51 protein-coding genes, 1 tRNA gene and 1 pseudogene (1 of these 53 running past the window's edge) are annotated in these 56,225 nt (G+C 71.8%); 23 read left to right on the top strand and 30 right to left on the bottom strand.

The window, feature by feature from the left end:
* On the top strand, positions 1-226 hold the end of the coding sequence (soxR, locus tag Q5762_RS25260; RefSeq protein ID WP_315894524.1) for a redox-sensitive transcriptional activator SoxR. 239 nt of this gene lie to the left of the window's left edge; only the last 226 of its 465 coding nucleotides appear in the window; the start codon falls outside the window, past its left edge; the stop codon is at positions 224-226.
* Between the two features lie 67 nt (positions 227-293).
* On the opposite strand, the gene Q5762_RS25255 is transcribed toward soxR, so the two are convergent.
* The 6 genes from Q5762_RS25255 to Q5762_RS25230 all read right to left on the bottom strand — a co-directional run bounded on the left by Q5762_RS25255 (position 294) and on the right by Q5762_RS25230 (position 7,126).
* The gene (locus Q5762_RS25255; RefSeq protein ID WP_315894523.1) at positions 294-1,364 is read right to left on the bottom strand and encodes an RNA ligase (ATP); all 1,071 of its coding nucleotides are present in this window, start codon (positions 1,362-1,364) and stop codon (positions 294-296) included.
* A gap of 93 nt (positions 1,365-1,457) precedes the next feature.
* Positions 1,458-2,165: a 3-keto-5-aminohexanoate cleavage protein gene (locus Q5762_RS25250; protein ID WP_315894522.1), complete on the bottom strand. Its 708-nt coding sequence runs from the start codon at positions 2,163-2,165 to the stop codon at positions 1,458-1,460.
* Positions 2,166-2,216: 51 nt separating this feature from the next.
* Complete coding sequence (locus tag Q5762_RS25245; protein ID WP_315894521.1) at positions 2,217-2,828, bottom strand: hypothetical protein; 612 nt, start codon at positions 2,826-2,828, stop codon at positions 2,217-2,219.
* A gap of 253 nt (positions 2,829-3,081) precedes the next feature.
* On the bottom strand, positions 3,082-4,305 hold the full coding sequence (locus Q5762_RS25240) for a serine-threonine protein kinase (protein WP_315894520.1): 1,224 nt from the start codon (positions 4,303-4,305) through the stop codon (positions 3,082-3,084).
* Between the two features lie 101 nt (positions 4,306-4,406).
* A complete protein-coding gene (locus Q5762_RS25235) occupies positions 4,407-5,753 on the bottom strand; it encodes an erythromycin esterase family protein (protein WP_315894519.1) in 1,347 nt (448 codons plus the stop codon).
* A 113-nt stretch (positions 5,754-5,866) separates the two neighbouring features.
* Complete coding sequence (locus Q5762_RS25230) at positions 5,867-7,126, bottom strand: DUF1343 domain-containing protein (protein ID WP_315894518.1); 1,260 nt, start codon at positions 7,124-7,126, stop codon at positions 5,867-5,869.
* A gap of 150 nt (positions 7,127-7,276) precedes the next feature.
* Between Q5762_RS25230 and Q5762_RS25225 the strand changes: the two genes are divergently transcribed.
* The 3 genes from Q5762_RS25225 to Q5762_RS25215 are packed head-to-tail and all read left to right on the top strand — an operon-like array spanning position 7,277 to position 10,402.
* Complete coding sequence (locus Q5762_RS25225; RefSeq protein ID WP_315894517.1) at positions 7,277-8,044, top strand: SDR family oxidoreductase; 768 nt, start codon at positions 7,277-7,279, stop codon at positions 8,042-8,044.
* A complete protein-coding gene (locus Q5762_RS25220; protein WP_399495261.1) occupies positions 8,041-9,768 on the top strand; it encodes an AMP-binding protein in 1,728 nt (575 codons plus the stop codon). Before Q5762_RS25225 ends, Q5762_RS25220 begins: the two co-directional genes overlap by 4 nt.
* A gap of 40 nt (positions 9,769-9,808) precedes the next feature.
* Positions 9,809-10,402, top strand: coding sequence for a TetR/AcrR family transcriptional regulator (locus Q5762_RS25215; RefSeq protein WP_315894515.1), 594 nt, complete (start codon positions 9,809-9,811; stop codon positions 10,400-10,402).
* Between the two features lies 1 nt (position 10,403).
* Here Q5762_RS25215 and Q5762_RS25210 read toward each other — a convergent pair whose 3' ends face one another.
* Both Q5762_RS25210 and Q5762_RS25205 read right to left on the bottom strand, forming a co-directional pair.
* Positions 10,404-11,654, bottom strand: a complete 1,251-nt coding sequence (locus tag Q5762_RS25210) for an acyl-CoA dehydrogenase family protein (RefSeq protein ID WP_315894514.1) — start codon at positions 11,652-11,654, stop codon at positions 10,404-10,406.
* Positions 11,655-11,660: 6 nt separating this feature from the next.
* A complete protein-coding gene (locus tag Q5762_RS25205; protein ID WP_315894513.1) occupies positions 11,661-12,683 on the bottom strand; it encodes a phosphotransferase family protein in 1,023 nt (340 codons plus the stop codon).
* Between the two features lie 156 nt (positions 12,684-12,839).
* Between Q5762_RS25205 and Q5762_RS25200 the strand changes: the two genes are divergently transcribed.
* Positions 12,840-14,081: a glucarate dehydratase family protein gene (locus Q5762_RS25200; RefSeq protein ID WP_315894512.1), complete on the top strand. Its 1,242-nt coding sequence runs from the start codon at positions 12,840-12,842 to the stop codon at positions 14,079-14,081.
* Here the strand turns inward: Q5762_RS25200 and Q5762_RS25195 are convergent.
* The 4 genes from Q5762_RS25195 to Q5762_RS25180 form a co-directional block, all read right to left on the bottom strand.
* Positions 14,078-15,538 (bottom strand): DUF4157 domain-containing protein, encoded by a 1,461-nt coding sequence (locus tag Q5762_RS25195; protein WP_315894511.1) that lies wholly within the window; start codon positions 15,536-15,538, stop codon positions 14,078-14,080. The two genes, Q5762_RS25200 and Q5762_RS25195, sit on opposite strands and share 4 nt — an antisense overlap.
* A gap of 129 nt (positions 15,539-15,667) precedes the next feature.
* The gene (locus Q5762_RS25190; RefSeq protein WP_315894510.1) at positions 15,668-16,609 is read right to left on the bottom strand and encodes an MBL fold metallo-hydrolase; all 942 of its coding nucleotides are present in this window, start codon (positions 16,607-16,609) and stop codon (positions 15,668-15,670) included.
* 130 nt (positions 16,610-16,739) lie between these two features.
* Positions 16,740-17,036 carry a hypothetical protein gene (locus tag Q5762_RS25185; protein WP_315894509.1) on the bottom strand — a complete coding sequence of 99 codons (297 nt, stop codon included), beginning with the start codon at positions 17,034-17,036 and terminating at the stop codon, positions 16,740-16,742.
* Positions 17,037-17,072: 36 nt separating this feature from the next.
* The gene (locus tag Q5762_RS25180) at positions 17,073-17,438 is read right to left on the bottom strand and encodes a helix-turn-helix domain-containing protein (RefSeq protein WP_315894508.1); all 366 of its coding nucleotides are present in this window, start codon (positions 17,436-17,438) and stop codon (positions 17,073-17,075) included.
* An 80-nt stretch (positions 17,439-17,518) separates the two neighbouring features.
* On the opposite strand from Q5762_RS25180, the gene Q5762_RS25175 reads away from it, so the two are divergent.
* Entirely contained in the window at positions 17,519-18,148 is a 630-nt protein-coding gene (locus Q5762_RS25175; protein WP_315894507.1) for an NAD(P)-binding domain-containing protein, read from the top strand.
* A gap of 146 nt (positions 18,149-18,294) precedes the next feature.
* The gene (locus Q5762_RS25170) at positions 18,295-19,233 is read left to right on the top strand and encodes an NADP-dependent oxidoreductase (protein ID WP_315894506.1); all 939 of its coding nucleotides are present in this window, start codon (positions 18,295-18,297) and stop codon (positions 19,231-19,233) included.
* A gap of 19 nt (positions 19,234-19,252) precedes the next feature.
* Here Q5762_RS25170 and Q5762_RS25165 read toward each other — a convergent pair whose 3' ends face one another.
* The 5 genes from Q5762_RS25165 to Q5762_RS25145 form a co-directional block, all read right to left on the bottom strand.
* A complete protein-coding gene (locus tag Q5762_RS25165; RefSeq protein ID WP_315894505.1) occupies positions 19,253-19,585 on the bottom strand; it encodes a DUF202 domain-containing protein in 333 nt (110 codons plus the stop codon).
* Entirely contained in the window at positions 19,582-19,977 is a 396-nt protein-coding gene (locus tag Q5762_RS25160) for a DUF202 domain-containing protein (RefSeq protein WP_315894504.1), read from the bottom strand. The genes Q5762_RS25165 and Q5762_RS25160 overlap by 4 nt, the downstream gene beginning before the upstream one ends.
* 142 nt (positions 19,978-20,119) lie before the next feature.
* The gene (locus Q5762_RS25155) at positions 20,120-20,647 is read right to left on the bottom strand and encodes an NUDIX domain-containing protein (RefSeq protein WP_315894503.1); all 528 of its coding nucleotides are present in this window, start codon (positions 20,645-20,647) and stop codon (positions 20,120-20,122) included.
* A gap of 32 nt (positions 20,648-20,679) precedes the next feature.
* Entirely contained in the window at positions 20,680-21,444 is a 765-nt protein-coding gene (locus tag Q5762_RS25150; RefSeq protein WP_315894551.1) for a glucose 1-dehydrogenase, read from the bottom strand.
* A 14-nt stretch (positions 21,445-21,458) separates the two neighbouring features.
* Positions 21,459-22,103 carry a TetR family transcriptional regulator gene (locus Q5762_RS25145; protein WP_315894502.1) on the bottom strand — a complete coding sequence of 215 codons (645 nt, stop codon included), beginning with the start codon at positions 22,101-22,103 and terminating at the stop codon, positions 21,459-21,461.
* 107 nt (positions 22,104-22,210) lie between these two features.
* On the opposite strand from Q5762_RS25145, the gene Q5762_RS25140 reads away from it, so the two are divergent.
* Positions 22,211-23,866, top strand: a complete 1,656-nt coding sequence (locus Q5762_RS25140; RefSeq protein WP_315894501.1) for an FAD-binding dehydrogenase — start codon at positions 22,211-22,213, stop codon at positions 23,864-23,866.
* A 100-nt stretch (positions 23,867-23,966) separates the two neighbouring features.
* On the top strand, positions 23,967-24,854 hold the full coding sequence (locus tag Q5762_RS25135) for a TIGR03619 family F420-dependent LLM class oxidoreductase (RefSeq protein ID WP_315894500.1): 888 nt from the start codon (positions 23,967-23,969) through the stop codon (positions 24,852-24,854).
* A gap of 40 nt (positions 24,855-24,894) precedes the next feature.
* Here the strand turns inward: Q5762_RS25135 and Q5762_RS25130 are convergent, their stop codons facing one another.
* Both Q5762_RS25130 and Q5762_RS25125 read right to left on the bottom strand, forming a co-directional pair.
* On the bottom strand, positions 24,895-26,346 hold the full coding sequence (locus tag Q5762_RS25130; RefSeq protein WP_315894499.1) for a gluconate:H+ symporter: 1,452 nt from the start codon (positions 26,344-26,346) through the stop codon (positions 24,895-24,897).
* Between the two features lie 146 nt (positions 26,347-26,492).
* Positions 26,493-27,017, bottom strand: coding sequence for a gluconokinase (locus Q5762_RS25125; RefSeq protein ID WP_315894498.1), 525 nt, complete (start codon positions 27,015-27,017; stop codon positions 26,493-26,495).
* 137 nt (positions 27,018-27,154) lie between these two features.
* On the opposite strand from Q5762_RS25125, the gene Q5762_RS25120 reads away from it, so the two are divergent.
* Both Q5762_RS25120 and Q5762_RS25115 read left to right on the top strand, forming a co-directional pair.
* Entirely contained in the window at positions 27,155-27,856 is a 702-nt protein-coding gene (locus tag Q5762_RS25120) for an FCD domain-containing protein (RefSeq protein WP_315894497.1), read from the top strand.
* Between the two features lie 196 nt (positions 27,857-28,052).
* A complete protein-coding gene (locus Q5762_RS25115; RefSeq protein WP_315894496.1) occupies positions 28,053-29,516 on the top strand; it encodes an amino acid permease in 1,464 nt (487 codons plus the stop codon).
* Between the two features lie 75 nt (positions 29,517-29,591).
* Here Q5762_RS25115 and Q5762_RS25110 read toward each other — a convergent pair whose 3' ends face one another.
* Together Q5762_RS25110 and Q5762_RS25105 are read right to left on the bottom strand one after the other, a co-directional pair.
* On the bottom strand, positions 29,592-30,518 hold the full coding sequence (locus tag Q5762_RS25110; RefSeq protein WP_315894495.1) for an RluA family pseudouridine synthase: 927 nt from the start codon (positions 30,516-30,518) through the stop codon (positions 29,592-29,594).
* Between the two features lie 69 nt (positions 30,519-30,587).
* A tRNA-Leu gene (locus Q5762_RS25105) sits at positions 30,588-30,675 on the bottom strand.
* Between the two features lie 209 nt (positions 30,676-30,884).
* Between Q5762_RS25105 and Q5762_RS25100 the strand changes: the two genes are divergently transcribed.
* From Q5762_RS25100 to Q5762_RS25090, 3 genes are all read left to right on the top strand, one after another.
* Positions 30,885-32,210 (top strand): M20/M25/M40 family metallo-hydrolase, encoded by a 1,326-nt coding sequence (locus Q5762_RS25100; RefSeq protein ID WP_315894494.1) that lies wholly within the window; start codon positions 30,885-30,887, stop codon positions 32,208-32,210.
* A gap of 156 nt (positions 32,211-32,366) precedes the next feature.
* Positions 32,367-32,600, top strand: coding sequence for a chaplin ChpH (chpH, locus tag Q5762_RS25095; protein ID WP_315894493.1), 234 nt, complete (start codon positions 32,367-32,369; stop codon positions 32,598-32,600).
* Between the two features lie 154 nt (positions 32,601-32,754).
* Complete coding sequence (locus tag Q5762_RS25090; RefSeq protein WP_315894492.1) at positions 32,755-33,582, top strand: chaplin; 828 nt, start codon at positions 32,755-32,757, stop codon at positions 33,580-33,582.
* 80 nt (positions 33,583-33,662) lie between these two features.
* On the opposite strand, the gene Q5762_RS25085 is transcribed toward Q5762_RS25090, so the two are convergent.
* The gene (locus Q5762_RS25085; RefSeq protein WP_005319466.1) at positions 33,663-33,851 is read right to left on the bottom strand and encodes a DUF5703 family protein; all 189 of its coding nucleotides are present in this window, start codon (positions 33,849-33,851) and stop codon (positions 33,663-33,665) included.
* 47 nt (positions 33,852-33,898) lie between these two features.
* Here Q5762_RS25085 and Q5762_RS25080 point away from each other — a divergent pair, with 47 nt between their 5' ends.
* Positions 33,899-34,546, top strand: coding sequence for a hypothetical protein (locus tag Q5762_RS25080; RefSeq protein ID WP_315894491.1), 648 nt, complete (start codon positions 33,899-33,901; stop codon positions 34,544-34,546).
* A gap of 75 nt (positions 34,547-34,621) precedes the next feature.
* Here the strand turns inward: Q5762_RS25080 and Q5762_RS25075 are convergent, their stop codons facing one another.
* Entirely contained in the window at positions 34,622-36,778 is a 2,157-nt protein-coding gene (locus tag Q5762_RS25075) for a helix-hairpin-helix domain-containing protein (protein WP_315894490.1), read from the bottom strand.
* Positions 36,775-37,761: an aldo/keto reductase gene (locus tag Q5762_RS25070; RefSeq protein ID WP_315894489.1), complete on the bottom strand. Its 987-nt coding sequence runs from the start codon at positions 37,759-37,761 to the stop codon at positions 36,775-36,777. The genes Q5762_RS25075 and Q5762_RS25070 overlap by 4 nt, the downstream gene beginning before the upstream one ends.
* A 129-nt stretch (positions 37,762-37,890) precedes the next feature.
* On the opposite strand from Q5762_RS25070, the gene Q5762_RS25065 reads away from it, so the two are divergent.
* Both Q5762_RS25065 and Q5762_RS25060 read left to right on the top strand, forming a co-directional pair.
* Positions 37,891-38,940 (top strand): LLM class F420-dependent oxidoreductase, encoded by a 1,050-nt coding sequence (locus Q5762_RS25065; protein WP_315894488.1) that lies wholly within the window; start codon positions 37,891-37,893, stop codon positions 38,938-38,940.
* Between the two features lie 229 nt (positions 38,941-39,169).
* The gene (locus Q5762_RS25060) at positions 39,170-39,955 is read left to right on the top strand and encodes a ferritin-like domain-containing protein (protein ID WP_315894487.1); all 786 of its coding nucleotides are present in this window, start codon (positions 39,170-39,172) and stop codon (positions 39,953-39,955) included.
* A 46-nt stretch (positions 39,956-40,001) separates the two neighbouring features.
* Here Q5762_RS25060 and Q5762_RS25055 read toward each other — a convergent pair.
* Positions 40,002-41,028 (bottom strand): annotated as a pseudogene (locus tag Q5762_RS25055) (magnesium and cobalt transport protein CorA).
* A 274-nt stretch (positions 41,029-41,302) separates the two neighbouring features.
* Between Q5762_RS25055 and Q5762_RS25050 the strand changes: the two are divergent.
* From Q5762_RS25050 to Q5762_RS25030, 5 genes are all read left to right on the top strand, one after another.
* Positions 41,303-41,992, top strand: coding sequence for a histidine phosphatase family protein (locus Q5762_RS25050; protein WP_315894486.1), 690 nt, complete (start codon positions 41,303-41,305; stop codon positions 41,990-41,992).
* A gap of 77 nt (positions 41,993-42,069) precedes the next feature.
* Positions 42,070-42,660 carry a DUF3090 domain-containing protein gene (locus Q5762_RS25045; protein ID WP_315894485.1) on the top strand — a complete coding sequence of 197 codons (591 nt, stop codon included), beginning with the start codon at positions 42,070-42,072 and terminating at the stop codon, positions 42,658-42,660.
* Complete coding sequence (locus Q5762_RS25040; protein WP_315894484.1) at positions 42,657-43,460, top strand: SCO1664 family protein; 804 nt, start codon at positions 42,657-42,659, stop codon at positions 43,458-43,460. The genes Q5762_RS25045 and Q5762_RS25040 overlap by 4 nt, the downstream gene beginning before the upstream one ends.
* 145 nt (positions 43,461-43,605) lie before the next feature.
* Positions 43,606-44,835, top strand: a complete 1,230-nt coding sequence (mshC, locus tag Q5762_RS25035; RefSeq protein ID WP_315894483.1) for a cysteine--1-D-myo-inosityl 2-amino-2-deoxy-alpha-D-glucopyranoside ligase — start codon at positions 43,606-43,608, stop codon at positions 44,833-44,835.
* Between the two features lie 130 nt (positions 44,836-44,965).
* Positions 44,966-48,004, top strand: a complete 3,039-nt coding sequence (locus Q5762_RS25030) for an NPCBM/NEW2 domain-containing protein (RefSeq protein ID WP_399495260.1) — start codon at positions 44,966-44,968, stop codon at positions 48,002-48,004.
* 66 nt (positions 48,005-48,070) lie between these two features.
* Here Q5762_RS25030 and Q5762_RS25025 read toward each other — a convergent pair whose 3' ends face one another.
* The 5 genes from Q5762_RS25025 to Q5762_RS25005 form a co-directional block, all read right to left on the bottom strand.
* A complete protein-coding gene (locus Q5762_RS25025) occupies positions 48,071-49,168 on the bottom strand; it encodes a PAC2 family protein (RefSeq protein WP_315894481.1) in 1,098 nt (365 codons plus the stop codon).
* Between the two features lie 212 nt (positions 49,169-49,380).
* Positions 49,381-50,985 carry a glycerol-3-phosphate dehydrogenase/oxidase gene (locus tag Q5762_RS25020; protein WP_315894480.1) on the bottom strand — a complete coding sequence of 535 codons (1,605 nt, stop codon included), beginning with the start codon at positions 50,983-50,985 and terminating at the stop codon, positions 49,381-49,383.
* Positions 50,986-50,991: 6 nt separating this feature from the next.
* Positions 50,992-52,518: a glycerol kinase GlpK gene (glpK, locus tag Q5762_RS25015; protein WP_315894479.1), complete on the bottom strand. Its 1,527-nt coding sequence runs from the start codon at positions 52,516-52,518 to the stop codon at positions 50,992-50,994.
* A 35-nt stretch (positions 52,519-52,553) separates the two neighbouring features.
* Positions 52,554-53,342, bottom strand: a complete 789-nt coding sequence (locus Q5762_RS25010; RefSeq protein WP_315894478.1) for an MIP/aquaporin family protein — start codon at positions 53,340-53,342, stop codon at positions 52,554-52,556.
* 359 nt (positions 53,343-53,701) lie between these two features.
* A complete protein-coding gene (locus Q5762_RS25005; RefSeq protein WP_315894477.1) occupies positions 53,702-54,466 on the bottom strand; it encodes an IclR family transcriptional regulator in 765 nt (254 codons plus the stop codon).
* A gap of 302 nt (positions 54,467-54,768) precedes the next feature.
* On the opposite strand from Q5762_RS25005, the gene Q5762_RS25000 reads away from it, so the two are divergent.
* On the top strand, positions 54,769-56,225 hold a 1,457-nt coding region (locus tag Q5762_RS25000; RefSeq protein WP_315894476.1), incomplete at its 3' end, for a homocysteine S-methyltransferase family protein.

Genomic DNA, 56,225 nt, shown 5'->3' with positions numbered 1-56,225 from the left:
CGAGGAGCGCACGCCCACCAACGAGGACTGGGCGCGGCTCTCGGGGGCGTGGCGCACGGAGCTGGACGAGCGGATCAAGCAGCTCGGACGGCTGCGGGACCACCTGACCGACTGCATCGGCTGCGGGTGTCTGTCCCTGCAGACCTGCGTCCTGTCCAACCCGGACGACGTGATCGGCGAGCAGCTCACGGGCTCGCGCCTGATGGGGGAGCGCCGGCAGGCGTAGGCATACGTGCGAAGAGGGGCCCGCCACCCCCGTGGACGGGCCCCTCGGTCCTCATGGCTCCCACCGGTCACTCGTACTCGGTGCCGCCCTTACGGGTCAGATAGGCCGGGCTGACCGCCTTGGCGATGGCCCGGCCGCCGACGACCGGGCTGTACCGCTCGGCGACCGGACGGATCACGACGCCCTCCCGCAGATGCAGTTCGCGCCCGGACACGGTCTCCCGCCCGCTCGCCAGTTCAAGCACGGTGTCCAGGTCGTACGGCCCGGTGTACAGCCGCGGTACGAGCGGCAGTTCGCCGGCCTCCAGGACCTCGGCCGGGTCCAGCCACCGCACCTGACCGTCGATCTCGGCCGACACGTCGAAGACCGCGTAACCGACGCCCTCGCTGCGGGCGTTCGCGCCGTAGCCGAGGTCCTGCACCCCCGCCCCGTACACCTCGCCGAACAGCCCGACCCGGCGCGCGCCCAGGCGCTCGGCGAGCCGCGCCGCGACCGCCGGGACGCCGTGGCCGTGGATCGCGCGCCAGTACAGGTTGCGCGGGTCCTCCTGGAGCGCGAGCCCCTTCGCGCCGAAGCCCTTCGAGGAGACCTGGAGGCGCCCGTCCGCCGCGAAGTACGTGGCGAGGCAGGCCGAACCGTGCAGCTTCTCGGTCAGGACCACCGGCTCGCCGGGCTCGAAGACGTCCGGATACCGCTGGAGGTTCTCGATGTCGACCCACGGCAGCAGGTCGGGCGCGGCCTCGACGTCACCGTTCATCGTCGGCGGGATCGGCGGCACCCACTTCGTGATCCCGAGCAGCTCGGCGAAGTCGGTCCCGTCGGCGGCGGCCTCGGCCAGGTCGACGTCGGCCAGCGCCTTCGGCCGGCACACGATCCCCTGCGACAACTCCCCGCGCAGCCGCACCGCCTTGACCCGGTCCGACGCCTTTCCGGCGAGCCGCCCGGTCAGCCCCAGCTCGTCGACGAGCGCGGTGGGCAGCACGGCCTGCTCCGGAATGTAGACGGCCACATCCCCGCTCCGGTACACCCCCTTGGCGACGACGGCCCGGTAGAGCCCGACCTGCGCGAGCTCCAGCGCGTCGGCGTTGGGATGGACGTGAACGGCCAGTGTTTCGGCGGTGACGCGCAGCGTCGACATGTCAGTGCTCCGGTGACTCGGGTGTCGCTCTCATCGCGGATCACTGTGCGGGAACGATATTCCGGTGGGCCACCGAATTGCGCTCTGGTACGGTCACGCCTCCCGTGCGGCCGTGACCAGTTGGGCGTTGGACTCCGCGCGGCTGCCGTCGGGCAGAACGAGGGTGTCCTCCAGGCCGATGCGGGTGTCGAGGCCGAGGCGGCGGGCGAGACGGAGGACCGGCCAGGTGCCGGCGTCCTCGCCGTGGAGCAGGATCGGGCGGCCGTGGCCGACGGTGCTCAGCTCCGCGAGCAGGGTCCGGGCCGTGGACTCGGCCGTCGTCGGGTCGGGGTCGGTGACCTCCGCCAGGATGCGCAGCACCCGGGGCGCCAGGGGCGAGAGGAGGAAGCGTCCAGGGCCTTCCGTACCGGACCAGAGGCCCGCCTCCACGCCCACGCCCCGCTCCAGGAGGGCGGCCGCGAGATCCTCCGCGCCCGGCTCGTGCCAGTTCACCGAGGCGTGGTCGGGCAGGACCGTCCAGGCCCGTACGCGCTCCACCCGCCGTACGGGATCGGGCTCGGCCCAGGCGCCCGTCGTCACGCCCACCGGGACGTCGACGGCCTCCCGGATCGCCGCCAGCGTGGCCACGAGGACCCGCGGCGACAGCGTGTCGCTCCCGCAGGGCGTCCTCGGGTGCACATGGACGTCCCGCGCCCCCGCCGCGACCGCCCGGGCCGCCGACTCCGCCATGGCGCCCGGCGACATGGGTACGGCCGCCGAATCCCCGGCCCCCCGGGTCCCGTTCAGACAGACCTGGATCAACGTGTCCCCCCGTTGTCCCCGTTGTCCCCGTTGCTCAGCTCGCACGGCTCGTCACGCCACCGACGCCAGCCGAGGCACCGCCCCTTCCCGCGCCTGTGCCAGTGCCCCGGTCGACAGGACCGCCCGGGGCACGACCACACCGCAGTCCCCGCACACCGGGCCGAACCACGGCTCGTCCGCCAGATCCGGCCGCCACTCGATATGGTCGCCCGCGCACACCGGACAGTGGTCCCCGGGCGCGGACTCCAGCGCGGCGATCAGCCGCCGCAACACCTCGGCCAGCGGCTCCGAGGGATGGACCTCCGGGTCGTCGCAGCGCGCGACCCCGTTGCCGCCCCACGTCCGCCGGTGCCAGTCGTCCAGCGCGCCCGGCCGGCGCAGTCCCTCGTGCTTCTCGCGCCGCCGCCGCGCCGCGAACTCCTTCTCGTACGCGAGCCACACCGCCCGCGCCTCCTCCAGCTCGTCCAGCGCGGCCACCAGCCGCCCCGGATCGAGCTCCCGGTCCTCGGGCCCGAACCTGTGCCGGCGGCACAGGTGGTCCCATGTCGCGCGGTGCCCGTACGGCGCGAACCGCTCCAGGCACTTGCGCAGCGAATACCTCCGCAGTGCCGTATCACTCCCCGGATCGCGCACCTGTCTCGCAAGACTCCGGAAACCCGCCATCGCTCCGCACCTCCGTCGCTGGTACTTCGGCGTCAAGGACGTTATGGGATGGACGAACGACCGGCCCTTCGTGTTCCATCGAAAATTCGATGGGGCCCATCAGAGGCGCCAGGGGGAGTTCTGGTGCAGGACGTACTGCTGGAATCGCCGACGGCGGCCGGCCCTCGGCGATCCGCTGTGACGCATCCCACAGTTGCTGTCTCACCCAGGGGCGCTCGCTCGTCGTGACGCGCCCCGCGGGCCGTGGGCTGACCTACCGCCCCCCGATCCGCCCCGCCGACACCACCACCCGTGCCAGTTCCGGGTGGCAGATGTCGCTGTGTTCGCCCACCACCTCCGCCGCGTCCACGCTCACGCATCCCGACGCCGGCAGTCCGTCGCGCAGGGCTCGCGACAGGGGCAGGACAGGGGTGTTCGGGACGGCCTGGATGCCGTCGTGGCCGATGGCCGTCCAGCGTCTGTCCGTGCCGAGCAGGGAATCGGCGTCCCTCGCCAGCCGGGAGGCCAGGGGGTAGAACACCCGGAGTGCGGTGTCGTGCCGCGAGTAGCAGGCCACCACCGGGCCGTCGACGCGGCCCTGCAGGTCGCGCAGCGCGCCGCCCCGGCCGGGTTCGTGCGGCAGGCGCGCTGCGAACGCGTAGTGCGAGAAGGCCCCTTGGAGCAGCGTCACCGACGCCACGTTCCGTGCCCCGGAGGGCATGCCGCGCAGCCCGTACGAGACGAGGCGGGCGCCGAAGCTGTGCCCGACGAGATGGAACCGCAGGCCCGGGGAGGAGCGGGCCACCTCGCCGAGCAGGGGGCCGAGGCCCCGCTCGCCGACCGTGCCGGCCCGCCGCTTCATCGTGTAGTACGTGGCCTGGCGCAGCGCCTCCTTGGCGCCCTTCCAGTACCGCGACAGCCGGTCGCCGAACGCCTCGCGCGGGGTCGGCACGCTCCCCGGCCCCGACGCCTCCTCCAGCGCGTCCGTGAACATCGCGCAGACCGCCACCGTGTCCGCGAGCAGGAAGTCGGGCACGTCCGGGCCGCCCTCGCCGAAGGCGTGCGCGCGGTGCGCCCCGTCCGTGTCCGTCAAACGCCGCAGCAGCTCCCCGAACTCGACGAACGCCGCCTCCTCGTCCGGCTGCTCCTCCAGCAGCGCGGCCAGCCGCCCGACCACCGCCTCCTTGCCCGGGTGCACGGCCGCCACGGACTCGAAGTCGGGGATCGGCTCGTCCGAGAACATCATCGACGGCCACACCACCCCCGCGTACCCCACCCGCGCCCCCGCCGCCCCCAGGGCGTCCGGGAACGGGGCGAAGAACGCCCCGTACAAGCGGTCCGCCACGGAAGGAGTGTTGTTCCACCCGTGGGCGAACATCACCACGTCCGTGACCCCTTGGGCGGCCAGGCCCGCGAGCGCCTCGCGCTGCCCCGCCGCCCCGTCGCCGTCCTTGTCGAAAGTGACCTTCCGGTACGGCTCCACACTCATCCCGGCCATGGCCTGCCCGTCCCTCCGCGTCGGGGAAACCCGTCGAGAAACCCCTGGGGTGACTCTTCCCGCGGCCAGCATCCTGCGCGCACGGCGGAACGGCCAGGTTCTCAGCGCAGGCGCGCCGCGGAGACTTCCGGGAAGTGCACCAGCAGGTCGTACGACGTGGCGAGCCGGACCGGCGCCTGGTTGCCCGCCCACGGGTACGCGGTACCGATCAGCCAGGCCGGGCGGTGCGTGTTCAGCCAGCTCCGCGCGGCGGGCGTCGTCGTGCGCAGGTCCAGGTAGAAGGGGCGCGGCGACACCCGGTCCAGTACCTCCGCACTGCTGTCCGCCGCCGGGAACCCGACGGTGAACCGCCGGATCGGTTCGCCCGGCGCCTCGGTGTCATGCGCGTTGAAGGAGCCCTTCCCGAAGGAGGCGCCCATGCTCACGTAGTCCCGGCCCAGCGCGTCGCGCAGGAAGGCGCCCTGGAGGCGCGGGTACTGGTCCGGCTTCGTCGTCTCGTAGCCGACATGGCCGTTGTGCGCGGACAGGAGGATCCGGTCGCCGGTCGCCCGCTGCCACCACACGGTGTTCTCGGCCATGATCCGGTCGCGGTAGAGCATCGCGTCGGCGATTCCCCCGGCCGTCGCCACATCGTGCGCCAGCTCGGTGCCGACCTGGGCGATCGCCCGCGCGTGCTGGACCATCCACGCGTGCTTCTCGCGGTCCCTGCCGGGCTTCTGCTCTTCGAGCAGGGCCAGCGCGCGGTTCACGTCCGCCGCCATCCGTCGCCGCTCCTCGACCGGCTTGGCCAGGTACGCGTTCATCCAGGCGTCGACCTCGCCGACCGGCCGCGAGGCCCGGTACAGCTCCTGGAAGCGCGGCAGCAGGCGAGGATACGTACGGGCCGTATAGTCCGTGACCGTGTCGAAGAGGTTCGCGCCCGCGTAACCCAGGTCGTTGCCCATGAACCGCACCTGGTGGTCCGGGTGGCGCAGATTGTGCTGCCGCATCCAGACGATCAGGTCGAGGTACTCCTCGGTGTTCCAGAAGCGGTACGCGTTCTGGAACTCGTCGGCCAGGATCCGCTCCGGGTCGCCCTTGCCGAACCGTACGTAGTCGTCGAGCAGCAGCCCCGTGGACCAGTTGGCCTCCAGGGCGAAGGTGGTGAAGCCCTTCTTCTCCACCAGGTGCTCGAAGATCCGGTGCTTGGTCTCGAAGAACTCGGCGGAGCTGTGCGTCGCCTCCCCGATCCCGAGGACCTTGGCCGAGCCGATCATCCGGTCCAGCGGACGCAGGTCGGCCAACGGGCGTGCGCTGTAGGCGAGTTCCCGGGCGGGGTCGGTGGTCGGAGTCTCCGTGCGGGCGGCCGGCGCGAGCGCCGCGAGGCAGAGCGTCACGACCGCTCCCACCAGCGGTAAGCGTCGTCGTACGGAAGAGGCGGAGGTGTGCGGACGTGTGATCGTGTTCATGGATCAAGCCTGTCGGCCGGGGCCCCGCCCCGGCCAACCTGCCAACACCCCGGCCCGTCGGGGGGTTTGCCTCACCGGCCACCGGCCACCGGCCTCTGGTCACCGGCCTCTGGTCACCGGTACAGCAGATACTCCCGCCGCACCGCACGGAACGCGGCCAGGTCCGCACCCCACGCACCCACCACCTCGTCCGTGTCCGCGCCCGCGTCGATCAGGGTGCGTACCCGGGTCGAGCCCGTCAGCTTGTCGATCCAGTTGTCCGGGCGCCAGGAGAAGCCGCTCCAGGCGCGCTTGGCGCTGACGAGGAGCCCGATCCCCGTCCGTACGGGGTCGAAGGCGACCCGGTCGTGCACCTGCACCTGCACGCCGCCGACCGTCTTCCCCTGGAACTTGGAGAAGGTCGGGGCGAAGTACGCCTCCCGGAACCGCACCCCGGGCAGCCCGAGCGCGTTCGCGGCCTCCGCCCACCGCCGGTCGATCCCCTCCGCGCCGAGCAGCTCGAACGGGCGGGTGGTGCCGCGCCCCTCGGAGAGGTTGGTGCCCTCGAAGAGGCAGGTGCCGGGGTACACGAGCGCGGTGTCGGGCGTCGGCATGTTCGGGCTCGGCGGCACCCACGGCAGCCCGGTCGCGTCGAAGAAGTCCGAGCGCTTCCATCCCGACATCCGTACGGTCTCCAGCGCCACCGGCCGGGCCAGGAACTCCCCGTTGAACAGCAGCGCCAGCTCCGCGACCGTCATCCCGTGCGCCTGCGCGATCGGCTCGCGCCCCACGAAGGTCGCGAACGCGCGGTCGAGGACCGGTCCGAGCGCGGCCCGCCCTGTGACCGGATTCGGCCGGTCCAGGACGACGAACCGTTTCCCCGCCAGCTCGGCCGCCACCATGCAGTCGTAGAGCGTCCAGATGTACGTGTAGAAACGGGCGCCGGCGTCCTGGATGTCGAAGACGACGGTGTCCACGCCCGACGCGGTGAAGACGTCCGCGAGCGGCTGACCGCTCTTCAGGTACGTGTCGTAGACGGGCAGCCCGGTCGCCGGGTCGTCGTACCGGCCCTCGGAGCCGCCGGCCTGCGCCGTGCCCCGGAAGCCGTGCTCGGGGCCGAAGACCGCCACCAGGTCCACCCGGTCGTCGGCGTGCATGACGTCGACGATGTGGCGGACGTCCGCCGTGATTCCGGTCGGGTTGGTGACGACGCCGACCCGCTGCCCGGCGAGCGCCCGGTATCCGTCGCCCGCCAGCCGGTCGAATCCGGTCCGGACCCGCTTCCCTCCCTCGTGCGCCGCCGCGGAAGGGGCGGTCACCGCGCCCACCCCGAGTGCGCCGCCGGCGGCCAGCAGGCTGCGTCTGGACGGTCTCGACAGGCTCGACAGGTTCATCCGGAAACCTCCTTGATCGCCTTCCCCGACATGGCCCCGCACGCTAGCGCGCCTGACCGCCCCAGGGAACGAGGCGTGTGCCGGGACTTTCGCCACCACATACCGACTGGTTAGTCTGCCCGTACTGTCGCAACGGAGAGGCGGGTCCCGATGAGTACGGTCGTGCAGGGTTCTGGAGTGGTCGTCACGGGCGCTGGGGGCGGGATCGGGGCCGCGCTGGCCCGCCGGTTCGCCGCCGAGGGCGCCCGGGTCGTCGTCAACGACCTCGACCCCGACCGCGCCAAGGCCGTCGCCGAGGAGATCGGCGCCACCGCCGTTCCGGGCGACGCCTCGGAGATCGTCGAGGAGGCCCGCGCGGCCCTCGGCGGCACCGTCGACGTGTGGTGCGCCAACGCCGGACTCGCCTCGGGCGGCGACGCCTTCGCCGACGAGGCCGTCTGGGCCGCCGCCTGGGACGTCAACGTCATGGCCCACGTCCGCGCGGCCCGCGCCCTGCTGCCCGACTGGCTGGAGCGCGGCAGCGGCCGCTTCGTCTCCACGGTGTCCGCCGCCGGGCTGCTCACCATGATCGGCGCCGCCCCGTACAGCGTCTCCAAGCACGGCGCGTACGCCTTCGCCGAATGGCTCTCCCTCACCTACCGCCACCGGGGCCTCAAGGTCCACGCGATCTGCCCGCAGGGCGTCCGTACGGACATGCTCACCGCCGCCGGATCGGCCGGCGAACTCGTCCTCGCCCCCACCGCGATCGAGCCCGAGGACGTCGCCGACCGCCTCTTCGACGCCATCGAGGCCGACCGCTTCCTGGTCCTCCCGCACCCCGAGGTCGCCGACTACTACCAGGCCCGCGCCACCGACCCGGAGCGGTGGCTCGGCAACATGAACCACATCCAGCGGAAGTGGGAAGGGGACCGCGCATGACCTCGACGGAGAGCGTGTCCGGGTCGGGGTCGGGGTCGGGTTCCGGGTCCCGGTCCGGGCCCGGGTCAGGGTCAGGGTCCGTGTCGGTTTACGCCGCCAAGCCCTGGCTCGCCCAGCTCAGCGAGGCCCAGCGCGGGCCGATATCCCCGCCGCCCACCCCGCTGCACGCCTTCCGTGCCGCCGCCGCCCGCGCCCCCGAGCACCCGGCCCTCGCCTACTTCGACGGCCGGCTCACCTACCGCGAGACCGACGCGCTCTCCGACTCGGTCGCCGGACACCTCGCCGCCCACGGCCTGGCCAAGGGCGACCGGGTCGCGATCATGCTCCAGAACAGCCCGCACTTCGTGCTCGCGCTGCTCGGCGCCTGGAAGGCCGGCGCGACCGTCGTCCCGCTCAACCCGATGTACAAGGCGGGCGAGGTCGGGCACGCCCTACGGGACTCCGGGGCGACCGCCCTGATCTGCTCCGACCGCGCCTGGGAGGGCTTCCTGCGGGAGACCGCCGCCGACACTTCCGTACGCATTGCTCTCACGGCCTGCGAACGCGAGCTCCAGACGCGCGACGACCCGCGCGTCCTCACCTTCGAGCAGGTGCCCACCGAGGTCGGCGACCTGCTCGCCGTCGCCCGCGCCGGACACCCCGCCCCCGAGGATCGCGAGCTCACCGGCGAGGACGTGGCCCTGATCAGCTACACCTCCGGCACCTCCGGCACCCCCAAGGGCGCCCTCAACCTCCACCGGGGCATCGCCTACAACGCCGAACGCCAGCGCACCGGCCACCCCGTCCCGCCGGGCGGCGGCTACTTCGCGCTCGCCCCGCTCTTCCACATCACCGGCCTCGTCTGCGAGCTGGCCGCCTGCTTCGCCAACGCCGGCACCCTCGTCCTCGCGTACCGCTTCGACGCCGGGGTCGTCCTCGACGCCTTCCTGGAACACCGCCCCGCCTTCACCGTCGGCCCCTCCACCGCCTTCATGGCGCTGGCCGCGCACCCCGGGGTCACCCGGGACCATTTCTCCTCGTTCCTGGTCATCGCCTCGGGCGGCGCGCCCGTCCCGCCCGCCCTGGTGGAGAAGTTCCGCGCCGGCTTCGGCCCGTACATCCGCAACGGCTACGGCCTCACCGAGTGCACCGCCCCCTGCGCCGCCGTACCGCCCGAGAAGGAGGCCCCGGTCGACCCGGCCTCCGGGACCCTGTCCGTGGGCGTCCCCGGCCCCGACACGGTCATCCGGATCCTGGACGAGGACGGTGCGGAGGTGCCGTTCGGCGAGAACGGCGAGATCGCCGTGCGCGCCCCGCAGGTCGTCCCCGGCTACTGGCGGCTCCCCGAGGCCACCGCCGCCGCCTTCCCCGAAGGGGAACTGCTGACCGGCGACATCGGCTTCATGGACGCGGACGGCTGGCTCTACGTCGTCGACCGCAAGAAGGACATGATCAACGCCTCCGGTTTCAAGGTCTGGCCCAGGGAGGTGGAGGACGTCCTCTACACCCACCCGGCCGTCCGCGAGGCCGCCGTCGTCGGCGTCCCGCACGACTACCGGGGCGAGACGGTGAAGGCGTACGTGAGCCTCCGCCCGGGGAGCGCCGTCGAGCCCGCCGAGCTGTCCGCGTACTGCGAGCAGCGGCTCGCCGCGTACAAGTACCCGCGCGAGGTCGAGATCCTGGCGGAGCTGCCCAAGACGACAAGTGGGAAGATCCTCAGGAGGGAACTCCGTTCCCACGAATAAGACCGACCAAACCAAGATCACGAGAGAAAGGCGGCGGCGCATGGCCAGGACGACGGACGGGAGCGGCACCCCCGTCCCCCAGAGGCTGCTGGCCGCCGCCACCCGGCTCTTCGCGGAGCAGGGCTACGACCGCACCTCCGTCCAGGAGATCGTGGAGGCGGCGGGCGTCACCAAGGGCGCGCTGTACCACTACTTCGGCTCCAAGGAGGACCTCCTCCAGGAGGTCTACTCCCGGGTCCTGCGGCTCCAGCAGGAGCGGCTCGACGCCTTCGCGGACGCCGACGCCCCGGTCGAGCAGCGGCTGCGCGACGCCGCCGCCGACGTCGTCGTGACCACGATCGAGAACCTCGACGACGCCTCGATCTTCTTCCGCTCGATGCACCACCTCAGCCCGGAGAAGAACAAGCAGGTACGGGCCGAGCGGCGGCGCTACCACGAGCGCTTCCGTGCCCTCATCGAGGAGGGACAGGAGGCCGGGGTCTTCTCGTCGGCGACCCCGGCGGACCTGGTGGTGGACTACCACTTCGGCTCCGTCCACCACCTGTCCACCTGGTACCGCCCGGACGGCCCGATGACGCCGCAGCAGGTCGCCGACCAGCTCGCCGACCTGCTGCTGCGCGCGCTCCGTCCCTGACCTACAGGTACTTCTTCAGCTCCCGCCGGGCCAACGACCGCTGGTGCACCTCGTCCGGCCCGTCCGCGAGCTTCAGCGTCCGCGCCCCGGCCCAGAGTTCGGCCAGCGGGAAGTCCTGCGACACCCCGCCCGCGCCGTGCACCTGTACGGCCTTGTCGATGATGTCGACCACCGCGCGCGGGGTCGCGATCTTGATGGCCTGGATCTCCGTGTGCGCGCCCCGGTTGCCGACGGTGTCCATCAGCCAGGCCGTCTTGAGCACGAGCAGCCGCAGCTGCTCGACGGTCACCCGGGAGTCCGCGATCCAGTTCTGCACCACGCCCTGCTGGGCGATCGCCTTGCCGAAGGCGGTACGGGAGACGGCCCGGCGGCACATCAGCTCGATCGCGCGCTCGGCCATGCCGATCAGCCGCATGCAGTGGTGGATCCGGCCGGGCCCGAGCCGGGCCTGCGCGATGGCGAAGCCGCCGCCCTCCTCGCCGATCAGGTTCGCCGCCGGGACGCGGACGTCGCGGAAGACGACCTCGGCGTGACCGCCGTGGGAGTGGTCCTCGTACCCGTACACCTGCATCGCCCGGCGCACCTCAAGGCCCGGGGTGTCGCGGGGCACCAGGATCATCGACTGCTGACGGCGGATGTCCGCGCCGTCGGGATCGGTCTTCCCCATCACGATGAAAATCTTGCAGTCCGGGTTCATCGCCCCGGAGATGTACCACTTGCGCCCATTGACGACGTAGTCTCCCCCACTCTCGGCTTCGCTCGAGCGGGAGGTGCCCCCACCCTCGCGCAGGATCCGCGTCTCGATGTTGGTCGCGTCCGAGGAGGCCACCTCGGGCTCCGTCATCGCGAACGCCGAGCGGATCTCCCCCGCCAGCAGCGGCTCCAGCCACTGCTTCTTCTGCGCCTCGTCGCCGAACTGGGCGAGCACCTCCATGTTCCCGGTGTCGGGCGCGGCGCAGTTGAGGGCGGTGGGGGCCAGCTGCGGGCTGCGGCCGGTGATCTCGGCGAGCGGCGCGTACTGGAGGTTGGTCAGACCCGCCCCGTGCTCGGCATCAGGGAGGAAGAGGTTCCACAGCCCCTGGCGGCGCGCCTCGGCCTTGAGGTCCTCCACGATCTGCGGCGTGTCCCACGGCGAGGCGAGCAGGGCCCGCTGCTCGTGGGCGGTCTCCTCGGCCGGGTAGACGTGCTCGTCCATGAAGGCGAGCAGCTTCTCCCGCAGCTCCTCGGTGCGCGCGTCGAATGCGAAGTCCATGGTGGATCAGCCTTCCTGGAGGGTGGTGAGGCCGTGCTCGATGAAGACGGGGACGAGTTCGCCGATGCGGTCGAAGCCGGCGCCGACGGTCTGGCCGAGGGTGTACCGGTAGTGGATGCCCTCCAGGATCACGGCGAGCTTGAACCAGGCGAAGGCCGTGTACCAGGAGATGGCGGAGGTGTCGCGGCCCGAGCGGGCGGCGTACCGCTCGATCAGCTCGGCGGGGTCCGGGTGCCCGGCGGCCGCGGCGGTGGTGGAGACGGGGGAGTGCGGGACGTCGAGCTTCGCGCTGTACATGGCGAGCAGGCCGAGGTCGGTCAGCGGGTCGCCGAGCGTGGACATCTCCCAGTCGAGGACCGCCTTGATCCGGTCGTCCTCGCCGATCAGGACGTTGTCCAGGCGGTAGTCGCCGTGCACGACGGTCGGGGCGGGGGAGGCCGGCAGCGAGCGGCCGAGCGCGGCGTGCAGCTCGTCGATGCCCGCGAGCTCCCGGTTGCGGGAGGCGTCGAGCTGCTTGCCCCAGCGGCGCAGCTGCCGGTCGAGGAAGCCCTCGGGCCGCCCGAAGTCGCCGAGTCCCACCGCCTCCGGGGCCACGGCGTGCAGCTCGACCAGCGTGTCGACCAGGCCGAGGACGGCCTCGCGGGTGCGCTCGGGGCCGAGCGGGGCGAGCTGTTCGGCGGAGCGGTACGGAGTTCCGGCGACGAACTCCATGACGTAGAACGGCGCCCCGAGGACGGAGTCGTCCTCGCAGAGGAGCACGGGCTCCGGGACCGGCACGGCCGTCGTGTGCAGGGCGCTGATCACCCGGTGCTCGCGCTTCATGTCGTGCGCGGTGGCGAGGACATGGCCGAGCGGGGGCCGGCGGACCACCCAGCGGTCGGTGCCGTCGGAGACGACGTAGGTCAGGTTGGACCGGCCGCCCTCGATCAGCTGGGCGTCGAGGGGACCGCGCACGAGTCCCGGCCGTTCCCGGTCGAGGAATCCGCGCAACTGCTCGGGGTCGAGACCTGGTGGCTGGGCTGAGCTCATCGTGCGTACCTCCGGGGACGGGGGACCGGTCGGCGTTCATGATGACCGACCAGTCGGTATGTCGTCCAGGGCGGGGTGGGGGTCGCGTGCGATCCGGTGCGGGAAAACGACGTCAGCGGTCTGGCCCCGGATCTGATCCATGAATAGAGTTCACATATGAATCCAGAGCTGCTTGTCGAGGGCGTCCGGCTGACCCCGATCCTGATCGAGGACCCACCGCTGCTCAACACCCAGGGGGTCCACCAGCCCCTCACGCCCCGCCTGATCGTCGAGGTGGTGACGCGGGGCGGGGCGACCGGCCTGGGGGAGACGTACGGCGACGGGAAGTATCTGGATCTCGCCCGGCCGCTGGCCGAGGCGCTCCCGGGCCACTCGGTCACGGACGTGAACGGCCTGTTCTCGCTGGCCGAGCGCGTGTGCGGCGACTCGCGGGCCGTCGACGAGCGGGTCGACGCGGGCGGACTGCGCGGGGTCCAGACCGCGGACAAGCTCCGCCTCTCCGTGGTCTCCGCCTTCGAGGTCGCCTGCCTGGACGCGCTCGGCAAGACCCTCGGCCTGCCCGTGCACGCCCTGCTCGGCGGCAAGGTCCGCGACTCCGTCGAGTACAGCGCGTACCTCTTCTACAAGCACGAGGGGACCGACGACTGGGGCGCTGCCCTCGACCCGGCGGGGATCGTCGAACAGGCCCGTCGCTTCGACCGGACGTACGGCTTCCGCTCCTTCAAGCTCAAGGGCGGCGTCTTCCCGCCCGCGGAGGAGATCGCCGCGATCCGCGCCCTCGCCGAGGAGTTCCCCGGCCGCCCGCTCCGGCTCGACCCCAACGGCGCCTGGTCCACGGAGACCTCGCTCGACGTGGCGCGCGAGCTGAAGGACGTACTGGAGTACCTGGAGGACCCGGCGACCGGCACCGACGCCATGGCCGAGGTCGCGGCCCGTACGGACGTGCCGCTCGCGACCAACATGTGCGTGACGACCTTCGAGGAGGTCCCCGAGGCCTTCGCCAAGGACGCGGTACGGATCGTCCTGTGCGACCACCACTACTGGGGCGGCCTGCACCGCACGCGCGAACTGGCCGCGCTCTGCCGCACGTACGGCGTCGGGCTCTCCATGCACTCCAACACCCACCTGGGCATCAGCCTCGCGGCCATGACCCAGGTGGCCGCTACCCTGCCCCAGCTGGACCACGCCTGCGACACCCACTACCCCTGGCAGACCGACGACGTCGTCACCGCCCGTCCCGAATTCCGGGACGGGCACCTCGCGGTCTCCGACGCGCCGGGCCTCGGTGTCGAGCTTGACCGCGACCGGCTCGCGGAGCTGCACCGCCGCTGGCTCGACGACGACGGCACCCACCGCGACCGCGACGACGCGGCGGCGATGCGGAGGCTGCGCCCCTAGGGGCTGGGGAGGGTGAGCGGCTGGGTCTTGTCCCCGGGCGCGGGCGCCGGCCGGTCCGGGTGGACCGCGACAAGGCGGGCGCCCTGCGCGAAGGTGCTCTCCCGGCCGAAGAACTGGTAGCCGGACTCGATGAGCTGGAGGATCTCGTGTCCCAGCATCACCTGGGGGCCGCCCTCGTCGGCCGCCCTGGTGCTCATCCAGAGCGGGCCGTCGCCCTGCTCCTCGATCTTCTGCCAGAAGTTGCCCGAGTTCAGCTGCCCACCGATCAGCATGCCTTCGATCTGCGGGCCCAGACTGGTGACGATCTTGAACACGGCGCGCTCCGCGATGCCGCCGTCCATGAAGGCGTAGTTGATGGGCACGGACCACTTAGTGGTGTTCAGCCGTCGGCCCATCCGCGCGTCCTCGGAGAGTCGGTCCCCGACCTGGGGCTTGCCCTGCTGGTGCTTGGCCCACTTGCCGGTGTCGTTCGTGCGGCCGACGATGAGCTTGCGCTTGGCGTTTCGCGCCGCCTCCTGGGAGCTCGCCATCGTCTCGGACCCGGTGGTGGTCAGGTCGGCACGGATGCTCGCGTCCAGGTCGGCCACGAGCTCCGCCTTGCTGCGCCCGTCGGGCTCGCCCACCAATGTGTCGATGCGCTGGAACGCGTCGCCGAGTTCCGACCTCGTCATGATCCACACCTTCGCGTACGGGTTCTGGCTCCAGGTGTCGTACTGGGCGATGTACTCGTCGAGGTAGCCCTCCACCTGGTCGACCAGCCGCCGCACCTCGTCATCGATCTTGCCCGGGTGCTGGGTCGCCACGCGCTGGACGTCGCCCGTCCCCTCGGAGACCGGCCCGGCCGGCGCGGCGGTGTCGCGGGCTTCCGGCGCCGGGCGGCTCATCATCCGGTGCGCGTTGGCCTCCGCCTCGCGCTCGAACTTGTCCGACGGGTCGCTGACGCGCAGCCCGTCACCCCGGTCCGTACCGGCCACCGTCCCCTTGCGCTGCTGCAGGACATGGGTCAGCTCGTGGGCGAGGGTGTGCTGGTCGATGCCGGACGGCCCCGCGACGATGTGGCTGCCGGAGGTGTAGGCCGAGGCGCCGAGCTCCGTGGCGGAGGCCCGGGCGGCGGAGTCGGTGTGGATGCGGACGTCGGAGAAGTCGGCCCCGAAGCGGGCCTCCATGTCGGCCCGGTTCCCGTCGTCGAGCGGCCGCCCGCTCCCGCTCAGGACCTTGTCCACGGCGGAGCGCTGCACCGCGGGCCGCTGGTCCTCCTCGTGGCCGCAGCCGGCGCCGTGCTGGTGCCGGTCCTGGGCGGCGCCGCCACGGCGCAGCATCTGGACCACGGCGGCGTTCCCGACCGAGCGCTGGAGGGCGAGCAGGGACTCGGCGGGCGCCACCGCCCGGGCCGGGGAGGTGCGGTCCGCCGAGGCGTCCCGCCTCTTCGTTGCTCGGCTGCTCGCGCGGTCGCGCATGGAGGTCCCTTCTGGCGCCGGTCGTCTGCACTCCCGGTATACCCGCACGGGTTGACGCCCCGCCAGGTACCGCAGGGCAGACTTACCCGCCCCTGGGGGCGGACCGCCGCGGCCCGAACGCCCCTCCGATCAGGCGTGGCAGGCCACCATCACGCCGCCGTTCATCGCCGCGACGTCCCCGAAGACGGTCACCAGGTCCAGCGGCGAGCCCTCCGGGAGGCCGCTCGACTCCGCGTACGCCCGGTGCAGATTGGCCACCAGGCGCTCGCTCTCCCGCCAGTCCGCGAACTCCCCGAGGTCCGCCCCGGCCGCCGTCTCCAGGGGCGTCGCGCCCTTGGCGTACCCCTCGCGGGCCAGTTCGGCCACCCAGCGCAGATACCGCTCCGTCGCGTCGTACGCCGACGGGTCCGTCACGCGCCCGTGCCCCGGCACCACCGTCGGCGCGTCCAGGGAGCGCAGCAGGTCGAGCGCGCGCAGCGAGCCGGCCAGCGACCCCATCGGCAGGAACGGCGTCCCGCCCTGGAAGATCAGATCCCCGGTGAACACCACGCCCCGCTCCGGGACATGGACGATCGAGTCGCCGGTCGTGTGCGCGGGGCCCGGGTGCAGAACCTGTACCTCCAGCTCGCCCACGTACAACGTCAGCCGCTCGCCGTACGTGAGCGAGGGCGGCGTCACCTCGATCGTGCCGAAGTCGGTCCGCGGCCACAGCAGATGGAGCTGCCGCCCGGCGGCGAGCTGCTCGGCGCGGCAGTTCTCGTGCCCGACGATCCGCGCCTCGGGCAGGAACACCCCGTTGCCGTAGGTGTGGTCGCCGTGGTGGTGGGTCGAGACGATCGTCCGGGGGAGCGACAGCCCCTCCGCGAGCACCGCCGCCCGCAGCAGCCGGGCGCGCCGCTCGGTGGCGGCCGTGTCCACGAGCAGGGCCTCGCGGGCGTCGCCCAGGAAACCGGCGTTGTTCAGACACCAGCCGCCGTCGGGCTGGACGAAGGCGTGCACGTCCGGCGCGAGCGCGACGACGTACGGATCGGTGACGTACGGATCGACGACGTAGGGATCGGCGACGGACAAGAAGCCCCCCGGACGGGAACGACGACGGAAACGACGACGGGAACGACGACGGGAACGACGAAAGAGCCCAACTGACAGGTGGCAGCCTGCCAGTCGGGCTCGGCCCGGGGAAAGCTCGGCGCTGGTCCGATCAGTGGTCGTCCCAGTGGTTGCCGTGCGCCGCGTGCCGGTGCCCGTCGTGCTCGTAGTCGATGTGGTCGCCGTGCGTGACGGCGGTGTGTCCGCAGCCCGGCCCGTGCGTGTGGTCGGGGTGGGTGTGCTGGACGTGGGCCGTGGGCTCGCACTCGTCCCAGTGCCCGTCGTGTTCGCGATGCAGATGCCCGTCGTGGGCGTAGTCGACGTGGTCCCGGTGTGTCACGGCGGTGTGCCCGCACGACGGCCCGTGGGTGTGTGCGTGGGCGGGGTGCTCTTCGTGGAGAACGGTCATGACATCGCCTCTGTGAGGGGGTGTGACCGTCCCAGGCTAGCCCTGAATGTCCGACTCATCCCGGTTCCAGCCCTGTGCGTCGGCGAACGCGTCCCCGTACTCCGCCGACCACCGCCCCAACGCCTCGATGGGCCCGAGCAGCGTGCGCCCCAGCCCCGTCAACGCGTACTCCACCCGGGGCGGCGACTCGTCGAACACGCACCGCTCCACCAGGGCGTACCCCTCGAGCCGGCGCAGCGTCTCGGTGAGCACCTTCGCGCTGATCCCGCCGATCCCGGCGCGCAGCTCACGCGGACGCCGGGGCCCGTCGGCGAGGGCGTACAGGACGACGCCGTTCCAGGTGTGCGCGAGCAGGTCGAAGCCGAGGCGGGCCCGGCAGTCGGCGAGCAGCCGGTCGTCCACCTCAGCCCACGCACCGTTCGGTAACCGAGGGCCCCTCTAGCGTCGTTCGCATCGCTCCAGACCATCACAGGGAGGCGCACATGCGCATCGGAATTCTCGGTACGGGTTCCATGGCCGAGGCACTCGGCGGACAGTGGGCCCGGGCCGGCCACGAGATCCTCGTCGGCGGCAGGAGCGCCGCCCGGGCCGAGGCGCTCGCCGGGCGGATCGGTGCCCGTGCGGGCACCCTCCGGGAAGCGGCCCGGTTCGGCGACGCGGCCCTGCTCGCGCTCCCGTACGACGCCGTGCTCGGCGTCCTCGCGGACGCCGGCCCGCTCCCGGACGACCGGGTCCTCATCGACTGCACGAACGCGATCGGCCCCGGTCTCGCCCTCACCACCGGCGAGGGCCCCGGCGCCGCCCGCCTGATCGCGGCGGCCACCGGCGCCCGCGTGGTGAAGGCCTTCAACCACGTCACGCCCGCGGTCTGGGCCCGTACCCCGCCCGTCTTCGCGGACGGACCGCTCACCGTCCCGCTCTGCGGCGACGACGAGCAGGCCCTGGCGCTCGTCGCCACCCTGGTGAAGGACATGGGGTGCGCCCCGCTCGTCACCGGACCGCTGCACCGCGCCGACCTCCTGGAATCGGCCACCGCCTTCCTCATCGGCCTCTGGCACGCCGGCCAGGACCCGCGGACCCTGCTGCCCCCGCCGGCGGCGCTGGGCGGCTGACCTCGCCGCGCCCGGACCCACACCGCCCGGACCCGCACCGCCCGGACAAACACCGCCCGGACCCACACCGCCCGGACCTGCCCGTACCCGCTCTCCCGGGGGAACCCCGCTTGCGGGGCGCGGAGGCCACCGTGATCGTTCGGGGTATGAAGGCGATCAGTTACAGCCGGTACGGCGGACCCGAGGTACTGGAGTACGGCGAGCGGCCCGACCCGAAGGTCGGCCCGGACGACGTCCTCGTGAAGGTACGGGCGGCCGCCGTGAACCCCGTCGACTGGAAGGCCCAGGCGGGCTACCTGGACGGGATGATCGACGCCGTCTTCCCGGTGATCCCGGGCTGGGACGTCTCGGGGGTCGTCGTCCAGCCCGGCGTCTCCGTCACCGAGTTCACCGTCGGTGACGAGGTCATGGGCTACGTCCGCGAGGACTTCCTCGCCCGTGGCACCTTCGCGGAGTACGTCGCCGCCCCCGTCCGTACGCTCGCCCGCAAGCCGCGCACCCTGGGCTTCGAGGAGTCCGCCGCGCTCCCGCTGGCCGGGCTCACCGCCTACCAGGTGCTCCACCAGGCCCTCGCCGTCCGCTCCGGCGACACGGTCCTGGTCCACGCGGCGGCCGGCGGTGTCGGCGCCATGGCCGTCCAGATCGCCCGTCACCTCGGCTGCCGGGTCATCGGCGCGGCGCGCGAGGCGGGCCAGGAGCGGATCAGGGAGCTGAGCGCCGAACCCGTCGTCTACGACGAGCACACCTTCGTCCAGCAGATCCGCGCGCTCGCGCCCGAGGGCGTGGACGCCGCCTTCGACACCCTCGGCGGGCCCTTCCTCAAGAGGACCGCGGACGTCCTGGCCCCCGAGGGTCGCCTCGCCTCCGTCGCGGACGGCGAGGTCCTCGCCCTGGGCGGCCGGTACTTCTGGGTCCGCCCCGACCCGGACGACCTCGCCGCGCTCGCCGGTCTGGTCGACGAGGGCGCGCTGTCGGTACGGGTCGCGCGGACGTTCCCCCTGGAGAAGGCGGCCGACGCCCAGCGGGCCAACCGCGAGGGCGGCCTCCAGGGCAAGGTCGTGGTCACGGTGGCCTGGCCGGACTGAAGCCGCCTTTCCGACGCCCTTACAGCACGACCGCCACCGCGAACCCCGCCAGCGCGACCGTGCACGCCGTCGCAAGGAGCGCGCCCCGGTGCGAGAGGGATCCCGGCCGCGCCGCGTCCAGGGCGTGGATCCGGCGGTGCGCCACCGCCAGGAAGCCGACCCAGACCAGTGCGATCAGCGCCGCACCCGCCACCCCCGCCGCCGTGATCTCGTCGCTGATCGCCGACTTCGCCGCGAGCACCGCGACGATCGTGCAGGTCAGCGTCGTACGCCGCCACGCGAGCCGGGTCCGTTCCGGCTGGAGCCCCGGATCCCTGGCCGGCGTCGCAGCCCCGGCGGCACCACCGGTCACCGGCCGGCCCAGCCGAAGAGGATGACCACCACCATCGCGAGCGCCACCACGGCCACCGCGAGGCTCAGCACGGTCGGGAACCGCGACACCGGCAGGTCCTCCCCGCGCCGCATCGCCCGCTCGCACCGCACCCAGTGGTTCACCGCCCGCAGCGCGCACAGCACGCCCGCGGCCAGCAGCGCGAGCGCGAGCCCGACCCGTACGCCCCAGCGCAGGTCCGGCAGGAACTGGTCGACGGCGAAACCGCCGCCGACCAGCGCGAGCGCGGTCCGGATCCAGGCGAGGAAGGTGCGCTCGTTGGCCAGCGAGAACCGGTAGTCCGGAGTCTCGCCCTCGTCCCGTATCCGCTGCGGCGCGAACCACAGCCGCAGACTCTGCACGAAGTCACTCACCTGGGCACCTTAACCGCGCGTCCCACCCGGGCACGTCACGCGGGCACCACCCCCGCGCCGGTCACCCGGTCCGTCACGTCTCCGCCGGTCACCCGGTCCGTCACGTCTCCGCCGGTCACCCGGTCCGTCACGTCTCCGCCGGTCACCCGCCGTGCGCGCGCAGCCGTTCGTACGCGGCCCGGCCGTCCGGCACCCACGCCCACTCGCCGAGCCGGGCGACCACCTCCGCCTCCGGCAGGAACGCGTGCCAGGCGACCTCCTCCACCTGCGGGCTCACCGGCAGCTCGCAGCGCACCTGGTATACCGCCGACCACCACTTCCCGGCCACGCCCCCGGAGTCGTACAGGAACCGGAACAGCGGTTCGGGGCGCGGCAGACCGGAGACCCCCAGCTCCTCCTCGGCCTCCCGCAGCGCCGCGTCGTCGTACGACTCGCCCGCGCCGACGACCCCGCCGACGAACATGTCGTACATCGACGGGTAGACCAGTTTCGTGGGCGTGCGCCGGTGCACGAAGATCCGGCCCTCGGCGTCCCGTACCTGGATGAACGTGCAGCGATGGATCAGGCCCCGCGCGTACACCTCGGCGCGCGGGGCCTGCCCGATGACCTCGTCGTGCTCGTCGACGACGTCGAGTACCTCATCAGCGGGGTTCGTGGCGGCGGGGTTCATGCCCCCATCCCATCCCATCACCGACCGACGACTCACTGACCCATGACGTACTTCACCGTCGGGCCGGTCGTCCAGCCGCCGTCCACGGCCAGCTCCGCGCCGGTCACGTACGAGGCCGCGTCCGACAGCAGGAAGGCCACCGCGCCCGCGATCTCGTGCGCCTCGCCGACCCGCCCCATCGGGGTGTTGGGGTACTTCCCCTCGCCCTTCTCGATGCCGACGCCGGCGGTCATCGGCGTGTACGTCATGCCCGGGTGGACCGAGTTGACGCGGATCCGCGCCGTGCCCAGCTCCACCGCGCCGATCTTCGTCAGACCGCGTACGCCCCACTTCGAGGCGCCGTACCCGGCGGTCAGGGCCAGGCCCATCAGACCCGCGGCCGAGGAGATGTTGACGATCGAGCCGCCGCCGGCCTCCTTCATCGCCGGAATGACGGCTTTCATGCCGATGAAGACACCGGTCAGGTTGATGTCGAGGACCCGGCGGAAGTTCTCGACGGACTCCGTCTCCAGGAACGCGCCGCTGGATATCCCGGCGTTGTTCACCAGGCCGTGCAGCCCGCCGAACTCGGCGACCGCGTACGCGACGGCCGCCGCCCACGCCTCCTCGGAGGTCACGTCGTGGTGGAGGAAGCGCGCCCGCTCGCCCAGCTCGGCCGCCGTCGCCTTCCCGTCCTCGTCGAGCACGTCGGTGATGACGACGTTCGCGCCGGCGGCGACGGCCTGCCGCGCGGCCGCCGCGCCCAGCCCGCGGGCGCCTCCGGTGATGAGGACGGTCTTGCCGGTGAGGTCGTGCAGGCGGGTGTTCTCGGTCATGAGAAGTCCTTTCGGATCGTGCGGATCGAGGGCGGCGGAGCCTGCAGCAGGGCCGTCGTGGTCTGGACGAGGTCGGCGAGGAAGAGCGCCTCACGTGTCAGCGGCTCGGTGCCGTCGAGGTACTGCCGGGCCCGGTCGGCCATGGCGGCGCCCACGACGGTGAGCGCCAGGTCGAGCCGTTCGAGCCGCAGCGGCTCGGGCAGGCCGGTCAGACAGGCCTCGATCCGCTCGATCAGCCGCCAGTACACGGTGCCGTCGAGAGTGGGATGCGGCGTGCGGGTGCGCACCCCGCTCTCGTGGCTGAGCTGGGCGGAGATCCGCAGACAGCGGCGACCGCGCTCGGTGCGCAGCTCGCTCGCCTCGGCGGCCACCAGGGCCCCGATGAGCTCGTGCGGCTCGTCGGGCGCCTCGGCGAGGAGCGGTCCGAGGACCTGCTCCGTACGCCCCTGGCGACCGGCCATCACCGCGTCGAGCAGGCCGGCGCGCGAACCGAAGTGGTACTGCACGGCCGACGGATTGCTCTGGCCCGCGAGGGCCACGATGTCGCGCAACTGGGCGCCGTCGACGCCCTGCGCCGCGAACACCTGCTCCGCCGCGCGGATCAGCTTCTCCCGGGTCTCGGGTCCCGACGTCCTCGCCATGTCAGCCATATTAATGCTCAGCATTAGAAAACGGGAGGGGCGAAAAAAGATCCGGGCACGGGTCCGGACTGTTGACTCGATACATCCGTGTATCCAAGATTCGGTCCATGTCGTACGACGCTGATGTGATCGTGGTCGGAGCCGGCCTCGCCGGCCTGGTGGCCACCGCCGAACTCGTGGACGCCGGGCGGAGCGTCATCCTGCTCGACCAGGAGCCCGAACAGTCCCTGGGCGGCCAGGCCCACTGGTCCTTCGGCGGGCTGTTCCTCGTCGACTCGCCCGAGCAGCGCCGGATGCGGATCAAGGACAGCCACGAGCTGGCCCTCCAGGACTGGCTCGGCACGGCCGGCTTCGACCGCGCGGAGGACCACTGGCCGAGGAAGTGGGCCGAGGCGTACGTCGACTTCGCGGCGGGTGAGAAGCGGTCCTGGCTGCACGCGCGCGGGGTGCGGTTCTTCCCCGTCGTGGGCTGGGCCGAGCGCGGCGGCTACGACGCGAACGGGCACGGCAACTCGGTGCCCCGCTTCCACATCACCTGGGGTACGGGCCCCGGCCTCGTCGCCCCCTTCGAGCGCCGGGTCCGCGAGGGCGCGGACCAGGGCCTCGTCCGCTTCGGCTTCCGCCACCGGGTGACCGCCCTCGGCCGGACGGGCGGAGCCGTCGACACCGTCAGCGGCGAGATCCTGGAACCGTCCACCGCCGAGCGCGGCACCGCGAGCGGCCGGGAGGCCACCGGCACCTTCGAGCTCCGCGCCCAGGCGGTGATCGTCACCTCGGGCGGCATCGGCGGCAACCACGACCTCGTCCGCGAACAGTGGCCCGACCGGCTCGGCACCCCGCCCGCGAAGCTGCTCTCCGGGGTCCCCGCCCATGTCGACGGACTGATGCTCGGCATCGCGGAGAAGGCCGGCGCCCACCACATCAACCGCGACCGGATGTGGCACTACACCGAGGGCATCGAGAACTGGAACCCGATCTGGGCCAAGCACGGCATCCGCATCCTGCCCGGCCCGTCCTCGCTCTGGCTGGACGCGCGCGGCCGCCGGCTGCCCGTCCCGCTCTTCCCCGGCTTCGACACCCTCGGCACGCTCGAACACATCACGCGGACCGGGTACGACCACACCTGGTTCGTCCTCGACCAGCGCATCATCGGCAAGGAGTTCGCCCTCTCGGGCTCCGAACAGAACCCCGACCTCACCGGCAAGTCGATCCGGGACGTCATCGGGCGGGCCCGCGCGGACGTACCGGGCCCGGTGAAGGCGTTCATGGACAACGGCGTCGACTTCGTCGTGGAGAACGACCTGACCGCCCTCGTCCGGGGCATGAACGCGCTCACCGACGAGCCGCTGATCGACGAGGCCGAGCTGCGCCGCGAGATCACCGCCCGGGACCGCGAGATCGCCAACCCCTTCACCAAGGACCTCCAGGTCACGGCGATCCGGGGGGCCCGCAGGTACCTGGGCGACAAGCTGATCCGTACGGCGTCCCCGCACCGGATCCTGGATCCCAAGGCCGGTCCGCTGATCGCCGTACGCCTGAACATCCTCACCCGTAAGTCGCTCGGCGGCCTGGAGACGGACCTGTCGTCGCGGGTGCTGCAGGAGGGCGGCGAGGTACTGGAGGGGCTGTACGCGGCGGGCGAGGCGGCCGGCTTCGGCGGCGGAGGCGTCCACGGCTACCGCTCCCTGGAGGGCACCTTCCTCGGCGGCTGCATCTTCTCGGGCCGCGCGGCGGGGCGGGCGGCGGCGCGGGCGGTGGGCTGACGCTCGGGCCCGAGCGGCGCGTGGGGCCTGTCCGGCGTGTGGCACGGCTCACGCGCGCAGCCCTTCGTGGCGCGGGCCGCCGCCAACTCACCATGAGGGCATGGACATCGGCATCGCACTGCCCCAGTACGGCACGCACGCCCGCCCCGAGACGATCGCCGGCTTCGCCCGGGACGCCGAGGAGGCGGGCTTCGACTCCTTCTGGGTGGGGGACCGTTCGCTCGCCCCGGTCGCGCCCAGCGACATCTATCCGGGGTTCACGCCCGAGAACCCGTACCCCGAGGAGTACCGGACCTTCCTCGACCCGCTCACCGTCCTGACCGTCGCCGCCACCGCCACCACGCGGGCCCGCCTCGGCATGTCCACCCTCAACGCCCCCTGGTATCCGCCCCTGTTGCTCGCCCGCAGTCTCACCTCCCTCGACCGGCTGAGCGGCGGCCGGCTCGACGTCGGCCTCGGGATCGGCTGGCTCCGGGACGAGTACACGGCCGTCAACGCCGAGTTCGGGCGGCGCGGCGCACGGCTCGACGAGATACTCGACATCCTCGGGGGCATCTGGACCGAGGAGGAGTTCGGGCACGAGGGCCCGCACTGGACGATCCCGCGCGCGTACGTCGGACTGCGCCCCGCCCAGCCCGCCGGACCCCCGGTGTACCTCGGCGGCTTCGGACCGGCCGCGCTCCGCCGGGTCGGCCGGCGCGCCGCCGGGTGGGTCGGCGCCGTCCTGCCGCCGGAGGCCGCCGCCGGCCTGTGGGAGACCGCCCGCCGGGCCGCCGGCGAGGCGGGCCGGGACCCCGACACGCTGCGCCGCCACATCCGCTACAACGCCACCCCGGACATGACGGCCGACGGCATCGCGACCGTCCTCGCGGGCGTCCGGAAGACCGGCGCGGACTCCTGCTTCGTCGACTTCCAGCGGGCCACCCGCGAGCCCGACGAGGCGCTGGAACTGGGCCGGAACGTACTGGACCGGGTCCGGAAAGCCTGAGCGGCGTCCGGACCCGGTCCGATCGGTGCGGGTGAGTCGGCTACAACACCAGCGACAACAGCAGGACGAAGCCGATGCCGACGACCGAGATGATCGTCTCCATCACCGACCAGGTCTTGATCGTCTGGCCGACGTTCATCCCGAAGTACTCCTTCACCAGCCAGAAACCGGCATCGTTCACATGGCTGAAGAAGAGCGAGCCGGCACCGATCGCGAGCACGAGCAGCGCGGTCTCACTCGTCCCCATTCCCTCGGCGAGCGGGGCCACGAGCCCGGCCGCCGAGATCGTCGCGACCGTCGCGGAGCCGGTCGCGAGCCGGATCGCCACCGCGATCAGCCAGGCGAGGAGCAGCGCCGGGATCGACCAGTTCTTGGAGAGGTCCAGGATCATCTGGCCCACGCCGACGTCGATCAGAGTCTGCTTGAAGCCACCGCCCGCGCCGACGATCAGCAGGATGCCCGCGATCGGGGCGAGGGACTTCTCGACGGTGGTGGAGAGCCGCTGCTTGGTGAAGCCGGCCGCGCGGCCCAGCGTGAACAGGCCCACGAGCACGGCCGCGAGCAGCGCGATGAGCGGCGAGCCGATGACGTCGGTGACCTTCTGCAGCGCGTTGTCGGGGTTGTCCACGACGATGTCGACCAGCGCCTTGACCAGCATCAGGACGACGGGCAGCAGCACGGTCGCGACGGTGGCGCCGAAGCCGGGGCGCTTCTCCAGGTCCTCGGAGGGGCGCGAGGGGATCATGTTCTCGGGGGCGGGGATGTCGACCCAGCGGGCCGCGTAGCGGGAGAACAGCGGACCGGCGATGATCACGGTCGGGATGGCGACCAGGACGCCGAGGGCGAGCGTGACGCCGAGGTTGGCGCCGAGCGCGTCGATCGCGACCAGCGGGCCGGGGTGCGGCGGGATGAGCCCGTGCATCACCGACAGACCGGCCAGGGCGGGGATGCCGATCCGCATCAGCGAGTAGTTGCCGCGCTTGGCGACCAGCAGGACCACCGGGATCAGCAGCACGATGCCGACCTCGAAGAAGAGCGGCAGCCCGATGACGGAGGCGATCAGCACCATCGCCCACGGCATGGCCCGCCCGCCCGCCCGTCGCCCGCCGCCACCCTTCTGCGGAAGGGCCTGCGGCCCTGCCCCTCCGAATTTGGCGAGGATCGTGTCGACGATCTGGTCCGCGCCGCCGGAGTCGGCGAGCAGTTTGCCGAGGATCGCGCCGAGCGCGATCAGCACACCCACACCCGCGACGGTCTTGCCGAGACCGGTGGTGAAGGAGTCGATGGTCGCTCCGAGCGGCGCACCGGCGAAGGCGCCCAGCGCGAGCGAGCCGATGGTCAGGGCCAGGAAGGCGTGCAGCTTGAACTTGGTGATGAGCAGGACGATGACGGCTATGCCAGCGAGGACGGCGATGCCGAGCTGGGCGTTGCCGGCCGAGGTGATCGGCTCGACGGCGTCCGCTGCCAGCATCTCGACGCTGAGACTGGTCACGGTGGTTCCTTAGGGGACGGGGTGGGGGCAGGAGAGGTCACGCCGAGCAGGCCGGCGTACGCGACCGACGGGATCGACGTACGGGGGTCACGTCGAGGGGGTCGACGTACGGGGGTGACGCCGACGGGATCGGCGTACGGCGGAGATCAGTCGACGAGTCGACGCAGCGCGGTGACCGCCCGCGCGGCGATCTCCTCGGGCGAGCCGGAGACGTCGACCGCGACACCGGCCTCGTCCTCGCCGAGCCGCTCCAGCGTGGCGAACTGCGAATCGAGCAGCGCCGCCGGCATGAAGTGCCCCTTGCGCTCGGCCATCCGCCCCTCGATCAGCTCGCGGGAGCCGGTCAGGTGGAGGAAGACCACGCCGGGTGCGGCCGCCCGCAGCCGGTCCCGGTAGGTCCGCTTGAGCGCGGAGCTGCTCACCACCCCGCCGAGCCCTTCCCGGCCGTGCGCCCAGCGCCCGATCGCGTCGAGCCAGGGGCCGCGGTCGGCGTCGTCCAACGGCACGCCGGCCGACATCTTGGCGACGTTCGCCGCCGGGTGGAAGTCGTCGCCCTCGGCATAGGGGACGCCGAGCGCGGCCGCGACCAGCGGTCCGATGGTCGTCTTGCCGGTGCCGGCGACGCCCATCACGACGACGACCCGGGGGACCGTCGGGGAGGTGGTGCTCATGGGTGGTGCCTCGCTGTCTTCTTCGACATCGATCCGTCGCGCTCATGAAACCCATTGGGTACGACGTATTCAAGAGGCTGTGACATTAAAGTCATACTTTTTGTTCCCGATCTTGGTCGCCGCGTAGGCTGACCCCCATGACGACACCGGCCCAGGGGCTTCATTCGCGCGTCCTCGCCACCCTGGGTCTCGCGATCACCGCGGGGGAGTACCCGCCCGGCAGCGTGCTCCGCACCGACGAGCTCGCCCAGCGCTTCGACGTCTCCCGCACCGTGGTCCGCGAGGTCGTCCGCGTCCTGGAGTCCATGCACCTGGTCGAGTCCCGCCGCCGCGTCGGCGTGATCGTCCTGCCGACCGAGCAGTGGAACGTGTACGACCCCCAGGTCATCCGCTGGCGCCTGGCCGGCGCCGACCGCCCCCGCCAGCTGCGCTCCCTGACCGTGCTCCGCTCGGCGGTCGAGCCGGTCGCCGCCGGCCTCGCCGCCACCCACGCCACCCCCGAGCAGTGCCGCGAGCTCACCGAGCAGGCCCTCGGCATGGTCGCCACCTCGCGCGGCCGGCAGCTGGAGGCCTACCTCGTCCACGACATCGCCTTCCACCGGGTCGTCCTCAACGCCTCCGGCAACGAGATGTTCGCCCGGCTCGGTGACGTCGTCGCCGAGGTGCTCACCGGCCGCACGCACCACCAGGTCATGTTCGAGGACCCCGACCCGGCCGCCGTCACCCTCCACGTCCAGGTCGCCGAGGCCGTACGGGAGCGGGACGCGGTCCGCGCCGAGGAGCTGACCCGCCAGATCGCGGTCGGCGCGCTCAAGGAACTGGACGTTCTCGCACCGTAAATCCTGCCGATCCAAGGTGTTCGCCCGGTAGGAACCTCAGAATTAGCTCAAATATGGGCGAGCAGTGACATTGGCCACTGCCGAATTCCCGCCTTGCCGTGACGATGTGCGCTGGCCCTGAGAGCCGTGGACGACCTCCACGCGCGCGTGGCCGGGTACCGCACAGCCCCTCCCCCTCACGAAGGCGAACAACTCCATGAGTGACCGCACCCTCCCTGCGGCCGACACGCTGTCCGCCACGCCACCGGCGACCGGAGCGTCCCCCCACGTCGACGCCGGTGACGCCGGGTACCGCAAGGACCTGAAGTCCCGCCACATCAACATGATCGCCATCGGCGGCGCGATCGGCACCGGCCTCTTCCTCGGCGCCGGTGGCCGCATGGCCAACGCGGGACCGTCCCTCTTCATCGCGTACGCCGTCTGCGGTGTCTTCGCCTTCTTCGTGGTGCGGGCCCTCGGCGAGCTGGTCCTCTACCGCCCCTCCTCCGGAGCCTTCGTCTCCTACGCCCGTGAGTTCATGGGCGAGAAGGGCGCCTACACGGCCGGCTGGCTCTACTTCCTCAACTGGTCGACCACCGCCATCGCCGACATCACCGCGGCCGCGACCTACGCCCACTTCTGGGCCATGTTCAGCGACGTCCCGCAGTGGATCCTCGCCCTCATCGCCCTCGCGGTCGTCCTCGCCGCCAACCTCATCTCGGTGAAGTACTTCGGCGAGATGGAGTTCTGGTTCGCGATCATCAAGGTCGGCGCCCTCGTCGCCTTCATGCTCATCGGCATCTTCCTGGTCGTGACCTCGCACGACATCGGCGGCCACACCCCGGGCCTGTCCACCATCACGGACAACGGCGGCGTCTTCCCCACCGGCGTCATGCCGATGCTGCTGCTGATCCAGGGCGTCGTCTTCGCCTACGCCTCCGTCGAGCTGTGCGGCGTCGCCGCCGGTGAGACCGAGAACCCCGAGAAGATCATGCCGCGCGCGATCAACTCGATCATGTGGCGCGTGGGCCTCTTCTACGTCGGTTCCGTCGTCCTCCTCGCGCTCCTCCTGCCGTACACCGCGTACTCCGGCGACCAGAGCCCCTTCGTCACGGTCTTCGACAAGCTGGGCATCCCCGGCGCCGCCGGCGTGATGAACCTGGTCGTCCTGACGGCCGCGCTCTCCAGCCTGAACTCGGGCCTGTACTCCACCGGCCGGATCCTGCGCTCCATGTCGCTGTCGGGCTCCGCGCCCAAGTTCACCGGTGTCATGAACAAGGGCGGCGTCCCCTACGGCGGCATCCTGCTCACCGCCGCCTTCGGTGTCCTGGGCGTCGGCCTGAACTACCTGATGCCCGGCGAGGCCTTCGAGCTCGTGCTGAACTTCGCCTCCATCGGCATCATCGGCACCTGGGCCATGATCATGGTCTGCTCGCTGCTGTTCGTGAACCGTTCCAAGGACGGGCGGGTCACCCGCCCCGGCTACCAGCTGCCCTGGGCCCCGTACACCCAGATCGTCACCCTGGTCTTCCTCGGCTCGGTCCTGGTCCTGATGTGGATGGACGGCGGCATCAGCCGCACCACCGTGAACTCCCTCCCGCTGATCGGGCTCGCGCTCGTCGGCGGCTGGTTCCTGGTCCGCAAGCGGGTCCGCACGACGGCGGCGGCCCTCAAGGACTGACGTACCCCCCACGGGAGCGTGAGACCCCCGCAGGCGGCGGCCTGCGGGGGTCTCACGCTGTCCGCGTACGCGGCCTCAGTCCAGCCCGCCGAGTCGCAGCCCGCTCTCGAACCGCAGCGGCACCCCCGTGACCGGGTCGGTGAACTCCAGCACCCGCGCGAGCAGTTGCAGCGGCCGCGTGTAGTCCTCGGGCCCGTCCTCGCGGACCACCGGATAGACCGGATCATGCAGGATCGGCAGCCCCAGGGCGTTCATGTGCACCCGCAGCTGATGGGTGCGCCCGGTCGCCGGCAGCAGCCGGTACCGCCCGAGCCCGCCGCGCCGCTCGACCAGCTCGATCCGGCTCTCGCTGTTCGGCTCGCCCGGCTCCTCCCGCGCGGCGATCACCCCGCGCTCCTTCACGATCCGGCTCCGTACGGTCACCGGCAGCGCGACGGCCGGGTCGTACGCCGCCACGGCCTCGTACTCCTTGCCGACCAGCCGGTCCCGGAGCAGCGTCTGGTACGCCCCCCGATCCCCGGGCCGCACCACGAACAGCACGAGCCCGGCCGTCAGCCGGTCCAGCCGGTGCGCGGGCTGCAGCTCCGGCACCCCGAGCTCCCGCCGCAGCCGGGCGAGCGCCGTCTCGGTCACATGCCGTCCGCGCGGCATCGTCGCCAGGAAGTGCGGCTTGTCGACGACCACGATCCGCTCGTCCCGGTACACCACCCCGACCTCGAAGGGCACCCGCTCCTCGACCGGAAAGTCCCGGTGGAACCAGAGGTACGTCCCCGCGACGTACGGCGCGTCCTCCGTGACGGGCCCGTCCACCCCGACGAACCGCCCGTCCCGCACCATCTCCGCGACTCGCGCGTCCCCGACGGCGCCCCCGTACCGGGCCCGCAGATACTCCCCGACGGTCGCCCACCCCGCCCCGGAGTCCTCGGGCAGCCGCACCCGTACGGGATCGATTCCCTCCCGCTGCGCGAGCGGCGCGGCCGGCCCCTTCGTTCTGCGTCTCACCGGTCCCACCGATCCGTCACGCCATGTCCGTAAAACAAGAAAGACCCCACATGATGTGGGGTCCTTCGCTGGTGTCCGAGGGGGGACTTGAACCCCCACGCCCGATAAAGGGCACTAGCACCTCAAGCTAGCGCGTCTGCCATTCCGCCACCCGGACAAGGTGTCTGTCTTTCCGGCCGCTCGGCCGTTCCGACGTGGAAAACCATAGCAAACATTGGGGGTGGCCGATCACCACCCCCGGTCCGGCCGGAACCGTGTGACGGGCGCATGTCGGCCGGTGGCCGCCCTTGGGTCCCGGGGGTCGGGCGCGCGAGGATGGGGGCGTCCACCAGCAAGCACGTGGGGCACGTAGTGGGAGGAAGCAGCGTGAGCGAGTCGAACACGGCCCGGAGCGTCACCGGGGAGAGCGAGGTCGTCGACCTCTGTCGTGACCTCATCCGCATCGACACCAGCAACTACGGCGACCACTCGGGTCCGGGCGAGCGGGCGGCGGCGGAGTACGTCGCCGAGAAGCTCGCGGAGGTCGGCCTCGAGCCGAAGATCATCGAGTCGCACAAGGGGCGGGCCTCCACCGTCGCCCGTATCGAGGGCGAGGACCCGTCCAAGCCCGCCCTCCTCATCCACGGCCACACCGACGTCGTGCCGGCCAACGCCGAGGACTGGACCCACCACCCCTTCTCCGGCGAGGTCGCCGACGGCTGCGTCTGGGGCCGGGGCGCGGTCGACATGAAGGACATGGACGCGATGACCCTCGCGGTCGTACGGGACCGGATGCGCAGCGGCCGCAAGCCCCCGCGCGACATCGTCCTGGCGTTCCTCGCCGACGAGGAGGCGGGCGGCACCTACGGGGCCCGGCACCTGGTCGACCACCACCGGGACCTCTTCGACGGGGTGACCGAGGCGATCGGCGAGGTCGGCGGCTTCTCCTTCACCGTCAACGAGAACCTGCGGCTCTATCTGGTCGAGACGGCGCAGAAGGGCATGCACTGGATGCGGCTGACCGTCGAGGGCACGGCCGGCCACGGCTCGATGACCAACAACGACAACGCCATCACGGAGCTCTGCGAGGCCGTGGGCCGCCTCGGCCGCCACCAGTGGCCGGTCAGGGTCACCAAGACCGTACGGTCGTTCCTGGACGAACTCTCCGACGCGCTGGGCACCCCGCTCGACCCCGAGGACATGGAGGCGACCCTCGCCAAGCTCGGCGGCATCGCCAAGATGGTCGGCGCGACCCTGCGGAACTCCGCCGCCCCGACCATGCTCGGCGCCGGCTACAAGGTGAACGTCATCCCCGGCCAGGCCACCGCGCACGTCGACGGCCGCTTCCTGCCCGGTTACGAGGAGGAGTTCCTCGCCGACCTCGACCGGATCCTCGGCCCCCGGGTCAAGCGCGAGGACGTGCACGGCGACAAGGCCCTGGAGACCAGCTTCGACGGCTCCCTCGTGGACGCGATGCAGCTGGCCCTGCAGGCCGAGGACCCGATCGCCCGGGCCGTGCCGTACATGCTCTCCGGCGGCACCGACGCCAAGTCCTTCGACGACCTCGGCATTCGCTGCTTCGGCTTCGCGCCGCTCCAGCTGCCGCCGGAGCTGGACTTCGCCGGGATGTTCCACGGCGTGGACGAGCGGGTGCCGGTGGACGGGCTGAAGTTCGGCGTCCGCGTGCTCGATCGATTCATCGACGCCTCCTGAGCGGAGTTCTCGATCACTCGTTTCCGATAATCGGCCACGTGTACGCCTATGACCGGAAAGAGTGAATGCGCTCATAGGCTCGTAGCCCCATTGCATCCCCCTCGTTACAGGTGGTGCGGTCCGCGGCTGGGACCGCATTGCCAACAAGGAGGAATAATGATCAAGAAGGTCGTCGCTGCTGCGGCTGCCACTGGCGGTCTCGTTCTCGCGGGTGCGGGCATGGCCGTTGCCGACTCGGGTGCGCAGGGTGCCGCCATCGGTTCCCCCGGCGTGCTCTCGGGCAACGTCGTCCAGGTGCCGGTCCACGTCCCGGTGAACCTGTGCGGCAACACGGTCTCCGTGATCGGGCTGCTGAACCCCGCCTTCGGCAACACCTGCGTCAACGCCTGACGTTGTGCCTCGACCCGTTAAGGGTCTGAGCCAGGCCGGCCCCGGAGTGCGTGCCATGCACTCCGGGGCCGGTGGGCATTCGGCCCCGGGCGGCGCGCCCGGTGGCCCTCTTCTGGAGCCAGAAGGCAGAAGCCGAGAAGGCAGGGAACAAGCTATGCGACAGGTCACGCGTAAGGGCCTGATCACCTTTGCGGCCGCGGGCGGCGTCATCGCCCTCGGCGGTGGTTATGCGAATGCCGATTCGGGAGCGAACGGCACGGCCTCGAATTCCCCGGGCGTAGCGTCCGGCAATTCCGTCCAGGTCCCGGTGCACGCGCCGGTGAACGTCTGCGGAAACACCGTCAACGTCGTCGGGTTGCTCAACCCGGCGTTCGGCAACAAGTGCGCCAACGTCTCCAAGCCCGGCACCGGCAAGCACCGCGGCTCCTCGGCCGAGGGCGGCACCGGCAACTCCCCGGGCGTCGGCTCCGGGAACAACGTCCAGGTGCCGGTCGACGTCCCCGTGAACGCCTGCGGGAACAGCGTCTCGGTCGTCGGCGCCATCAACCCGGCGTTCGGCAACGAGTGCGGCAACGGAATCGAGCCGACGCACCCCGGGAATCCGGGCAACCCGGGGAATCCCGGCGAGCCGGGCAACCCCGGGAATCCCGGTAACCCGGGTAACCCGGGGAATCCGGGCAACCCTGGAAACCCGGGGAATCCGGGTGAGCCGGGGAACCCCGGCAACCCCGGCAACCCCGGCAACCCTGGCACGCCCGGTAACCCCGGCACCCCTGGCAACCCGAGTGACTCCGGGGAGCACGGTGGGCCCGGGACGCCGAACGGCCCGAACACGCCCGGTACGCACACGATCACGCAGCCCGAGGCGACCGAGGAGCTGGCCCAGACCGGTGCCGGTGAGCTCGGAATGGCCGTCTCGGCCGGTGCCGGTCTGCTGCTCGCCGGCTCGGTGCTCTACCGCCGCGCCCGCCGGACCGCGTAGGGCCGGTCAGGACCGCGTAGGACCGCCCGGAACGGTCGGGCGACGCAGAGGGGCCCCGCACCGCGGGGCCCCTTCTCATGTCACCAGGTGGCGCGGACCTGACGGATGATGCGCCGGCGCAGCCGCACCCTGCGGCTGCCGTCCCGGTGCAGGCTCAGGCGGTCCAACTCCCAGTGCCCGTACTCGGCATGGTCGGTCAGAAGCCGCGTCGCCTCCTTGCGGGAGACGCCGCGCGGCACGTACACGTCGACAAATTCGTATTCCGGCATCGCATCTATTGTGCGGGCACAGGCCCGGTACGGATAGCGTGCGTCCCATGTCTGATGCTGCGCAGCCCACCGCTGCCGAGGTACGTGCCGCCGCCGAGGCGGTCAAAGCCGCACTGGACCGTCACCTCGAGGCGGTCGAACGTCGTTCGGGGGACGACGACCCGGCCGTCTACGAAGCCTTCAACGCCCTCGCCGCGGCGGCCGAGGCCTACGACGAGCGGCTCTACGACCGGTACGACGAGGTCACCCCCTTCGAGATCCCGGGCGCCGACGACTCGCTCCCGCCCTACGCCGGACCGGAGGAGCCGCACGCCCTCAGTGTGCTGATCCGCCGCGACTACGCCGTCGTGGAACCGCAGCGGCTGGTGGCCCAGGCCCAGCGCATCGCCGACCTGGAGAACGACGAGGAGGGTTCGGACGCGGCCCCCGCCGTCGGTGGCAGCACGCACGCCGCGCTCGGCGTGCTCTTCGGTGAGTACGAACCGGACGAAATCGCCTCACGGCACAAGGAGTTCGGCCTTGAGGAGGGCGACTCCACGCTCTGGGTCTCGGCCGCGGAGGAGCTGCCGGAGCCGGGGGAGTGGCTGAACGCCCCCTTCGAGCAGGCCGATCCGGAGCGCATCGTCTGCCGGTTCGACGTCAGCGCCGTCTTCGACGACGAGCTGGACGACGACCTGGAGGAGCAAGACGCCTGAGCGGTACGGCGGAGGGCGGGGCACCCGATGGTGTCCCGCCCTCCGCCGTACCCAGCACCGTCGCCCCGGGCCGCGTCAGTCCTCTTCGGCGGCGAGCAGGGCCTCCAGGAGCGGCCTCAGTCGGGTCGTACGCTCCTGGGACACCCCCTCGGCCACCGCACGGGGCAGCGCCTGGTCCACCCCGTGGACGACCGAGAGGTGACGCTCGCCCCGGCCGAAGGCCGTGTACACCCAGGCCCGGCTCAGCCCCTGGGCCGCGTCGCCCGGCAGCACCACGACCGCGGCCGGCCAGCGCATCCCGGCCGCCTGGTGCGCCGTGAGCGCCCAGCCGTGCCGCAGCGCGGACTCCACCCGCTCCTTCGGTACGACGAGCGGCTCGCCGGCGCACTCCAGGCGCAGGCCGTCCGCGTCCGCCCCCACGACCGTCCCGGTCACCGTCCGCCCCGGAGCCGGCACGTACGTCACCCGGTCACCCGGGTCGAAGCCGCCGAAGCGGCCGGGGCCGGGGTTGAGCCGCTGCTTCAGCGCCGCGTTCAGCGCGCGGGTGCCCGCGGAGCCGCCGTGTCCGACCGTGATCACCTGCGTCTGCTCGGCCGGCACGTCGATGGCCCGGGGGATCGAGTCGGCGACGAGCTGGACCGTGCGGTGGACGGCTTCGCCGGCGTCCCTGACCGGGACGATCACGACCTCCTTGCCGGGCGCCTCCACCTGGTTCAGCTCGCCGATGCCGATGCCCGAGACCAGCTCGCCGATCGGACCGGGGTCGGGGACCCGGGAGGCGATCCGCGGGCACACCCCGGCCGCCAGCACATCGGCGAACACCCGGCCGGCGCCGGCCGAGCCGAGGACGTCGGGGTCGCCGCTGAGCACCAGCCGGCAGCCGTCCGGCAGGGACTCCACGAGCGTCGTGGCGCTCTCCACGTCCAGCTGCGGCGCGTCCAGGACGACCAGCAGGTCCAGGGCCAGGGCGCCGTCCTCGTCCCGGCCGGGACCGGCGGCGCCGGACAGCAGGGCGGCGACGGTCAGCGCCGCGCCGCCGAGCCGCTGGACCCCGTTCTCGCTGTGGGTGGCCACGGCGACCCGCAGGCCCCGCTCCCGGGCGGCCTCGGCGAGCGCGACCGGCTCGCTGCGGGCCGCCTCGCCCCCGGTGTGCAGGACCAGGCCGTGCGCGCCGGCCGCGGTGACCAGCTCGGGTCCTTCCCAGACCTCCGCGGAGACGGTCTTGACCAGCCGGGCCAGTCCGTCGGCCAGGCTCTCCTCGGCGAGGGCGTACCGGTCGAGCCCCAGCAGGGCGGGCACGTCGGGCCACTCGGCGGCTTCATAGGCGGACGGTTCGTCGTCCTCGCCCTCGTCCCCGCCCTCGTCCTCGTCCCCGGCCGCCTCCGGGGCGGGCTCCTCCTCCTGGAACAGCAGCACGGCGCCCTCGGCGGCCGCCTCCCGGACGGCCTCGTCCGGGTCGGGCACCGACAGCTTCGCGAGCTCGGCACGTACAGCGGAGTCCTCCAGGGCCGTGTGCCCCTTCAGCGCGGCCCGCTCGAGCAGCCAGGTCACCAGGGCGACGGCCCGGCGGGGGTCGCCCGGCCCGCACTCCGCGCCGAGCAGGGCCCGGGCGAAGCCGTCGGCGTGCTCCGGCTGCACCCCGGGCACCGACAGCAGCAGCCACGGGTCGTCCCGCAGCGCCTCGGCGGCGCCCTCGCCCAGGGTGGCGGCGACCTGTCCGGTCAGCGATTCCGGTGCCCCGCCGTGCGCGAGGACCTCCCGTACGGCCGTCAGCGTCTCCGGGGAGGCCGTCTGCCGCTGGGCCGCCGGGCGCGGCGCGGCGGCCGGTGCGGGCGCCGGGACGGGGGCGGGTCGTCGGGGCTCGGGCGAGGACGTGGGCGTCGGCGCCTCGACGAACGCGGCGCCCGACTTCGTACCGCTCTCCACGGCTCGTACCGCCGCGAGCAGCTCGGCCGCCGTGCCGCTGAGCTTCGCGCCCGCGTCCACGGGCGCCGCCTTCTCGGCCTTGCGCTGCTCGATCCTGGCCCGCAGCTCCCGCTGCGCGGCCAGCTCCGCCTGCGCCTCGGACACCTCGGCGGCCTTGGCTTCCCCGTCGGCCGTGGCGACCGCCCCGTCGGAGGCCTCGGACGCCTCCTCGCCGGCCTCGGGGGCGAGCTCGGCCGCTGCCTCGTCGGTCTCGCCCGGCTCGGGCTCGGTGGCCTCGGGCGGGGTCTCCCGCGAAGGCTCGGTCACAAGGTGCTCCAGTCCTGGTCCGGATAGCGGTGCACGGGCGCCGACACATCGTCGAGCGCCCGGCGGATCTCGTCAGGAAGACTAAGGCCCTCCACTGACAATGCCGCCGTGAGCTGCCGCGCGTTGCGCGCTCCGACGATCGGGGCGGTCACACCGGGCCGGTCCCGGACCCAGGCGAGCGCCACCTGGAGCGGCGTCGTCGCGAGCCCGTCCGCCGCCGTCGCGACCGCGTCCACGATCCGGCTCGCCGCCTCGTCGAGATACGGCTCCACGAAGGGCGCCATGGTCTCCGAACCGCCCCGCGAGTCCGACGGTGTGCCCGTGCGGTACTTCCCCGTCAGCACCCCGCGCCCCAGCGGTGAGGAGGGCAACAGGCCTATCCCCAGATCCAGGGCCGCGGGCAGCACCTCGCGCTCGACGCCCCGCTGCAGCAGCGAGTACTCCATCTGCGTCGCCGCGAGCCGCGTCCGCCCGGCCCCCGTCGCGCCGAGCTGCCAGGTGCCCGCCTTCGCCAGCTGCCACCCGCAGAAGTTCGACACCCCCACGTACCGGGCGCGGCCGCTGCTGACGGCGATGTCCAGCGCCTGCAGGGACTCCTCCAGCGGCGTGTGCGGATCGAAGGCGTGCAGCTGCCACAGGTCCACGTGGTCCGTGCCGAGCCGGTCGAGGGAGGCGTCCAGCGCGGCCAGCAGGTGCCCGCGCGAGCCGTCCATCCGCCGGTCCGGGTCGGGCACGCTGCCTGCCTTGGTGGAGACGACCAGATCCCGCCGTGGCACCAGCCGCTCCATGAGCTGCCCGAGCACGTACTCGGCCTCGCCCCCGCCGTACACGTCCGCCGTGTCGACGAGCGTGCCGCCCGCGTCCCAGAACGCCTTCAACTGGTCGGCGGCGTCGTGCTCGTCGGTGTCCCGGCCCCACGTGAGGGTGCCGAGCCCGAGTCGGGACACGCGCAGGCCGGTACGTCCGAGATGCCTCTGCTCCATGGGCGCGAGATTACTGGCCAAGACCCCACGCGGAGAGAGCCTGTGGACAACCTCCCCCTGACGGATCCCGCACCCGCGCGCTAGAGTCCGGCCCAAGGGACGTTACTGATCGGTAAAGAGGGTGTGGTCATGAGGCTCGGCATCAACCTCGGCTACTGGGGCGCCGGTATGGACGGCGACAATCTCGCCGTCGCCCAGGAGGCGGACCGCCTCGGATACGACGTCTGCTGGGCCGCCGAGGCCTACGGCTCCGACGCGCCCACCGTGCTCTCCTGGGTGGCCGCGAAGACCGAGCGGATCGACGTCGGCTCCGCGATCATGCAGATCCCGGCCCGCCAGCCCGCGATGACGGCGATGACCGCCGCCACCCTCGACTCGCTCTCCGGCGGCCGCTTCCGCCTGGGCCTCGGCGTGTCCGGGCCGCAGGTCTCCGAGGGCTGGTACGGCGTCAAGTTCGACAAGCCCCTGGCACGCACCCGCGAGTACGTCGAGATCGTCCGCAGGGCGATGTCGCGCGAGCGGCTCACGTACGAGGGTCAGCACTGGACGCTCCCGCTGCCGGACGGCCCGGGCAAGCCCATCAAGCTCACCGTGCACCCGCAGCGCGAGCACATCCCGCTCTACATCGCCGCGATCGGCCCGAAGAACCTGGAGCAGACCGGCGAGATCGCCGACGGCGCGCTGCTGATCTTCCCCTCCGCCGAGCACCTGGAGGAGACGGCGCTGCGCCCGCTCCGCGCGGGCCGCGAGAAGGCCGGGCTGACCATGGAGGGCTTCGACGTCCACCCCACCCTGCCGATCGCCCTCGGCGACGACATCGACGCCCTGGCCGACATCTTCCGCCCGTACACCGCCCTGTACGTCGGCGGCATGGGCAGCCGGAAGCAGAACTTCTACAACCAGCTCGCCCAGCGGATGGGCTACGAGAAGCAGGCCGCCGAGATCCAGGACAAGTACCTGTCCGGGGACAAGGCGGGCGCCGCGGCCGCCGTACCGCGCCAGCTGATCGACCAGACCACGCTGCTCGGCTCCGTCGAGCGGATCGCCGACCGGATGAAGGCCTACGCCGAGGCCGGTGTCACAACCCTGACCCTCGCCCCGGCCGGCTTCACCCTGGACGAGCGGGTGGCGGCCCTGCGGGCGGGCACCGAGGCCCTGGAGCGCGCGGGCCTCGCGTAGGCCCAGCCGGAAGCTCCGCGGAAGTCTGCGGCCGTGGTGGGGGCTCGGGGGGTCTTCCCCGCCACGGCCGTCATGCTGCACAACGCGCCGGACGGCGCACGGTTACGAGTGAAGCGCTCCTTCTTTCAGCCGAACGGCCCGCCCCTCCTGTTGCCCACCCGGCCGTACCGCACTTGACTCGTTCTCTGCGGACGTGCGGCGTGCGGACGCCCGCATGGAGGTGGCAGCAATGCTCAGTGCCAAAAGTCTGTTCCAGGAAATCGTCGACGACGACGAGTCCTTCCAGCTCTTCTGCTCCATCGCCGCGAGCGGCGAGTCGCAGGGCGGCTGGGAGAACGCGCGGATCGCGGCTCTCGTCGCCCCCGGCATGCGGGAGCTGGCCCCCAAGATCACCCGGCACGGCGCCGACGAGGACAAACACGGCAGGATCTTCAACGCGTTGCTGAAGAAGCGCGGCCTCGAACCCGTACCGGTGCCGCCCGAGACCGACTACACGATGCTCCTCGAACAGCGCGGCATCGGCCTCGCCCACGACAGGCTCCGCCGCGACGAGCCGCTGAGCGAGGACGACATCATCGTCTACCTCGCGCACAGCCGGGTCACCGAGCAGCGGGCCGCGGACCAGATGGACATGCTGGTCACGTACTTCGGGAACCATCCCGAGCTCGGCAAGGCCATCCACATGATCGACCACGACGAGGCGAACCACCTCGCGTACTGCCACGAGGAGCTGCTGCGCCTCGCGTACGAAGGACATGGCCGGCTCATCCAGCGCACCCTGCGCGAGTCCGCGCTGGCCGAGATCAGGGTCTACCGCGACGTCAGCCTCGCCGTGATGGGCCACATGGGCCGCATCCTGAAGTGGCCGAAGGCCAAGGCGGGCGCGCTCGCCGCCGGGATCCACGGCATGTACGCGTACGAACGTGTCGCCGGCTGGCACAAGATGGTCGACCTGGAGATGCCGGAGCGCCGCGACGCGCTCGGCGGGCCTGCCACCCCGGCCCCCGCGTTCTGAACAGCCCGTCGAGCTCCTGGCGCCGGGGCCACCCCCGGCGCCGGGGCTACAGCCAGCCCCGGCGCTTGAACAGCCGGTACAGACCGACCTCGATGCCGGCCATCAGCAGGATCACGGCCGGATACGACCAGGTCCAGGTCAGCTCCGGCATGTGCTCGAAGTTCATGCCGTAGATCCCCGCGACCATCGTGGGGACGGCGGCCATGGCGGCCCACGCCGAGATCTTCCGCATGTCGTCGTTCTGGCGTACGCCCATCTGCGCCAGGTGCGCCGACAGGATGTCCGACAGCAGCCGGTCCAGGCCCTCCACCTGCTCGTTGGCGCGCGTCAGATGGTCGCTGACGTCCCGGAAGAAGGGCTGGGCGGCCTCGCTCACGTACGGCACCGCGCCGGTCGCCGGCTTCGCCATCGGCCCCGCCGGCGGTCCGCCCGCCCGCCGGAACTCCAGGACCTGCCGCTTGGCCGTGTAGATCCGCTCCGCCGTGTTCGCCGGACTGACGCCCGCCGGCGCGAACACGTCCGCCTCCAGCTCCTCCAGGTCGACCTGGAGTTCGCCGGCCACCTCGATGTAGTGGTCCACCACCGCGTCGCTGATCGCGTACAGGACGGACGTCGGGCCGTGCTTCAGCACCTCGGGTTCCGCCTCCAGACGGCGCCGTACGGTCGCCAGCGGCGCCCCCTCCCCGTGCCGGACCGTCACCACGAACGAATCGCCCACGAACAGCATCAGCTCGTCCGAGGAGACCCGGTCGCTCTCCGGCTCGTACACCACGGGTTTGAGGACGACGAACAGCGCATCGTCGTAGACCTCCAGCTTGGGCCGCTGATGCGCCTTCAGGGCGTCCTCGACGGCTGGGGGTACCTCCCATGCCCGTTCAGGGCTATGGGGGAGGATGCAGCGCGAACTCGTCCGAGACATGGGCGAACTCCGCCTCCGTCGGCTCGTGGAGCCCCACCCAGAGGAACGCGTCCCCGGTCGCTCTCGCCTCGTCCAGGGCGTCGGACAGGTCGGCGGGCCCGTCCGTACGGCGCCCGTCCCGGTAGATGGCGGAGTCCACGATCACGCGCCGCATTCTCCCCCGCACCACGCCGTCCCGCACCCGCGGACACCCCCCCCACGCGCGCGTGCGGGCGCCACAGGGGGTGTCCTGTGGGCCATGCCGGGCTCGCGACGCCTGGCACGCACGCTCGCGGCGTTGTCGTCAGTCGCCGACGTCCCCCGTAGCCCTTCGGGCACGGGAGGTGCCCCCACCGCGCCGCCTCCTTCCTCCGCCTTGCGGTCGCACGCACCGGACGCCGCTCACTTTTTCCGGCCTGACCCACAAGACACCCCCTACCCTTGCCGCCATGGCCACGCTTCTTCTCGTCCGGCACGGACGCTCCACCGCCAACACCTCTGGTGTCCTCGCCGGGCGGATGCCCGGGGTCGCCCTCGACGAGCGCGGGCTCGCGCAGGCCGCCGCCCTGCCCGGGCGGCTGGCCGGCGTGCCGCTCGCCGCCGCCGTCACCAGCCCGCTCCAGCGCTGCCGCGAGACCCTGCGGCCGCTCCTCGACGCCCGGCCCGAGCTGCCGCTCCACACCGACGAGCGGATCAGCGAGTGCGACTACGGCGACTGGTCCGGCCGCAAGCTCGCCGAACTGGCCGACGAACCCCTCATGCAGGTCGTCCAGGCGCACGCCTCCGCCGCGGCCTTCCCGGGCGGCGAGTCGATGCGCGCCATGCAGACGCGGGCCGTCGACGCCGTACGGGACTGGAACGCGCGCGTGGAGGCCGAACACGGCGAGGACGCCGTCTACGCGATGTGCTCCCACGGCGACGTCATCAAGTCGATCGTCGCCGACGCCCTCGGCATGCACCTGGACCTCTTCCAGCGCATCCACGTCGACCCGTGCTCCGTCACCGTCATCCGCTACACGCGGCTGCGCCCTTTCGTCGTACGCCTCGGCGACACCGGCGACTTCACCGCGCTCGCCCCCCGGGAGGCCGCCGATCCGAACGGGGCCGCCGAGGTCGGGGGCGGTGCGGGCGCACCGTGATCCATCCGCGCAGTAGGGTGGACGGGCCGCTGTAGCGCGGGCCTCCATCACTGCCGAGACCCAAGGGAGTCAGGGACGTGTCCCGTCAGGTGTTCCTCTACGACCCACCGGAGCGTTTCGTGGCCGGCACGGTCGGGCTGCCTGGCCGCCGTACGTTCTTCCTGCAGGCGTCCGCGGCCGGCCGGGTCACCAGCGTGGCCCTGGAGAAGACCCAGGTCGCCGCGCTCGCCGAACGCATAGACGAACTCCTCGACGAGGTCGTCCGCCGCACCGGCGGCAACGCGCCCGTCCCGGCCGTCGCCCCCGCCGAGATCGCCGACACCGCCCCGCTCGACGTCCCCGTCGAGGAGGAGTTCCGGGTCGGCACCATGGCGCTCGCCTGGGACGGCGAGGAGCAGCGGATGATCGTCGAGGCGCAGGCCCTCGTCGAACTCGACGCCGAGACCGAGGAGGACCTCGCCGCCGCCGAGGAGCGGATGCTCCAGGACGAGGAGAACGGGCCGCCGATGCTGCGCGTCCGCCTCACCGGATCGATGGCCCGGGCCTTCGCCAAGCGCGCCCTCGACGTGGTCAACGCCGGCCGCCCGCCGTGCCCGCTGTGCAGCCTGCCGCTCGACCCCGAGGGCCATGTCTGCCCCCGTCAGAACGGATACCGACGCGGAGCATGAGCGGTCCCGACAACCGGGCGGTCGTCGACCTGCTCACCAAGGGCGAGCTGACCGTGCGCGGCCAGGTCCGCGAGGCGTCCAACGCGGTGCTCGTCTGCTCCGTCGCCCTCGACGGCGTGGACGCCGACTGCGTGTACAAGCCCGTCGCCGGCGAACGGCCGCTCTGGGACTTCCCCGACGGCACCCTCGCCCAGCGCGAGGTCGCCGCCTACGAGCTCTCCGAGGCCACCGGCTGGGGCCTCGTACCGCCCACCGTGCTGCGGGACGGACCGTACGGCGAGGGCATGGTCCAGCTGTGGGTCGACGCCGACCCCGGGGCGAGCCTGCTCGCGCTCACCGAGGACGAGGAGGCGGGAGACGGCTGGAAGGCTGTCGGGCCCGCCCAGGTGGGCGAGGACCGCACCGCCCTGCTCGTCCACGCCGACAGCCCGCAACTGCGCCGGCTGGCCGTCCTGGACGCCGTCATCAACAACGGCGACCGCAAGGGCGGCCACCTGCTGCCCGCGCCGGACGGACACCTCTACGGCATCGACCACGGGGTGACCTTCCACGTGGACGACAAGCTGCGCACCCTGCTGTGGGGCTGGGCGGGCGAGGAGCTGCCCGCCGAGGCAGCCGCCGTCCTGGACCGCCTCGACGGCTCCCTGGCCCCCGGGAGCGCGCTCACCACCCGACTGGCCGAACTGCTCACCGAGGCCGAGGTGGACGCCGTGCGCCGCCGCGTCACCGCCCTGCGTACCACCGGCCGCCACCCCGAGCCCTCCGGGCAGTGGCCGGCCATCCCCTGGCCTCCCGTCTGACCGATCGGATTCGGCCAACCACGATCCGAGGGGTGCGCACCCCCAGGGGGTATGCACGAACGATCGCGAGCTGCAAGACCGCCTTGTCAGCCAAGATCCCGGATCCGGTTCGTATCCGGAACAGGTGTCCGGTTACGCTCGGGTCATGCATGCCTGGCCCGCTTCTGAGGTCCCCGCCCTGCCCGGCAAGGGCCGCGACCTCCGGATCCACGACACCGCGACCGGTGGACGAGTCACCCTCGCCCCCGGCCCCGTCGCCCGTATCTACGTCTGCGGGATCACGCCGTACGACGCGACCCACATGGGTCACGCGGCGACCTACAACGCGTTCGACCTCGTTCAGCGCGTGTGGCTCGACACCAAGCGGCAGGTCCACTACGTCCAGAACGTCACCGACGTCGACGATCCGCTCCTTGAGCGGGCGATCCGGGACGGCGTCGACTGGGTCGGCCTCGCCGAGCGCGAGACCGCCCTCTTCCGCGAGGACATGACCGCCCTTCGGATGCTGCCGCCGCAGCACTACATCGGCGCGGTCGAGGCCATACCCGGCATCGTGCCGCTCGTCGAGCGGCTGCGGGACTCCGGCGCCGCCTACGAACTCGACGGCGACATCTACTTCTCCGTCGAGGCCGACCCGCACTTCGGTCAGGTGTCGAACTACGACACCGAGCTCATGCGCCACCTCTCCGCCGAGCGCGGCGGCGACCCGGACCGCCCGGGCAAGAAGAACCCGCTCGACCCGATGCTGTGGATGGCCGCCCGCGAGGGCGAGCCGAGCTGGGACGGCGGCAGCCTCGGCGCCGGCCGCCCCGGCTGGCACATCGAGTGCGTCGCCATCGCCCTCGACCACCTCGGCATGGGCTTCGACGTCCAGGGCGGCGGCACGGACCTGATCTTCCCGCACCACGAGATGGGCGCTTCCCACGCCCAGGCGCTCACCGGCGAGTTCCCCATGGCGAAGGCGTACGTGCACGCCGGCATGGTCGCCCTGGACGGCGAGAAGATGTCCAAGTCCAAGGGCAACCTGGTCTTCGTATCGGCGCTCCGCCGCCAGGGCGTCGACCCGGCCGCCATCCGTCTCTCGCTCCTCTCGCACCACTACCGCGCCAACTGGGAGTGGACCGACCAGGTTCTCGAGGACGCCGTGGAGCGGGTGGGCCGGTGGCGCGCCGCCGTCTCCCGTCCCGACGGCCCCTCCGCCGACGCGCTGGTCGAGGAGATCCGCGCGGCGCTCGCCGACGACCTCGACGCGCCGGCCGCGCTCGCCGCGGTCGACCGGTGGGCCGAGCGCCAGCACGCCGAGGGCGGTACGGACGAGTCCGCACCCGGCCTCGTCTCCCGCGCCGTGGACGCCCTGCTCGGGGTGGCCCTGTAGCCCGACCCGTATAACTTCCCTGTCTCCAACCGCCCTTGGACTTCTCACGAAGTCCAAGGGCGGTTCCCTTTTGTCCTGGCCTCGGTGCTCGTTTCTGCGCTAAACAGCGTCCATGCAATCAACATTGCGCATGAAGGCTGCATTCGTCGGCGCTGTGCTCGGTCTCCTCGCGGTGTTCGCGGGACCGGGCAGCGCCCAGTCCGCCGAACCCGAACCGACCACCGTCGGCAACGTGACCGGCTTCGAGGCCGACGGAGCCGTCTACCGACTGACCGCCGGCCCCGCGCAGGCCCGGGTCAGCTTCGTCACCGACGAGACCTTCCGTATCGAACTCGCCCCCGACGGACGGTTCACCGACCCGACCGGGCAGGACATCGTCCGGCCGCAGGGCGCCCCGCCCGGGACCAGCTGGCAGGACCGCGGCGACCGCTACGAACTCACCACCGCGAAGGTGACCCTGCACGCCTACAAGGCGCCGCTCCGCTTCGCCGCGTTCCGCGCCGACGGCACCCCGCTGTGGTCCGAGTCCACCGGCCTCAGCTGGAGCCAGGACCGCACCACCCAGACCCTGGCGCGCGGCACCGACGAGCAGTTCTACGGCGCCGGCATGCAGAACGGGCGCGGCAACACGTCGCACCGGGGCAAGACCGTCGAGGTCGGCGTCGACTACAACTGGAACGACGGCGGCCACCCCAACTCCGTGCCGTTCTACCTCTCCTCGGCCGGCTACGGGGTCTACCGCAACACCTACGCCCCGAACACCTACGTCTTCGGCGAGCCCGTCACCACCAGCGCCCGCGAACAGCGCTTCGACGCCTACTACTTCGCCGGTTCCGGCTCCGACGCGCTCAAGGACGTCATCGGCCAGTACACGAACCTGACCGGCAAACCGTTCCTGCCGCCCGTGTACGGACTGGAGATCGGCGACGCCGACTGCTACCTCCACAACGCCAACCGTGGTGAGCGGAACACCCTCGACGCCCTGAAGGTCGCCGACGGCTACGTCCAGAACGACATGCCGAACGGCTGGATGCTCGTCAACGACGGGTACGGCTGCGGCTACGAGAACCTCGCCGAGACCGCGGACGGCCTCAAGGACCGCGGTATGCAGCTCGGTCTGTGGACCGAGGACGGTATCGACAAGCTCGAAGAGCAGGTGAAGGCCGGCCAGCGGGTCGCCAAGCTCGACGTCGCCTGGGTCGGTTCCGGCTACAAGTTCGCCCTCGACGGCTGCAAGGACGCCTACGCCGGCATCGAGGCGCACAGCGACGCCCGCGGCTTCACCTGGGCCCCCGAGAGCTGGTCCGGTGCCCAGCGCTGCGGCGTCCAGTGGTCCGGCGACCAGTCCGGCACCTGGGAGTACATCCGCTGGCAGATCCCCACCTACGCGGGCGCCTCGATGTCCGGACTCGCGTACACCACCGGTGACGTCGACGGCATCTTCGGTGGCAGCGCCAAGACGTACACCCGCGACCTGCAGTGGAAGATGTTCCTGCCCGTCACCATGACCATGGACGGCTGGGCCGCCAACGACAAGCAGCCCTTCCGCTACGGCGAGCCGTACACCTCGATCAACCGCGACTACCTGAAGCTCCACGAGTCGCTGCTGCCGTACATCTACTCGCACGCCCGCCGCGCCACCACGACCGGCGTCGGCCTCGCCCGGCCGCTCGTCCTGGAGTACCCGAACGACCCCAAGGCGGCTTCGGACGCGGCGAAGTACGAGTTCCTCAGCGGCGAGGACTTCCTCGTCGCCCCCGTCTACCAGGACGCGGTCGAGCGCGACGGCGTCTACCTCCCCGAGGGCACCTGGATCGACTACTGGAGCGGCCGCACCTACCAGGGCCCGGTCACCGTCGACGACTACAGCGCCCCGCTCGACACCCTGCCGCTCTTCGTCCGGGCCGGCGCCACCGTCCCGATGTGGCCGGGCGGGATCCGCTCGTACACCGACCGCACCGCGAACTCCCCGCTCGCCTGGGACATCTACCCGCAGGGCACCTCGTCCTTCGAGCTGTACGAGGACGACGGCGTCACCCGCGCCCACCGCACCGGCCAGTACGCCACCCAGACCGCCGAGGTCCGCGCGCCGCAGCGCGGAGCGGGCGACGTGACCGTACGGATCGGCGCGAGCAAGGGCACCTTCGCGGGCAAGTCCACCGCCCGGCCGTACCAGTTCACCGTCCACACCGGCGACGCGCCGAGCGAGGTCTCGCTCGGCGACCGCGAACTGCCGCGCCTCACCTCGAAGGCCGCCTACGAGGCCGCCGGGCAGGGCTGGTGGTACGACCGCGACGACCGCGGGGGAGTGGTGAAGGTCAAGACGGCCGCCCAGCGCACCGACCGCGCCTTCACCCTCGACCTTGAGGACACCAGTGCGGTCGGCGGAGCCGTCCCGGGCGCCGCCGCCACGGCGAGCGTCCCGGCCGGACAGGAGCTGGGCGCGGGCGCGCCCGGCACCGTCGCCGTCGATGTGACGGCGGGCTCCAGGGACGCCACCGGCGTCGAGGTGTCGCTCGCGGCCCCCGCCGGCTGGCAGGTCACCCCGGCCGCACCCGTCACGCGCATCCCGGCGGGCACCACGAAGCGCGTCGAGGTCTCCGTCACCCCGGCGAAGGACGCGAAGCCGGGCGAGGCCACGCTCACGGCGACCGTCCGCCACCGCGCGGCGGGCCAGGACCGGACCGCCGTCCAGCGGTTCGCCGTCGGGGTGATGCCCGAGCCGCCGTCCACGCGCGTCTGGGCGAGCGACCTCACCTGGCTGAAGTCCACCAACGGCTGGGGGCCGCCCGAACGCGACCGTTCCAACGGCGAGTCGGGCGCGAGCGACGGCCGGACCCTGACCCTGGCCGGCACGACGTACGAGAAGGGCATCGGCGCCCACGCCGACTCCGACATCGAGCTCTACCTCGGCGGCCGCTGCACCGCGTTCACCGCCGACGTCGGCATCGACGACGAGATCAACGGCTACGGGGAGGTGGCCTTCTCGGTCGAGGCCGACGGGAAGGTCCTGTGGACCTCACCGAAGCTGACCGGCGCATCGGCGACGCTCCCGGTCCAGGTGGACGTCACCGGCGCCCGGCACGTCAGGCTGCGGATCACCGACACCAACGGATCCAAGAGCGGCGACCACGGGGACTGGGCAGCGGCCCGCTTCGACTGCGCCTGATCGCCTGCCGTAGGGGCACGGAAGGGGGCCGCACCGATCCCGGTGCGGCCCCCTTTCTCGTACGGTTCAGTCCTCGCCGTCGCCGTCGCCGTCGCCGTCGCCGTCGCCGTTCGCCGAGCCCTCGTCGTCGCCCTGGGACGCCTCGGGCGTCTCAGGAGCATCCGGTGCCTCAGGCGCCTCAGGCGCTGGTTCCGGTGCCGGCCGTTCCGGCTTCGGCGGCCGGGTCCGGCCTCCGCCGGTCTCCCGCAGGTACGAGGTGTCCCCGCCCTCCGTGGCGATCCCCGGTCCCTGACCCGGCCCTTGGCCCGGCCCCGGTCCGGGACCGCCGTCGCGCCGCCGCAGATACCGCTCGAACTCGCGGGCGATGGCCTCGCCCGAGGCCTCCGGCAGCTCCGCCGTGTCCCGCGCCTCCTCCAGCGTCTGGACGTACTCCGCCACCTCGCTGTCCTCGGAGGCGAGTTGGTCCACGCCCAGCTGCCAGGCCCGCGCGTCCTCGGGCAGTTCGCCCAGCGGGATACGCATGTCGATCAGGTCCTCAAGGCGGTTCAGGAGCGCCAGCGTCGCCTTGGGGTTGGGTGGCTGCGAGACGTAGTGCGGCACGGCCGCCCACAGGCTGACCGTGGGCACGCCCGCGTGCGTGCAGGCCTCCTGGAGGATTCCGACGATGCCCGTGGGCCCTTCGTACCGGGTCTCCTCCAGGTCCATCGTCCGCGCCAGGTCCGGGTCCGAGGTGACCCCGCTGACCGGGACGGGCCGGGTGTGCGGGGTGTCGCCGAGCAGCGCGCCCAGGATCACCACCATCTCCACGCCCAGTTCATGGGCGAAGCCCAGGATCTCGTTGCAGAACGAGCGCCAGCGCATCGACGGCTCGATCCCGCGGACCAGCACCAGGTCGCGCGGCTTGTCGCCGCCGACCCGGACCACGGAGAGCCTGGTCGTCGGCCAGGTGATCTTCCGGACCCCGTTGTCCAGCCACACCGTGGGCCGGTTGACCTGGAAGTCGTAGTAGTCCTCGGCGTCGAGCGCCGCGAACACCTCGCCCTTCCATTCCCGGTCCAGATGGGCGACCGCGGTGGAGGCAGCGTCGCCGGCGTCGTTCCAGCCCTCGAACGCGGCCACCATGACCGGGTCGATCAGCTCGGGAACCCCCTCGAGCTCGATCACCCAGTGCCTCCTTTTCGACGTTCCTGTCGTACCTGTCGTACGGACCAACCTTACGGCTTTCCAGGGGCCCGTCCGCAGCCCTCGTGCACCACCGAGCGCCATTCGCGGCCTTGATCGACTACCCAGGAACGCCCCTCGGCACACGGACGCGTACCGGACGCGTAAGGGGCGGCCTCCCAGGAGACCGCCCCTTACATCACCCCATCAGCACGTCACTTGCGCAGCATGGAGTCGACCTTGCCCCGGATCTCGTCCGTCGCGAGACCGCGGATCGTCAGCGTCGTACGGCGGCGCAGCACGTCGTCCGCCGTCTCCGCCCACTCGTGGTCCCGGGCGTAGGCGACCTGCGCCCAGATCTCCGGGGCGTCCGGGTGGACGCGCTCCCCCAGCTCGGGGTTCTCGTTCGCCGTCCGCGCGATGTCGAAGGCGAGCGAACCGTAGTGCGTCGCCAGGTGCTTGGCGGTGTCGGCGGCCATCCGCGGGCCGGGGGCCGGGCCGTCGACGAGCAGCCGGTGCACGACCGCGTTCGGGTTGGCGATACCGGGCAGCGGCAGCCGCTTCGGCAGCGTCGAGACGGACTCGTAGTCCTCGCCCAGCGGGCGGCCCGGCAGGGCCTCCAGCTTCTTCATCACCGTACGGCCGATGTGGCGGAAGGTCGTCCACTTTCCGCCGGCCACCGACAGCATGCCGCCGCGGCCCTCGGTGACGACCGTCTCGCGCTTGGCCTTGGAGGTGTCGCCGGGGCCGCCGGGCAGCACCCGCAGACCGGCGAAGGCGTACGTGATCAGATCGCGCGAGAGCTGCTGGTCGCGGATGGAGAACGCGGCCTCGTCCAGGATCTGCGCGGTGTCCTTCTCCGTCACCTCGACCTGGCCGGGGTCGCCCTCGTACTCCTCGTCCGTCGTGCCGAGCAGCAGCATGTCCTCCCAGGGGAGGGCGAACGTGATGCGGTACTTGTCGATCGGGGTCGCGAGCGCGGCCTTCCACGGCGAGGTCCGCTTCAGGACCAGGTGCGCGCCCTTGGAGAGCCGTATGGAGGGCGCCGCGTTCGGGTCCTCCATCTTGCGCAGGTGGTCCACCCACGGGCCGGTCGCGTTCAGCACCAGACGGGCGGTGACGCCGAACTCCTCACCGCTCGTACGGTCCTTCAGCTCCGCGCCCGTGACCCGGCCGCGGGTGAAGCGCAGCCCGGTGACCTCGGCGTGGTTGAGGACGACGGCACCGGCGTCGACCGCCGCGCGGACCGTCATCAGCGCCATGCGGGCGTCGTTCATCTGGTCGTCGCCGTACACGGCCACGGCCTTGAGGTTGTCGGTCCGCAGCTCCGGCACGTCCTGCGCGGCCTTCGCCGGGCTGAGCAGGTGCCCGACGCCGTCACCGAAGGCGGACAGCGCGGAGTACGCGAAGACACCGGCGCCGAGCTTGGCCGCGCCGTGCGGGCCGCCCTTGTACACGGGCAGGTAGAAGGTGAGCGGGTTGGCGAGGTGGGGTGCCACCTGGCGGGAGACCGCACGCCGCTCGAAGTGGTTCTCCGCGACCAGCTTCACCGCGCCGGTCTGCAGGTAGCGCAGCCCGCCGTGGAGGAGCTTGGAGGAGGCGGAGGAGGTGGCGCCGGCGAAGTCGCCGGCGTCCACCAGGGCCACCCGCAGGCCCGACTGCGCGGCGTGCCAGGCGGTGGAGATGCCCAGAATGCCGCCGCCGATCACCAGGAGGTCGTACGTCGCCTTGGAAAGCTGCTCCCGAGTCTCGGCGCGGCTCGGCAGGGAACCGGCAGCCGGTCGCGTCCCCAGGGCAGGGACGCTCTGCAGGGTGGTCATGTCGATCTACTCCTCGTCCTCGATCCAGCCCATGGTCCGCTCGACGGCCTTGAGCCAGCTCTTGTACTCGATGTCACGCTTGTCGGCGTCCATGCGAGGGGTCCATTCCGCCGCGCGGCGCCAGTTGGCGCGCAGGGCGTCGGTGTCGGGCCAGAAGCCGACGGCCAGGCCGGCGGCGTAGGCGGCACCGAGGCAGGTGGTCTCGGCGACCATGGGCCGCACGACCGGCGCGTCCAGGAAGTCCGAGAGGGTCTGCATCAGCAGGTTGTTGGAGGTCATGCCGCCGTCGACCTTGAGCGCGGTCAGCTCGACACCGGAGTCCTTCGTCATGGCGTCGGTGATCTCGCGGGTCTGCCAGGCGGTGGCCTCCAGGACGGCACGGGCGATGTGCGCCTTGGTGACGTACCGGGTGAGGCCGGCGATCACACCGCGGGCGTCGGAGCGCCAGTACGGGGCGAACAGACCGGAGAAGGCCGGCACGAAGTAGGCGCCGCCGTTGTCCTCGACCGAGGACGCGAGGGTCTCGATCTCGGCGGCGGACTTGATCAGGCCCATCTGGTCGCGCATCCACTGCACCAGCGAACCGGTGACGGCGATCGAGCCCTCCAGGGCGTAGACCGGCTTCGCGTCGCCGATCTGGTAGCCGACGGTGGTCAGCAGCCCGCTGTAGGAGTTGATGATCTTGTCGCCGGTGTTCATCAGCATGAACGTGCCGGTGCCGTACGTGGACTTGGCCTCGCCCTCGGCGAAGCAGGTCTGGCCGAAGAGCGCGGCCTGCTGGTCGCCGAGTGCGGAGGCGACCGGGATGCCGTCCAGGACGCCGCCCTTGACCGTGCCGTACACCTCGGCGGAGGAACGGATCTCCGGGAGCACCTCCGCCGGGATCTCCATGGACTGCAGGATCTTGTCGTCCCAGCCCATGGTGTGCAGGTTCATCAGCATGGTGCGCGAGGCGTTGGTGACGTCGGTGACGTGGTGACCGCCCTCGACACCGCCCGTGAGGTTCCAGATGACCCAGGAGTCCATGGTGCCGAAGAGGATCTCGCCGCGCTCGGCGCGCTCGCGCAGGCCCTCGACGTTGTCGAGCAGCCAGCGGACCTTCGGCCCGGAGAAGTACGAGGCGAGGGGGAGGCCGGTCTCGCGGCGGAAGCGGTCCTGGCCGACGTTGCGGCCGAGCTCCTTGCAGAGCGCGTCGGTGCGGGTGTCCTGCCAGACGAGGGCGTTGTGGACGGGCTCACCGGTGTTCTTGTCCCAGAGCAGCGTGGTCTCGCGCTGGTTGGTGATGCCGACGGCCTTGACGTCGGCGGAGGTGATGCCGGCCTTCGAGATCGCCCCGGCGACCACTTCCTGGACGTTGGTCCAGATCTCGGCGGCGTCGTGCTCGACCCAGCCGGGCTTCGGGAAGATCTGCTCGTGCTCCTTCTGGTCGACGGAGACGATCCGGCCGTCCTTGTCGAAGACGATGCAGCGGGACGAGGTGGTGCCCTGGTCGATGGCGGCGATGAACGGCCCGGCGGTGTGTGCGTCGGTCACGGTGTGCTCCAAGGGAGGTCTGGAAGAAGGACGGCTCAGGCGAACGCGATGTTGTAGATACCCGCGGCGATGGCGCCGCCCACCAGGGGGCCGACCACCGGGATCCAGGCGTAGCTCCAGTCGGAGCCGCCCTTGTTCGGCAGCGGCAGCAGGGCGTGCACGATACGAGGGCCGAGGTCACGCGCCGGGTTGATGGCGTAGCCGGTGGGTCCGCCGAGCGAGAGGCCGATGGAGACGACGACGAAGGCCGTGATCAGCGCGCCGAGGACACCCAGGCCCTTGCCGCTGTCGTTGAGGCCCTGCGTCAGCACCGCGAGGACCAGCACGACCGTGCCGATGATCTCGGTGGCCAGGTTCTGCCACACCACGCGGACCTCGGGTCCGGTGGAGAAGACCCCGAGCACCGGACCGGCGTTCGGCGCGGCCTTCTGGTCGACCATGCCCTCCTCGTGCGGCGGCGCGGAGATGATCTCCGGGTCCGTGAGGTGGGCCTGGAACTGTCCGTAGTACGCGACCCAGACCAGGAACGCGCCGAGCATCGCGCCGAGCAGCTGGCCGGCGAAGTACACCGGGACGTTGCTCCAGTCCCCGTCCTTTATCGCGATGCCCACCGTGACGGCGGGGTTCAGGTGGGCGCCCGAGAGGGTACCCGTCATGTACACGGCAGTCATGACCGCGAAGCCCCACCCGAAGGTGATGGCGAGCCACCCGGCGTTCTGAGCCTTCGAGCGCTTGAGCACCACGGCGGCGACGACGCCGCCGCCGAGCAGAATGAGTACGGCGGTACCAATGATCTCGCCGATGAAGATGTCGGAGCTGGACACCCGCGACTCCTTTGTCCTTCGTCCAGGGGAAGGCGAACCCCGGGTCCCTCCGGTGGTCCGCGCCCTCCGATGAGGGCGTTGCCGGCCCTTGGCACTGCCACACTCTAGCGCGTATTGCCGGTAGGTGTTCGACAATGCCGACCGATGAACGGAAGTTTTGCCCCCTGGTTAACAGCGCGTCAAGGGTTCGGTGGCCGATTGTGTCCCGCATGCCCCGATCGTTACCGACCGGTCGGGCGGGCGCGCCCCGGACACGCGAAGGCCCGGCCGCCATCGGGCGGCCGGGCCGGTTCGTCACGGGTGGGGCAGGGGCGGTCCGTCAGGGGTGGGGCAGGGCCCCACGGGCGGGCGCGCGGGGCCTAGAAGCGCCCCGCGCCCAGGTCGCGGGAGACGGCACGGGCACAGTCCCGTACCGCCGCCACCAGCTCCGAGCGCAGCTCGCCGGCGTCGCAGACCCGCTCCACCGCGCCCGTGATCGCCACCGCGCCCACCGGCATCCGGCGCCGGTCGTGGATCGGGGCGGCCACCGCGGCCACGCCCTCCCAGGTCTCCTCCACATCCGCGGCCCAGCCTCGGGCGCGCGTCATGTCGAGGAGGGACTCGAACTCCTTGAGGTCCGTGACCGTACGGGGGGTGAAGCTCTCGCGCGGAACCTCGAGGCCCTCGCTGTGCGCCACCGGGTCGTACGCCGACAGCACCTTGCCCAGCGCCGTGGAGTGCAGCGGCTGCATCGCCCCCACCTCCAGCACCTGCCGGCTGTCGTCCGGCCGGAAGACGTGGTGCACGATCAGGACGCCCTGCTGGTGCAGCACGCCCAGATGGACGCTCTCGCCGCTGGACCGTGCCAGGTCGTCCGTCCAGACCAGCGCCCGCGCGCGCAGCTCGTGCACGTCCAGATAGCTGTTGCCGAGACGCAGCAGCTCGGCGCCCAGCTGGTAGCGGCCCGAGGCAGCCTCCTGCTCCACGAAGCCCTCGGCCTGCAGGGTGCGCAGGATGCCGTGGGCCGTGCCCTTCGCCAGACCCAGGGTCGAGGCGATGTCGGAGAGGCCGAGCCGGCGCTCGCCGCCCGCGAGCAGTCGCAGCATCGCCGCCGCTCGTTCAAGCGACTGGATGTTCTTCGCCATCGCCCGGCCTTTCTCCCTGTCCATATGTGTCCACGACCCCGGGTCGCCCCGTGGATCCTAGGGAAAGGATCGCGTGGATCATGCTGTTCGACAATGCTGAACACTATCGGTCGATGCCGACCGCGCGTTACCTACACAGTGTCGGTCATGAACGGGTCCGACCGGGAGCCCCCGGAAGACACGATGCCGTCCGCCCATTGAAACGCGATGTCCACCCCGGCGGCCGCGCGGTTACGCTGGCCCCGTGCACCCTCCACCGAGCGTGCAAAGCCGACAGCCGTCGCATCCCAGGGAGCTCATCCATGGCCTCGTCGCCGACCCCTTCCGTTGACAGCCGGACCCGCGCCGCAGCACTCCGCGAGGCACTCGCGACCCGCGTGGTGGTGGCCGACGGAGCCATGGGCACCATGCTCCAGGCACAGGACCCGACCCTTGAGGACTTCCAGCAGCTGGAAGGCTGCAACGAGATCCTCAACGTGACCCGGCCCGACATCGTCCGCTCGGTGCACGAGGAGTACTTCGCCGCCGGTGTCGACTGCGTCGAGACCAACACCTTCGGCTCGAACACGTCGGCGGCCGGTGAGTACGAGATCGCCGACCGGATCGTCGAGCTGTCCGAGGCCGGCGCCCGGATCGCCCGCGAGGTCGCCGACGAGTTCGGGGCAGCGGACGGCCGCCAGCGCTGGGTGCTCGGCTCCATCGGCCCCGGTACGAAGCTGCCGACGCTCGGCCACATCCCGTACGCCACGATCCGCGACGGCTACCAGCAGAACGCCGAGGGCCTGCTCGCGGGCGGCGCCGACGCGCTGATCGTGGAGACCACCCAGGACCTGCTGCAGACGAAGGCGTCCGTCATCGGTGCCCGCCGCGCCCTGGACGCGCTCGGCGTCGACGTGCCGCTGATCTGCTCCCTCGCCTTCGAGACGACGGGGGTGATGCTGCTCGGCTCGGAGATCGGCGCCGCGCTCACCTCCCTCGAACCGCTCGGCATCGACCTGATCGGCCTGAACTGCTCGACGGGCCCGGCCGAGATGAGCGAGCACCTGCGCTACCTGGCCCGGCACTCCCGTACGCCCCTCATGTGCATGCCGAACGCGGGCCTGCCGATCCTGACCAAGGACGGCGCATACTTCCCGCTGACCCCGCCCGAGATGGCCGACGCCCAGGAGACGTTCATCCGCGACTACGGGCTCTCCCTGGTCGGCGGCTGCTGCGGCTCCACGCCCGAGCACATGCGGCAGGTCGTCGAGCGGGTCCGTGATCTCACGCCGGCCGTCCGCGATCCGCGGCCGGAGCCGGGTGCCTCGTCGCTGTACCAGACGGTGTCGTTCCGCCAGGACATCTCGTACATGGCGATCGGTGAGCGGACGAACGCGAATGGTTCGAAGAAGTTCCGTGAGGCGATGCTTGAGGGTCGCTGGGACGACTGCGTGGAGATGGCGCGGGATCAGATCCGTGAGGGCGCGCACATGCTGGACCTGTGTGTCGACTATGTCGGCCGGGACGGTGTGGCGGACATGCACGAGCTGGCGGGGCGGTTCGCCACCGCCTCGACGCTGCCGATCGTCCTGGACTCCACCGAGGTGGAGGTGCTCCAGGCGGGTCTGGAGCACCTGGGCGGGCGTGCGGTCATCAACTCGGTGAATTATGAGGATGGTGACGGGCCGGAGTCGCGGTTCGCGAAGGTCACGCGGCTGGCGCAGGAGCATGGGGCGGCGTTGATCGCGCTGACGATCGACGAGGAGGGCCAGGCCCGTAC

The organism is Streptomyces sp. P9(2023) (genome assembly GCF_032436795.1).
Taxonomy (GTDB): Bacteria; Actinomycetota; Actinomycetes; order Streptomycetales; family Streptomycetaceae; genus Streptomyces.
Note: the sequence above shows the minus strand (reverse complement) of the source record. Positions and strands in the feature narration are given on the sequence as shown.

What these genes read in the sequence shown, in the direction of transcription:
- Q5762_RS25200 (WP_315894512.1), top strand. Translation starts at nt 12,840, where the DNA reads ATGAATCCAGAGCTGCTTGTCGAGGGCGTCCGGCTGACCCCGATCCTG.
- Q5762_RS25255 (WP_315894523.1), bottom strand. Translation starts at nt 1,364, where the DNA reads ATGTCGACGCTGCGCGTCACCGCCGAAACACTGGCCGTTCACGTCCAT.
- Q5762_RS25090 (WP_315894492.1), top strand. Translation starts at nt 32,755, where the DNA reads ATGCGACAGGTCACGCGTAAGGGCCTGATCACCTTTGCGGCCGCGGGC.
- Q5762_RS25080 (WP_315894491.1), top strand. Translation starts at nt 33,899, where the DNA reads ATGTCTGATGCTGCGCAGCCCACCGCTGCCGAGGTACGTGCCGCCGCC.
- Q5762_RS25065 (WP_315894488.1), top strand. Translation starts at nt 37,891, where the DNA reads ATGAGGCTCGGCATCAACCTCGGCTACTGGGGCGCCGGTATGGACGGC.
- Q5762_RS25205 (WP_315894513.1), bottom strand. Translation starts at nt 12,683, where the DNA reads ATGAGCTCAGCCCAGCCACCAGGTCTCGACCCCGAGCAGTTGCGCGGA.
- mshC (WP_315894483.1), top strand. Translation starts at nt 43,606, where the DNA reads ATGCATGCCTGGCCCGCTTCTGAGGTCCCCGCCCTGCCCGGCAAGGGC.
- Q5762_RS25195 (WP_315894511.1), bottom strand. Translation starts at nt 15,538, where the DNA reads ATGCGCGACCGCGCGAGCAGCCGAGCAACGAAGAGGCGGGACGCCTCG.
- Q5762_RS25115 (WP_315894496.1), top strand. Translation starts at nt 28,053, where the DNA reads ATGAGTGACCGCACCCTCCCTGCGGCCGACACGCTGTCCGCCACGCCA.
- Q5762_RS25005 (WP_315894477.1), bottom strand. Translation starts at nt 54,466, where the DNA reads ATGGCGAAGAACATCCAGTCGCTTGAACGAGCGGCGGCGATGCTGCGA.
- chpH (WP_315894493.1), top strand. Translation starts at nt 32,367, where the DNA reads ATGATCAAGAAGGTCGTCGCTGCTGCGGCTGCCACTGGCGGTCTCGTT.
- Q5762_RS25185 (WP_315894509.1), bottom strand. Translation starts at nt 17,036, where the DNA reads ATGACCGTTCTCCACGAAGAGCACCCCGCCCACGCACACACCCACGGG.
- Q5762_RS25085 (WP_005319466.1), bottom strand. Translation starts at nt 33,851, where the DNA reads ATGCCGGAATACGAATTTGTCGACGTGTACGTGCCGCGCGGCGTCTCC.
- Q5762_RS25215 (WP_315894515.1), top strand. Translation starts at nt 9,809, where the DNA reads ATGGCCAGGACGACGGACGGGAGCGGCACCCCCGTCCCCCAGAGGCTG.
- Q5762_RS25230 (WP_315894518.1), bottom strand. Translation starts at nt 7,126, where the DNA reads ATGAACCTGTCGAGCCTGTCGAGACCGTCCAGACGCAGCCTGCTGGCC.
- Q5762_RS25155 (WP_315894503.1), bottom strand. Translation starts at nt 20,647, where the DNA reads ATGAACCCCGCCGCCACGAACCCCGCTGATGAGGTACTCGACGTCGTC.
- Q5762_RS25135 (WP_315894500.1), top strand. Translation starts at nt 23,967, where the DNA reads ATGGACATCGGCATCGCACTGCCCCAGTACGGCACGCACGCCCGCCCC.
- Q5762_RS25120 (WP_315894497.1), top strand. Translation starts at nt 27,155, where the DNA reads ATGACGACACCGGCCCAGGGGCTTCATTCGCGCGTCCTCGCCACCCTG.
- Q5762_RS25240 (WP_315894520.1), bottom strand. Translation starts at nt 4,305, where the DNA reads ATGGCCGGGATGAGTGTGGAGCCGTACCGGAAGGTCACTTTCGACAAG.
- Q5762_RS25125 (WP_315894498.1), bottom strand. Translation starts at nt 27,017, where the DNA reads ATGAGCACCACCTCCCCGACGGTCCCCCGGGTCGTCGTCGTGATGGGC.
- Q5762_RS25220 (WP_399495261.1), top strand. Translation starts at nt 8,041, where the DNA reads ATGACCTCGACGGAGAGCGTGTCCGGGTCGGGGTCGGGGTCGGGTTCC.
- Q5762_RS25225 (WP_315894517.1), top strand. Translation starts at nt 7,277, where the DNA reads ATGAGTACGGTCGTGCAGGGTTCTGGAGTGGTCGTCACGGGCGCTGGG.
- Q5762_RS25030 (WP_399495260.1), top strand. Translation starts at nt 44,966, where the DNA reads ATGAAGGCTGCATTCGTCGGCGCTGTGCTCGGTCTCCTCGCGGTGTTC.
- Q5762_RS25060 (WP_315894487.1), top strand. Translation starts at nt 39,170, where the DNA reads ATGCTCAGTGCCAAAAGTCTGTTCCAGGAAATCGTCGACGACGACGAG.
- Q5762_RS25070 (WP_315894489.1), bottom strand. Translation starts at nt 37,761, where the DNA reads ATGGAGCAGAGGCATCTCGGACGTACCGGCCTGCGCGTGTCCCGACTC.
- Q5762_RS25175 (WP_315894507.1), top strand. Translation starts at nt 17,519, where the DNA reads ATGCGCATCGGAATTCTCGGTACGGGTTCCATGGCCGAGGCACTCGGC.
- Q5762_RS25020 (WP_315894480.1), bottom strand. Translation starts at nt 50,985, where the DNA reads ATGACCACCCTGCAGAGCGTCCCTGCCCTGGGGACGCGACCGGCTGCC.
- Q5762_RS25040 (WP_315894484.1), top strand. Translation starts at nt 42,657, where the DNA reads ATGAGCGGTCCCGACAACCGGGCGGTCGTCGACCTGCTCACCAAGGGC.
- Q5762_RS25140 (WP_315894501.1), top strand. Translation starts at nt 22,211, where the DNA reads ATGTCGTACGACGCTGATGTGATCGTGGTCGGAGCCGGCCTCGCCGGC.
- Q5762_RS25210 (WP_315894514.1), bottom strand. Translation starts at nt 11,654, where the DNA reads ATGGACTTCGCATTCGACGCGCGCACCGAGGAGCTGCGGGAGAAGCTG.
- Q5762_RS25145 (WP_315894502.1), bottom strand. Translation starts at nt 22,103, where the DNA reads ATGGCGAGGACGTCGGGACCCGAGACCCGGGAGAAGCTGATCCGCGCG.
- Q5762_RS25170 (WP_315894506.1), top strand. Translation starts at nt 18,295, where the DNA reads ATGAAGGCGATCAGTTACAGCCGGTACGGCGGACCCGAGGTACTGGAG.
- Q5762_RS25050 (WP_315894486.1), top strand. Translation starts at nt 41,303, where the DNA reads ATGGCCACGCTTCTTCTCGTCCGGCACGGACGCTCCACCGCCAACACC.
- Q5762_RS25245 (WP_315894521.1), bottom strand. Translation starts at nt 2,828, where the DNA reads ATGGCGGGTTTCCGGAGTCTTGCGAGACAGGTGCGCGATCCGGGGAGT.
- Q5762_RS25235 (WP_315894519.1), bottom strand. Translation starts at nt 5,753, where the DNA reads ATGAACACGATCACACGTCCGCACACCTCCGCCTCTTCCGTACGACGA.